This window comes from Methylomagnum ishizawai (assembly GCF_900155475.1).
In the GTDB taxonomy this organism is placed as follows: Bacteria; Pseudomonadota; Gammaproteobacteria; order Methylococcales; family Methylococcaceae; genus Methylomagnum; species Methylomagnum ishizawai_A.
On sequence record NZ_FXAM01000005.1, the window covers coordinates 1 to 45,845 of the forward strand.

Annotated in this window: 51 protein-coding genes and 5 pseudogenes; 37 read left to right on the forward strand and 19 right to left on the reverse strand. The window is 62.4% G+C overall.

The window, feature by feature from the left end; genetic code table 11:
• Positions 1-137 precede the first annotated feature (137 nt).
• From B9N93_RS26585 to B9N93_RS23620, 12 genes and pseudogenes are all read left to right on the forward strand, one after another.
• Positions 138-266: a hypothetical protein gene (locus tag B9N93_RS26585; RefSeq protein WP_254899526.1), complete on the forward strand. Its 129-nt coding sequence runs from the start codon at positions 138-140 to the stop codon at positions 264-266.
• Between the two features lie 7 nt (positions 267-273).
• Positions 274-492 carry a hypothetical protein gene (locus tag B9N93_RS26095; RefSeq protein WP_217807395.1) on the forward strand — a complete coding sequence of 73 codons (219 nt, stop codon included), beginning with the start codon at positions 274-276 and terminating at the stop codon, positions 490-492.
• A pseudogene (locus tag B9N93_RS26945) lies at positions 440-766 on the forward strand (CheR family methyltransferase); the annotation flags it as partial. The gene B9N93_RS26095 and the pseudogene B9N93_RS26945, both read left to right, overlap by 53 nt.
• Positions 693-1,010 (forward strand): annotated as a pseudogene (locus B9N93_RS26950) (CheR family methyltransferase); the annotation flags it as partial. The pseudogenes B9N93_RS26945 and B9N93_RS26950, both read left to right, overlap by 74 nt.
• A gap of 267 nt (positions 1,011-1,277) precedes the next feature.
• Positions 1,278-1,487, forward strand: a complete 210-nt coding sequence (locus B9N93_RS26590; RefSeq protein ID WP_254899527.1) for a response regulator — start codon at positions 1,278-1,280, stop codon at positions 1,485-1,487.
• A gap of 116 nt (positions 1,488-1,603) precedes the next feature.
• A complete protein-coding gene (locus tag B9N93_RS23590; protein ID WP_254899528.1) occupies positions 1,604-1,936 on the forward strand; it encodes a response regulator in 333 nt (110 codons plus the stop codon).
• A gap of 34 nt (positions 1,937-1,970) precedes the next feature.
• Positions 1,971-4,430, forward strand: coding sequence for a chemotaxis protein CheA (locus tag B9N93_RS23595; RefSeq protein WP_085216826.1), 2,460 nt, complete (start codon positions 1,971-1,973; stop codon positions 4,428-4,430).
• On the forward strand, positions 4,430-4,666 hold the full coding sequence (locus tag B9N93_RS23600; RefSeq protein WP_085216827.1) for a hypothetical protein: 237 nt from the start codon (positions 4,430-4,432) through the stop codon (positions 4,664-4,666). The genes B9N93_RS23595 and B9N93_RS23600 overlap by 1 nt, the downstream gene beginning before the upstream one ends.
• A 15-nt stretch (positions 4,667-4,681) precedes the next feature.
• Positions 4,682-5,056: a response regulator gene (locus B9N93_RS23605; RefSeq protein WP_085216828.1), complete on the forward strand. Its 375-nt coding sequence runs from the start codon at positions 4,682-4,684 to the stop codon at positions 5,054-5,056.
• A 127-nt stretch (positions 5,057-5,183) separates the two neighbouring features.
• Positions 5,184-6,419 (forward strand): methyl-accepting chemotaxis protein, encoded by a 1,236-nt coding sequence (locus B9N93_RS23610; protein WP_176225429.1) that lies wholly within the window; start codon positions 5,184-5,186, stop codon positions 6,417-6,419.
• Positions 6,420-6,709: 290 nt separating this feature from the next.
• On the forward strand, positions 6,710-7,588 hold the full coding sequence (locus tag B9N93_RS23615) for a transposase (RefSeq protein ID WP_085216830.1): 879 nt from the start codon (positions 6,710-6,712) through the stop codon (positions 7,586-7,588).
• A 202-nt stretch (positions 7,589-7,790) separates the two neighbouring features.
• The gene (locus B9N93_RS23620) at positions 7,791-8,450 is read left to right on the forward strand and encodes a methyltransferase family protein (protein WP_085216831.1); all 660 of its coding nucleotides are present in this window, start codon (positions 7,791-7,793) and stop codon (positions 8,448-8,450) included.
• Between the two features lie 114 nt (positions 8,451-8,564).
• On the opposite strand, the gene B9N93_RS23625 is transcribed toward B9N93_RS23620, so the two are convergent.
• From B9N93_RS23625 to B9N93_RS23635, 3 genes are all read right to left on the reverse strand, one after another.
• Positions 8,565-9,697, reverse strand: a protein-coding gene (locus B9N93_RS23625; protein ID WP_125469201.1) for an IS3 family transposase whose coding sequence is annotated in 2 segments (ribosomal slippage) — positions 8,565-9,448 and positions 9,448-9,697 — 1,134 coding nt in all. Because the reading frame shifts where the segments join, the coding sequence is not laid out codon by codon here.
• A gap of 81 nt (positions 9,698-9,778) precedes the next feature.
• Positions 9,779-10,603 carry an IS5 family transposase gene (locus B9N93_RS23630; RefSeq protein ID WP_176225166.1) on the reverse strand — a complete coding sequence of 275 codons (825 nt, stop codon included), beginning with the start codon at positions 10,601-10,603 and terminating at the stop codon, positions 9,779-9,781.
• Positions 10,604-11,110: 507 nt separating this feature from the next.
• Complete coding sequence (locus B9N93_RS23635; protein WP_125469202.1) at positions 11,111-12,091, reverse strand: hypothetical protein; 981 nt, start codon at positions 12,089-12,091, stop codon at positions 11,111-11,113.
• Between the two features lie 220 nt (positions 12,092-12,311).
• Here B9N93_RS23635 and B9N93_RS23640 point away from each other — a divergent pair, with 220 nt between their 5' ends.
• Positions 12,312-12,566 (forward strand): helix-turn-helix transcriptional regulator, encoded by a 255-nt coding sequence (locus tag B9N93_RS23640; protein ID WP_217807397.1) that lies wholly within the window; start codon positions 12,312-12,314, stop codon positions 12,564-12,566.
• Here B9N93_RS23640 and B9N93_RS23645 read toward each other — a convergent pair.
• Both B9N93_RS23645 and B9N93_RS23650 read right to left on the reverse strand, forming a co-directional pair.
• Positions 12,552-12,788, reverse strand: coding sequence for a helix-turn-helix domain-containing protein (locus tag B9N93_RS23645; RefSeq protein WP_085216833.1), 237 nt, complete (start codon positions 12,786-12,788; stop codon positions 12,552-12,554). The genes B9N93_RS23640 and B9N93_RS23645 overlap by 15 nt on opposite strands.
• 224 nt (positions 12,789-13,012) lie before the next feature.
• Positions 13,013-14,145 (reverse strand): IS3 family transposase gene (locus B9N93_RS23650; protein ID WP_125468861.1). Its coding sequence is split into 2 segments (ribosomal slippage): positions 13,013-13,896 and positions 13,896-14,145, totalling 1,134 coding nucleotides; the frame shifts between segments, so codons are not numbered across the junction.
• A 256-nt stretch (positions 14,146-14,401) separates the two neighbouring features.
• On the opposite strand from B9N93_RS23650, the gene leuA reads away from it, so the two are divergent.
• Entirely contained in the window at positions 14,402-16,111 is a 1,710-nt protein-coding gene (gene leuA / locus B9N93_RS23655; protein WP_085216834.1) for a 2-isopropylmalate synthase, read from the forward strand.
• Between the two features lie 32 nt (positions 16,112-16,143).
• Entirely contained in the window at positions 16,144-16,917 is a 774-nt protein-coding gene (locus B9N93_RS23660; RefSeq protein ID WP_085216835.1) for a class I SAM-dependent methyltransferase, read from the forward strand.
• An 84-nt stretch (positions 16,918-17,001) separates the two neighbouring features.
• On the opposite strand, the gene B9N93_RS26595 is transcribed toward B9N93_RS23660, so the two are convergent.
• The gene (locus B9N93_RS26595; protein WP_254899529.1) at positions 17,002-17,304 is read right to left on the reverse strand and encodes a CreA family protein; all 303 of its coding nucleotides are present in this window, start codon (positions 17,302-17,304) and stop codon (positions 17,002-17,004) included.
• Here B9N93_RS26595 and B9N93_RS26600 point away from each other — a divergent pair.
• Together B9N93_RS26600 and B9N93_RS26605 are read left to right on the forward strand one after the other, a co-directional pair.
• Entirely contained in the window at positions 17,212-17,583 is a 372-nt protein-coding gene (locus B9N93_RS26600; RefSeq protein ID WP_085210740.1) for a transposase, read from the forward strand. The genes B9N93_RS26595 and B9N93_RS26600 overlap by 93 nt on opposite strands.
• Complete coding sequence (locus B9N93_RS26605; RefSeq protein WP_254899538.1) at positions 17,562-17,975, forward strand: transposase; 414 nt, start codon at positions 17,562-17,564, stop codon at positions 17,973-17,975. Before B9N93_RS26600 ends, B9N93_RS26605 begins: the two co-directional genes overlap by 22 nt.
• Positions 17,976-18,038: 63 nt before the next feature.
• Here B9N93_RS26605 and B9N93_RS23680 read toward each other — a convergent pair.
• The 4 genes and pseudogenes from B9N93_RS23680 to B9N93_RS23695 form a co-directional block, all read right to left on the reverse strand.
• A pseudogene (locus tag B9N93_RS23680) lies at positions 18,039-18,293 on the reverse strand (hypothetical protein); the annotation flags it as partial.
• A 204-nt stretch (positions 18,294-18,497) separates the two neighbouring features.
• On the reverse strand, positions 18,498-19,652 hold the full coding sequence (locus B9N93_RS23685; RefSeq protein WP_085216838.1) for a DUF1156 domain-containing protein: 1,155 nt from the start codon (positions 19,650-19,652) through the stop codon (positions 18,498-18,500).
• Positions 19,649-20,410 carry a Fic family protein gene (locus B9N93_RS23690; RefSeq protein WP_125469205.1) on the reverse strand — a complete coding sequence of 254 codons (762 nt, stop codon included), beginning with the start codon at positions 20,408-20,410 and terminating at the stop codon, positions 19,649-19,651. The genes B9N93_RS23685 and B9N93_RS23690 overlap by 4 nt, the downstream gene beginning before the upstream one ends.
• Before the next feature lie 15 nt (positions 20,411-20,425).
• Positions 20,426-21,022, reverse strand: coding sequence for a protein NO VEIN domain-containing protein (locus tag B9N93_RS23695; RefSeq protein ID WP_085216839.1), 597 nt, complete (start codon positions 21,020-21,022; stop codon positions 20,426-20,428).
• Between the two features lie 134 nt (positions 21,023-21,156).
• Between B9N93_RS23695 and B9N93_RS23700 the strand changes: the two genes are divergently transcribed.
• Both B9N93_RS23700 and B9N93_RS23710 read left to right on the forward strand, forming a co-directional pair.
• A complete protein-coding gene (locus tag B9N93_RS23700) occupies positions 21,157-22,083 on the forward strand; it encodes a transposase (protein WP_217807398.1) in 927 nt (308 codons plus the stop codon).
• 300 nt (positions 22,084-22,383) lie between these two features.
• Positions 22,384-22,680 carry a hypothetical protein gene (locus B9N93_RS23710; protein ID WP_085216841.1) on the forward strand — a complete coding sequence of 99 codons (297 nt, stop codon included), beginning with the start codon at positions 22,384-22,386 and terminating at the stop codon, positions 22,678-22,680.
• Between the two features lie 510 nt (positions 22,681-23,190).
• On the opposite strand, the pseudogene B9N93_RS26955 reads toward B9N93_RS23710, so the two are convergent.
• From B9N93_RS26955 to B9N93_RS26100, 3 genes and pseudogenes are all read right to left on the reverse strand, one after another.
• Positions 23,191-24,138: pseudogene (locus tag B9N93_RS26955) on the reverse strand (helicase-related protein); the annotation flags it as partial.
• Between the two features lie 424 nt (positions 24,139-24,562).
• Positions 24,563-25,477, reverse strand: a complete 915-nt coding sequence (locus tag B9N93_RS23720; RefSeq protein ID WP_085216842.1) for a transposase family protein — start codon at positions 25,475-25,477, stop codon at positions 24,563-24,565.
• Entirely contained in the window at positions 25,474-26,139 is a 666-nt protein-coding gene (locus B9N93_RS26100; RefSeq protein WP_368655835.1) for a helix-turn-helix domain-containing protein, read from the reverse strand. The genes B9N93_RS23720 and B9N93_RS26100 overlap by 4 nt, the downstream gene beginning before the upstream one ends.
• A gap of 80 nt (positions 26,140-26,219) precedes the next feature.
• Between B9N93_RS26100 and B9N93_RS23730 the strand changes: the two genes are divergently transcribed.
• Positions 26,220-27,236 carry an IS4 family transposase gene (locus tag B9N93_RS23730; RefSeq protein WP_085213053.1) on the forward strand — a complete coding sequence of 339 codons (1,017 nt, stop codon included), beginning with the start codon at positions 26,220-26,222 and terminating at the stop codon, positions 27,234-27,236.
• 271 nt (positions 27,237-27,507) lie between these two features.
• Here B9N93_RS23730 and B9N93_RS23735 read toward each other — a convergent pair.
• The 3 genes from B9N93_RS23735 to B9N93_RS23750 form a co-directional block, all read right to left on the reverse strand.
• Positions 27,508-28,640, reverse strand: a protein-coding gene (locus B9N93_RS23735; protein WP_439897121.1) for an IS3 family transposase whose coding sequence is annotated in 2 segments (ribosomal slippage) — positions 27,508-28,391 and positions 28,391-28,640 — 1,134 coding nt in all. Because the reading frame shifts where the segments join, the coding sequence is not laid out codon by codon here.
• 190 nt (positions 28,641-28,830) lie between these two features.
• Positions 28,831-29,676 carry a ProQ/FINO family protein gene (locus tag B9N93_RS23745; RefSeq protein WP_085216845.1) on the reverse strand — a complete coding sequence of 282 codons (846 nt, stop codon included), beginning with the start codon at positions 29,674-29,676 and terminating at the stop codon, positions 28,831-28,833.
• Between the two features lie 51 nt (positions 29,677-29,727).
• Positions 29,728-29,976 (reverse strand): WGR domain-containing protein, encoded by a 249-nt coding sequence (locus B9N93_RS23750; protein WP_085216846.1) that lies wholly within the window; start codon positions 29,974-29,976, stop codon positions 29,728-29,730.
• A gap of 121 nt (positions 29,977-30,097) precedes the next feature.
• Here B9N93_RS23750 and B9N93_RS23755 point away from each other — a divergent pair, with 121 nt between their 5' ends.
• On the forward strand, positions 30,098-30,907 hold the full coding sequence (locus B9N93_RS23755; protein WP_085216847.1) for a ParA family protein: 810 nt from the start codon (positions 30,098-30,100) through the stop codon (positions 30,905-30,907).
• 4 nt (positions 30,908-30,911) lie between these two features.
• Complete coding sequence (locus tag B9N93_RS23760) at positions 30,912-31,820, forward strand: ParB/RepB/Spo0J family partition protein (protein ID WP_085216848.1); 909 nt, start codon at positions 30,912-30,914, stop codon at positions 31,818-31,820.
• Positions 31,821-31,883: 63 nt separating this feature from the next.
• Here the strand turns inward: B9N93_RS23760 and tnpB are convergent, their stop codons facing one another.
• Both tnpB and B9N93_RS23770 read right to left on the reverse strand, forming a co-directional pair.
• Positions 31,884-32,165 (reverse strand): IS66 family insertion sequence element accessory protein TnpB, encoded by a 282-nt coding sequence (gene tnpB, locus B9N93_RS23765; protein ID WP_439897122.1) that lies wholly within the window; start codon positions 32,163-32,165, stop codon positions 31,884-31,886.
• Positions 32,161-32,535 (reverse strand): annotated as a pseudogene (locus tag B9N93_RS23770) (IS6 family transposase); the annotation flags it as partial. The gene tnpB and the pseudogene B9N93_RS23770, both read right to left, overlap by 5 nt.
• Positions 32,536-32,883: 348 nt before the next feature.
• Between B9N93_RS23770 and B9N93_RS23775 the strand changes: the two are divergent.
• The 12 genes from B9N93_RS23775 to B9N93_RS26760 are packed head-to-tail and all read left to right on the forward strand — an operon-like array spanning position 32,884 to position 43,929.
• Entirely contained in the window at positions 32,884-34,794 is a 1,911-nt protein-coding gene (locus tag B9N93_RS23775; protein WP_085216849.1) for a methyl-accepting chemotaxis protein, read from the forward strand.
• Positions 34,795-34,809: 15 nt separating this feature from the next.
• Positions 34,810-36,381, forward strand: coding sequence for a chemotaxis protein CheW (locus tag B9N93_RS23780; protein WP_085216850.1), 1,572 nt, complete (start codon positions 34,810-34,812; stop codon positions 36,379-36,381).
• Between the two features lie 17 nt (positions 36,382-36,398).
• Positions 36,399-37,463 (forward strand): chemotaxis-specific protein-glutamate methyltransferase CheB, encoded by a 1,065-nt coding sequence (cheB, locus tag B9N93_RS23785; protein ID WP_085216851.1) that lies wholly within the window; start codon positions 36,399-36,401, stop codon positions 37,461-37,463.
• 20 nt (positions 37,464-37,483) lie between these two features.
• On the forward strand, positions 37,484-38,107 hold the full coding sequence (locus B9N93_RS23790; RefSeq protein WP_085216852.1) for a HEAT repeat domain-containing protein: 624 nt from the start codon (positions 37,484-37,486) through the stop codon (positions 38,105-38,107).
• A gap of 7 nt (positions 38,108-38,114) precedes the next feature.
• Complete coding sequence (locus B9N93_RS23795; RefSeq protein ID WP_085216853.1) at positions 38,115-38,957, forward strand: CheR family methyltransferase; 843 nt, start codon at positions 38,115-38,117, stop codon at positions 38,955-38,957.
• On the forward strand, positions 38,954-39,325 hold the full coding sequence (locus tag B9N93_RS23800; protein WP_085216854.1) for a response regulator: 372 nt from the start codon (positions 38,954-38,956) through the stop codon (positions 39,323-39,325). The genes B9N93_RS23795 and B9N93_RS23800 overlap by 4 nt, the downstream gene beginning before the upstream one ends.
• Positions 39,322-39,813 carry a response regulator gene (locus tag B9N93_RS23805; RefSeq protein WP_254899533.1) on the forward strand — a complete coding sequence of 164 codons (492 nt, stop codon included), beginning with the start codon at positions 39,322-39,324 and terminating at the stop codon, positions 39,811-39,813. The genes B9N93_RS23800 and B9N93_RS23805 overlap by 4 nt, the downstream gene beginning before the upstream one ends.
• Positions 39,810-42,269: a chemotaxis protein CheA gene (locus tag B9N93_RS23810; protein WP_085216826.1), complete on the forward strand. Its 2,460-nt coding sequence runs from the start codon at positions 39,810-39,812 to the stop codon at positions 42,267-42,269. The genes B9N93_RS23805 and B9N93_RS23810 overlap by 4 nt, the downstream gene beginning before the upstream one ends.
• A complete protein-coding gene (locus B9N93_RS23815; RefSeq protein ID WP_085216827.1) occupies positions 42,269-42,505 on the forward strand; it encodes a hypothetical protein in 237 nt (78 codons plus the stop codon). The genes B9N93_RS23810 and B9N93_RS23815 overlap by 1 nt, the downstream gene beginning before the upstream one ends.
• 15 nt (positions 42,506-42,520) lie before the next feature.
• Positions 42,521-42,895, forward strand: coding sequence for a response regulator (locus tag B9N93_RS23820; protein ID WP_085216828.1), 375 nt, complete (start codon positions 42,521-42,523; stop codon positions 42,893-42,895).
• A gap of 10 nt (positions 42,896-42,905) precedes the next feature.
• On the forward strand, positions 42,906-43,268 hold the full coding sequence (locus tag B9N93_RS25105; protein ID WP_125469206.1) for a hypothetical protein: 363 nt from the start codon (positions 42,906-42,908) through the stop codon (positions 43,266-43,268).
• On the forward strand, positions 43,240-43,929 hold the full coding sequence (locus tag B9N93_RS26760) for a methyl-accepting chemotaxis protein (protein WP_085216855.1): 690 nt from the start codon (positions 43,240-43,242) through the stop codon (positions 43,927-43,929). The genes B9N93_RS25105 and B9N93_RS26760 overlap by 29 nt, the downstream gene beginning before the upstream one ends.
• A 35-nt stretch (positions 43,930-43,964) precedes the next feature.
• Here the strand turns inward: B9N93_RS26760 and B9N93_RS26625 are convergent, their stop codons facing one another.
• Positions 43,965-44,096, reverse strand: a complete 132-nt coding sequence (locus B9N93_RS26625) for a hypothetical protein (RefSeq protein ID WP_254899534.1) — start codon at positions 44,094-44,096, stop codon at positions 43,965-43,967.
• A gap of 455 nt (positions 44,097-44,551) precedes the next feature.
• On the opposite strand from B9N93_RS26625, the gene B9N93_RS26630 reads away from it, so the two are divergent.
• The 3 genes from B9N93_RS26630 to B9N93_RS26110 all read left to right on the forward strand — a co-directional run.
• The gene (locus B9N93_RS26630; RefSeq protein ID WP_254899535.1) at positions 44,552-45,004 is read left to right on the forward strand and encodes a hypothetical protein; all 453 of its coding nucleotides are present in this window, start codon (positions 44,552-44,554) and stop codon (positions 45,002-45,004) included.
• A 73-nt stretch (positions 45,005-45,077) separates the two neighbouring features.
• Positions 45,078-45,428, forward strand: a complete 351-nt coding sequence (locus B9N93_RS26635; RefSeq protein ID WP_254899536.1) for a hypothetical protein — start codon at positions 45,078-45,080, stop codon at positions 45,426-45,428.
• A 199-nt stretch (positions 45,429-45,627) separates the two neighbouring features.
• Positions 45,628-45,845, forward strand: a 218-nt coding sequence (locus B9N93_RS26110; RefSeq protein WP_254899537.1) for a hypothetical protein, incomplete at its 3' end; no start/stop codon positions are given.

The following is a 45,845-nucleotide window of genomic DNA, read 5'->3' on the forward strand; positions in this document are numbered from 1 at the left end:
CGGCTGTTGGCCGACCCCGACCCGGACGTGCGCATTTTGACCGTGAACATCCTGGAATCCCTGCGCCATCCCGAGGTGGAGCCTGGCTGATCGAAGTCATCGACCAAGACCCCCACCTGAACGTCTGCGGCACGGCGGTGGATTTGCTCGGCGAGGCGGGATCGGCGGCGGCGCGGGAGCCGCTATTGCGCCTCAAGGCGCTTCCCGACGAACCCTACATCCAATTCGCCGCCGATTTGGCCCTGAAACGCCTCGCGGAGGAATAACCCGATCATGGGCACAATCGCCATCAGTGACGGGGATTTCCAGAAATTCCGGGAATTCTTCTACCGGAAAACCGGCATCCACTTCGAATCCTCGAAGCGTTACTTCGTGGACAAGCGGTTGCTGGAACGGATCGAGGACACCGGCAGCGCCAGTTTCCGCGAATATTTTCGTCATGCTGCGCTTCCAGTCCTCCGGGCGAGGAATTGCAAGCGCTCACCAACCTGATGACGGTCAACGAAACCTATTTTCTTCCGCGAGGAATACCAGTTCCAATGCCTGGCGCAGTCCATCCTGCCGGATAATCACCGCCAGCCAGCGCCCCGGCAAACCCATCCGCATCTGGGTGGTCCCTTCGTCCTCCGGCGAGGAACCCTATTCCATCGCCATTTATCTGCTCGAATATTGGGCGGGCATCAATGATTGGGATGTCGAGATCATCTCCTCCGATATCGATACCCGGATCCTCGGCCTGGCCCGCGCCGGGCTTTATTCCCCCCGTTCGGTGCTGCAACTGCCGGAGCCGCTGCTCAAAAAATATTTCACCCCTACGGGCGATCACTACCAGCATTTCCGACGATCTGCGGCAGGCGGTCGAATTCACCCGGGTGAATCTCAACGAACCGGGGGATACCCGGCCCTACCGCGATTTCGATGTGGTCTTCTGCCGCAACCTCTTGATCTATTTCGACGAACTATCGCGCAAGGCCGCCGCCGAAACCCTTTACGACGCGCTTAACCCGGGCGGTTTCCTATGCCTCGGCCACTCGGAATCCATGAGCCGCGCTTCCGGCTGTTCAAGGTGCGCAAATTCCCCGAGGCCGTCGTTTACCAAAGGCCTTCGGAGGCGAGATGAAACGCATCCTGATTGTCGACGACGCCGCCACGGTACGCATGTACCACCGCACCCTACTCGAAGCCGGGGGCTACATGGTGGAGGAAGCGGTCAACGGCGTCGAAGCGCTGGAAAATCCCTCAGTGAACCCTTCGACCTCTATCTGGTGGATATCAACATGCCCAAGCTGGATGGCTACGGTTTCCTGCGCGAATTGCGCGGCCAGGACCTGCCCCAGACACCGGCCATCATGATTTCCACCGAAGCGGCCGGGCACGACCGGAAACGGGCGCTGGCCGCCGGTGCCAACCACTATCTCATCAAGCCCGTGAAGCCGGAACAATTCCTCGTGCCCGTGCGCCTGCTGCTGGGGGAGGAAAGCCCATGAACCCCTTTGCTCGGACAATTCCTGACCGGGGTCCGTGGCTTCCTGCAAGGGATAGGCGGGAAACTGACACCACCGCCCCCCAGGTCTTGGTCCCGGCCGAGACCGCGCCCAGCGCGATGAAACGCGTATTGATCGTCGACGATGCCGCCACAGTGCGCCTATACCACCGCGATATACTCGAAGCCGGGGGCTACGCCGTGGAAGAAGCCGTCAACGGCGTCGAGGCCCTGGAGAAATCCCTGCGGACGCCGTTCGACCTCTATCTGGTGGATGTCAACCCGCCCCGGCAGGATGGTTGCGGCTTCCTGCGGGCACTGCGCGGCCAGGACCTACCCCAGGCACCGGCCATCATGGTTTCCACCGGGGCGGCCGCCCATGACCGGAAGCTGGCCCAAGCCATCGGCGCCAATCACTATCTCGTCAAACCGGTGCAGCCGAGCAACTCCTGATACCCGCACGCCTGCTGTTAGGAGAGGAAAACCCATGACCCCCTTGCTCGAGCAATTCCTTTCCGAAGCCCGTGAATTCCTGCAAGGCATCGGCGAAAAACTGATGAGGCTGGAGGACGACCCCGCCGACGCCGACCTGATGAACGAGCTTTTCCGTTTGGTGCATACCCTCAAGGGCAACAGCGGGCTGTTCGAACTCCCCGAAATGACCCGCGTTCTCCATGCGGGCGAAGACCTGATGGATGCCGTGCGCCAAGGCCGCGTCGCCTATTCGCGGACGCTGGCCGACCGTTTGCTGGACGCCATGGACTTTGTCGGCATATTGTGCGACGAGATCGAAGCCGGGAAAAACACCGGCCCGTCCCACGCCAGCGATTCGGCGCGCTTGGCGGAATCCCTGCATAAACTGATCGTAGACCCCCAAGCCGCCGGTAGCGCTCGCGATCCCGCCATCCCGGCCGCTACGGACGACTCGCCGGGACTTCCGGCGGCGGTCGTAACCACCACCGGCGCCAGCCTACCCCTCGCGGAAATACCGGAAGCCGCGCGCCTAGAAGCCTACCGTCGCGCGATGGATGGGGACGCCTTGCATTGGCTGGTCTATGACCCGGCGGAAGAATGTTTCTATCAAGGCGACGATCCCTTTTTCCGCGCCCGCCAAACGCCCGGACTGCTATGGGGCGAGGTCGCCGCCCGCGAGCCGTGGCCCGCCTTGGCCGAACTGGACGCTTACCGTTGCGTGCTGGAATTCCGCATATTGGCCGCCGCCCCCCTGGCCGCATTGGAAGAACACTATCGCTACGTGCCGGACCAAATCCAGATCCGCCCTTTAAGCGCGGAATGCTTGGGCGTGGAGGACGGCAAGGTGGCCGAAGACGCCGTGGGTTCCCGCCAAACCGGGCTATCCCCCGGCATAACGGCCCACGGGCTTCCACCGCAAATGGCCCAAGTGCTGACGGACTTGATCGCGACCCAGCGCGAGATACTCGCCCTGCCCATCGAGGCGGCATGGCACCTGGGGCGGATCAAGGCCACCGCCGCCGCGCTGTCCGGTTGCCTCCGGGCCATCGGTGCCATGGATGAGCTTCCAGCCTTGGAAGCGGCGACCGCCAAGGCCTTGGGTCAATCCACGGGGATGCCGTTGCTGGTCTGGCTGGATGGCAGATTCCCCCCGCCGACCGGGGCCGAAGCGGCCGCGGAGACGCTTCCCACGCCCCCCACCGAGGCCGCGCCGGAGCCGGTTCCCACCGTCCGGGCACCCGCGCCGGAAGCCGAGGCCGAAATCAAATTCGGCCGCCGCGCCGAGGACAACCCCGCGACGATGAAGAGCCTCCGGGTGGACCAGGTGAAGATCGACCGCCTGATGAACCTGATCGGCGAGATGGTGGTGGCCAAGAACGCCCTGCCCTATCTGGCGGGCCGCGCCGAGTCGGTGTTCAGATCGCGGGAACTGGCGCGGGAGATCAAGGCCCAGCACGCGGTGATCAACCGCATCGCCGAGGAAATGCAGGACGCCATCATGCAGGTGCGCATGATGCCCGTTTCGTTCGTGTTCCAGCGCTTTCCGCGCCTGGTGCGGGATATTTCGCGCAAGCTCGGCAAGGAAGTGAACCTGGTGCTGGAGGGCGAATCCACCGAGGCCGACAAGAACATCGTCGAAGCCCTGGGCGACCCATTGGTGCACATCGTCAGGAACAGCCTGGACCATGGATTCGAGATGCCCGAGGTGCGCCGGGCCATCGGCAAGCCGCCGGTCGGCACCCTGATCCTCCGGGCCAGCCAGGAATCCGACCGGGTCGTGATCGAGGTCGTGGACGACGGTCAAGGCATCGACCCGGCGGTGGTCAAGCGCAAGGCCTACGAGCAGGGCGTCATCGACGAAGCCACCCTGGAACGCATCGGCGACCAGGAGGCCGTCAACTTGATCTTCGCTGCCGGTTTCTCCACGGCGGCGGCGGTGTCCGACCTCTCGGGCCGGGGGGTGGGCATGGACGCGGTGCGGACCGCCGTGCAAAAGGTGAACGGCTCCCTCCATTTGGACAGCGAGAAAGGCAAGGGCACCCGCATCCGCATCGCCTTGCCGCTCTCCATGGCGGTGACCAACGTCATGATCGTCGAATCCGATAGCCAGGTCTTCGGCATCTCCATGGACAGCGTGGTGGAAACGGTGCGGGTGCCGCGCCGGGATATCCGCATGATCAAATCCAGCCAGGCCGCCGTATTGCGGGGACGGATCGTGCCCATAAAATCCCTCAACGCCCTGCTCGGCCTGGCCACGCCTCCCAAGCTCAGCGGCGATGACGAACTGGCCGTGCTGGTGGTGCGCTTGGGCGGCGAGCCCATCGGGCTGGTAGTGGACGATTTCCGCGGGACCGTCGACATCATCCTAAAACCCATGGCGGGCGTCTTGGCGGGGCTCTCCGCCTACACGGGCTCGGCCCTCATGGGCGACGGGACGGTGCTGATGGTGCTCGACGTCAAGGAGATTCTGTGATGGCCATCGAATTCACGCAAGACCTGGCCACGTTCCACGGGGTGATCGGCGTCGAGGACGCGGAAACCCTATTGGAATGGTTGCAAAACAGGCCCAGGGCGAAGGTGGACCTCTCGGCGTGTACCCACCTGCACCCGGCCAATCTGCAAGTGCTGATGGCGGCGAAAACCGCCGTGGGCGCCTGGCCGACCGACCCAGGCCTCGCCGCTTGGCTGAAGCCCGCATTGGAAATTTGAATCAGGAGCATCGCTATGGCACTCACCATCCTTATCGTCGACGATTCCGCCACCATGGTCATGAGCGTCAGGACCACCTTGGAAATGAACGGTTTCAAGGTGGAAACCGCCAACGACGGGGTACAGGCGCTAGCCAAGCTCAAGGCCGGGATGAAGCCCGACCTGATGATTACCGACATCAACATGCCCCATATGGGCGGGCTCGAACTCATCCAAAACGTCCGGGCGTTGCCGGGTTTCCGCTTCATGCCGATCCTGACGCTCACCACCGAAAGCCAAGCCGCCAAGCGCGACGAGGCCAAGAAACTGGGCGCCACCGGCTGGCTGGTGAAGCCCGTGTCCGGGACCGACCTGGTCAAGGTCATCAAGCAAGTCCTGCCGGGGGCTTGAGGGAGGCACGATGAAATTAGCGGATAAGCCTTCCGCCGGACCCAAACGGTTCCAGAATTGCGAAAACCGCCCGAAAGTTCCGGCGGCATCGCCAGATTTTCCCCAGTCCGGCTTTGGTAGTCGGTTGATGGGCGCGATTCTGGTGGCTGCAACGGTCAACGGCTTGATTGCCTGGTTCGCCTCGCCGTGGCTGCATGACAACCTGATTCATTCGTGGGGCCTGTCCGAAGGCAGGGAGATCGCTATCGGCACGCTGCTTTGCATGTTCACTTTCATCCCTTTATCGGCGATGAGCGCATGGCCGTTCGTTCGAGAGGAACTCGCCATGCTAAAGGGAAAAATCATGTACGACAAAGGGTTGATCATCGATAAAAACGCTAGACAGCAATCCATTCAAAACGAATTAGTCCATGTCACCGCCTATATCAATATCCTGCGTGAGCAACTGGATGGCGCGATCAAGCAAACCGAAAGCGGCGTCATGGCGGTGATCGAGCGGATCAGCCAGGTGCATGGGCTCTCCCACGCCCAGATGGACCGCATCGGCAATTCCCTGCAAAACGGCATGGCCCTGGTGGATGTCATTGGGCAGCAGACCCACTATAACCACCAAGTGATCGGCGTCCTGGTCGGGCATATGGAAGGGCAGATCGCGGAATTGCGGAATAACCTGGATCGCCTTCATCGCCTCGCCGACGAAGTGGGCGCGTTATCCCCGCTGGTAGGCGTTATTTCCCAAATCGCCAGCCAGATCAACCTGCTGGCGCTCAATGCCGCTATCGAGGCCGCCCGGGCCGGCGACGCGGGCAGGGGGTTTGCCGTGGTCGCGGACGAGGTCAGGAAGCTTTCGGCCCAAACCGCCAATGCGGTGACGGACATTTCGCGCATGATCAGCGCCGCGACCCATGGCGCGGACACGGAATACACCGTCGCCAGGGAAGCTTTGGAAAGCCATCAATCCGCGTCCGAGCTAAGCCACGTCATCGATGAGCTGAGCGCCATGGAGCACCGCTTCGCCGAGGGCAGCAAAATGATGATGGCGGTCATCCATGGCGTCGACAAGGGCAATCAGGAGGTGGTCGAGAGACTTTCCGAAGCCCTGGGCCATATCCAATTCCAGGATGTAGTGCGCCAGCGTATCGAGCATGTGCAATCCGCCCTGCACGAACTGGACGAGCATTTCCAGGGCTTGGTTGGGCATCTGGGCGATCCCGACTGGGACGGACAGGTGACTCCCAGTTTGCGGACGCGCTTGGACGGCTATCTCGACCGCTATGTCATGACCAGCCAGCGCGATGCCCATTCCGCCGTGACGGGGGCCAAACGGGAAGAGGACGATGGCCCGAGGATCGAGCTTTTCTAGGGCGTGTCCTCAATATAGCGGTGGAAGCCAGGTAAGGCGCATTATCTTTATCAAAAGTTAAGATAAAGCCTTGTTAAAACGATTACCACCCTATCCAAACGGTGAAGCCAAGGCCCCGCACCACCCATAGACACCACCACTTTCGATTAACCGGGGACACCAAAGCGACGGGACAGCGCCAAGGCTCCATAGCCGGAATCTTCAATGCGAATTACGAGCTAACCGAGGAGTGATGAGCCGATCTGGGGTAGTCTCGCCGGGGATGTCCCCGACCCATTGGTTCCCCAAACATGGATTGGCAAACCCGGCTTATCACCCTCTACCTGTCTGTCTGCGAGCACTTCGCGCAAGGCCTTTGGATTCACGCCCAGCGCTTTGCTCCCCACGCCGACCTGGGCTTCACCGACGAGGAGGTCGTCACGATCTACCTGGCGGGCATCCTGGATAAGAAGCGGGAAATCCAGACGATCCACGGCCACGCCCGCGACTACTGGGCGGATTGGTTCCCGCGCCTGCCTTGCTACGGTGCCTATGTGCGGCGCCTGAACCGCTTGGCGGAAGTGTTCCCCGCGCTGCTGGAACGGTTGTGCCCCGAAGGCCCGTCCCCGACCCGCGTCGGCCTCGTCGATTCCCAGCCGGTGATCCTGGCCCAGCAGAGCCGACGGTTCAAGGCCAAGGTCGCCCGGCAGGAGTTGGCGAACAGCGGCTACTGCCCCACCAAGAAGCTTTACTACCACGGGCTGAAAATCCATGTCGTCGGCGATTACCGGCCCGGCACCCTGCCGCTGCCGCGCTATATCGGGGTCACGCCCGCCGGGATGAACGACGCCCCGGCCCTGGAAACCATCGCGCCCGTGCTTGCCTACCGGGAGTTGTACTCCGACAAGGCCTACGAATATCTCACCCGGAACCCCAACCTTCCATTCACGGTCCTGACCCCGGTCAAGAAGGAAAAGGGTCAGGAGCGCCTGGACTCCGCCGACCGCCTCTATTCCACCGCCGTTTCCCGCGTCCGCCAGCCCGTCGAGTCGCTCTTCAACTGGATACAGGAAAAAACCGGCATCGAATGCGCCAGCAAGGTGCGCTCGTTCCGGGGATTGCTCGTCCACGTCTTCGCCCGCCTTGCCGCCGCCATGTTCCTGTTGAGTTCATGCCTTCAAAGCGCGTAATTCGCATTTCAGATGATCGAAACCCATCCGGTCCGCCGTCAATGGTGAATATTCACCTTGACACCCCCCTATTTTCCGGTTACGCCTTCCCCGACCCCCCAATGCTGGAACCCGGGTCGTCCCGGCCTTCCAGCCGCCGAGTTGGAACCCTGGCGACTTCCGGCATTCAAAGCGGATACCCCCGCGGAGGAGATTGCCGATCATGAAACCCACCCCCGGATGGGCGTTCCCCGCCATCGTGGCGACCCTGGCCTATCTCGGATTGGCCGTCCTCGGCTGGGGTGGCTTCGCCGCCTTCTTTTCCCATCCCACCCGGACCGCCCTCGCGGCGACCACCCTGGCGCTGTCCGGCGCGGCGCTGTTTTCCGGCGGGAACCTGAGCCCCGGCGAGCGCGAGGACCGCGCCAACCGCTGGATTTTCATTCCCCTCGGAATCATCGCGCTGTTGGCCGCCTACCTACCGGCCTACGACGATAGGCATGGGTTCTGGACCTTCGGCGGCGATACCGTCCGCTGGCTGGGTGTCGTCCTCTACGCCGTGGGTGGGGCATTGCGGCTATGGCCGGTGTTCGTCCTGGGCCACCGGTTCAGTGGGCTGGTCGCTATCCAACCGGGGCATGTCCTGGTCACGGACGGCGTCTATGGTGTCATCCGCCACCCGAGCTATCTGGGGCTGCTGGTCAACGCGTTGGGCTGGGGGCTCGCCTTCCGCTCGTGGGCGGGCGTGCTGCTGACCGCGTTGCTGATCCCGCCGCTGGTCGCCCGCATCGGGGCGGAGGAGCGATTGCTACGCTCGCAATTCGGGGCTGAATATGACGCCTACCGTGCCCGGACATCGCGGCTGGTTCCCGGCATTTATTGATCCCAGGGTAAACGCCAACAGGGCAGTCCTGGCCAATACCCGAGCCGCCGGTATAGAGGTGGCCCCGATTGTTTGAACAAGATTTAAGCCGGGATAAGTGGATACCCTGCTGGGTTAAGCGGCCTTGGGAAGGGCCGGTCGGGGTTTAAAGTAGACCTCATCCGGGGTTTGGCTGTCCAGGCTCGAATGGGGCCGCCGGGTATTGTAGAAATCCAGGTACCGACCGATGGATTCGCGGGCTTCCCGGACCGAGTCGTAGGCTTTGAGGTAAACCTCCTCGTACTTCACCGTCCGCCAGAGGCGTTCGACGAAGACGTTGTCGCGCCAGGAACCCTTGCCGTCCATGCTGATGCGGATGTTCCGGCCCGTCAGCACCTCGATGAACTCCCCGCTGGTGAACTGGGAACCTTGGTCGGTGTGGACGATATCCGGCGGGCCGTAGCGGCGCAGCGCCTCCTCCAGGGCCTCGACGCAGAAGCCCGCGTCCATGGCGACCGATACCCGATGGGCCAGGGCCTTGCGGCTGGCCCAGTCGAGGACCACGCACAGGTAGACGAAGCCCCGCGCCATCGGGATGTAGGTGATGTCCAAGGCCCAGACCGCGTTGGGCCGGTCGATGGTCAGGCCGCGTAGCAGATAGGGATAGACCTTGTGGGCCGGATGCCTCTGGGTGGTTTTGGGACGCCGGTACAGGGCTTCGATGCCCATGCGGGCCATCAGCGTGGCCACATGGCGGCGTCCGACCCGGAAGCCTTCCCGGTTCAGGGTGTCGCGCAGCAGCCGGGCGCCCATGAACGGGTGTTCCAGGTGCAACGCGTCGATCCGCCGCATCAGCGCGAGGTCCGACTCCGGCACCGGCTTGGGCGCGTAGTAGGCGCCGCCCCGGCTGATGCCCAGCAATTCCGCCTGTCGGGTCAGGGAAACATCGTGGTCCCGGTCGATCATCGCTTTGCGCTCAGCTTTCCGGCCTTGCTGAGCGCGCCGGATAAAAAATCGATCTCCAGCGCCTGTTGGCCGATCTTGGCGTGCAGGGCTTTGAGGTCCACGGCGGGTTCGCTTTTGTCGTTCTCGCCACCGAACACGCTGGCGGCCCGTTCCAGAAGTTGGCTCCGCCACTCACCGATCTGGGTCGGATGGATATCGAATTCCTGCGCCAACTCGGCCAGGGTCTTTTCGCCCCGCAGGGCCGCCAGGACCACTTTGGCCTTGAAACTCGCTGAATGGTTGCGGCGTGGTCGTTTGCTCATCGTATGCTCCAGTCCATCGGCGTTGCCCACGCCGTCAGGGAGCAGTTTATCCACTTAGAGGATATCCGGCACATAAGCTGCTTACGCGGAGTTGGCCTTGATCCGTCTTTCAAGGATTAGGGCGCAGGCGAATTGAAGAAGGGCCAAATAATTGGCTCCACGGCAGGTGTAGCGGGTTCGGATGGCCCGGAAGCCCTTGAGCCAAGCGAATGTCCGCTCCACCACCCACCGCCGAGCGGGGTGTGTTTCCGCGGAGCCGGGGCGTTTTTCCTCGCCGATCTTGCGAATGTGGGGAACGTAGCCCAATCCCGCAACCTCCCGCTCAACCCGCTCGTACCCATAACCCTTGTCCAGGCAAAGATGCCGGGGTCCTTGCTGGGTGCCGGCGGGTGCCGCGATCACGGCCGCCTCGACCGTGACAGTCACCAAGCGGCTGTCGTGTACGTTGGCCCCGGCTTGCACGACGGCAAAGGGCATCCCTTTCCCATCCACCTGGAGGTGGATCTTGCCGCCACTACGCCCGCGATCCGTGGGATTGCGCCCCAACCCCTCGTCCTTCCGGCAGTGGGCTTGGCGCACCGGGGCCTGCACCAGGCTGCCGTCCATCGACTGCCAGGCCAGTTCAAAACCCTCAAGCTCCTCATAATCCGCCGCCGACCAGCGGAACATCTCCGTGAACACGCCCGCAGCGGCCCATCGCTGGAAGTGTTCGTGGACCGCGCTCTTCGAGCCATAGCAGGGCGGCAGGCAATTCCATTGGCAACCAGTTTTGAGCACGTACAAAATCCCATTCATGACCGTCCGGAACCCCAGCGGCTTGGAACCGCCCGGCCTGCGCCGCTTGAACGGCTCCAACAACGACGCTACCCGCTCCCACAGTCGATCCGAGATTTCCAAGCAACTCACGACTCTCCTTCGCTTCCCGCCTTGCAAAAAACGGGGCTTTTAAACGCTCGCCGCGAAAAGCACAAGATGTGCCGGATGTCCTCTTAGCCGACTGTTCAGATTTCCGAGACCACCTCTCCCGTACCCGCCGCGCTGGGGGGTTTGGGGGGCGATAGCCCCCCGGTGTGATGGGCTGCGAAGCTTCCTTTATAGCTCTGAGGTATTTATTCGCGTCTGAATAAGTCAGACCACTTAACGGCTATTCGCATGACACTTAATTGATCCTCCCAGGCCGGAGCGGGAAGCTCCCTGACACTTATTTTTGATATTGCGTCTTATTACTATTTGATGCCCAAACCTGGGCCGGAACCGGCATCGAGGGCACGGCCTGGGCGGCGTGGGCCGACATGGACGAGGCGGATCGGGGGCGGATCGGGGAGCGATCTGGAGGGCGGGGTATAGGGGGGCGTCGCCGGGGGGCCAGCGTGCGGAAAAACGGGGGGAAGGGAGCCGGGGCCGGGGGATCGGCTAGCTGGTGTCGGGCTTGGCCCCGCTCCACTGTAGTGCTTTCTCGATGGCTTCCATCTGGCTCAGCCCCGGTTGCTCCTGCATGAGCCGCTTGGCCAGTTCCAAGGTGGGGTTGGTCGCGGTGGCTTGGCGCTCGGGCTGGGGCGCGGGTTCGGGCTGGGGTTTCTTGCCCAAGAAGTCGTGCGCGTAGGCGAAGAACGCTTCGGCGGCGTTATCGTTCTCCGTCTTGGGCCTGTCCGTCTTGCCGGTGTCCGTGGCCGACGCTCCGGCTTTGGGCTTGCGCTTGCCGCCCATCAAGGCCGTGGCCGCCATCAGTTCGCGGCCCATTTCGATCAGTTTCCGCTTCTTGTCCTTGTCGTGCTTGTCCCGCCGCCGCTCCGCCGCCTTCCGGCGCTCGTGTTCCAACCATTGGCCCAGGCCCAGCGCGTTGAACAACTGCCGGTTGATGGCGCGGATCGCGGCGAAGCCCTTGTAGGTCACGTCGTCGAGCTTGGCGCAGCGGGGATGCACGGTGATGATGCCCGCCCGCTTGAGGTCGGCTATCGACCGCCACGCCCGGCGCACGGTCAGCCCGGCCCGCTCGGCCAAGCCGATCACCAGGGCGCGGCCCTCGGCATCCCGCTTGGTCTCCATCGGAATACCCGCCATGCTCCCATCGGCCTGGGGGATGCCCACGCGCAGGGTCACGAGGTCCGTGTAGTGCATCAACGCGCCCAGGAGGGAACAACACGCCTCGCGGCGCTCGGTGCGTTGCTGGCGGGCGCTGCGGTTGGCGGCGTTGAGGGTGGGGAGGGTCGAGGGGTCGCGGAAATAGTCGCGGATGCGCTCGATGATCCGGCGCAGGATCAGGGGCCGGTTGGCGTGGTTTTTAGGCGGCTCGAATGGGCGGGGCCGTTGCGGGTCGTGGCCGCAGCGGTTGCCGGATTTCGGGCGTCCGGGTTTAGGACCGGCTATGGCAGTGCTAGAATTACATCCGTCCATACTAATCCTATGCGAAGGGTGATGTCGGACATCTGGGCCGGGGTGTTAGTTGCGCTTACCGGCCCTCTAATTTTGTGCATTCTGTAATATTTCCTATGTCTTGTCTGTAGGAGTTTTCTTGCTTTTTTGTAGGAAAAATCCTACACGGTTAACTTAATCTACTTTTTGCATCAGCACTTGAGCCGCTTACACAGTTGCCTCGATTTAAGGGACGAGGCGTGTGGCGAAATCAATCTACCGAATGGAGGGGGCTATTTTCTCAAATATCCTCACCGAGGCTCGGGAGCGGGCCGGGCTATCTCAAGCCCGGCTAGCTGAGCGGCTCGGCTGCCCTCAATCTCGTATTGCCCGGATCGAAACCAATCAGCGGCGGCTTGATTTCGTCGAATGCTACGAATATTGCGCGGCGCTCGGCATGTCGCTCTCCGACCTGGTGGCGGAGTTCGAGCGGCGGATAGCGCTACGCGGCCCGTGATTGCTCCATGCGCTCGATCTCGGCCAACAGTTCCGAACCCGATATCCCAAAGCCGCGGGCGAAGTCGCGCAGGGAACTCAGGTTGATATCGGCTTTCCTGCCACCCTCAATCCGCGCAATCAGTGGCTGCGAGAGGCCGCAACGCTCCGCAAGCTGAGTTTGGGTCAGCTTTAGTGCCGCCCGGCGCTCCGCGATGACTTTCCCGATGACATTGATGCTCATGTTTTTACCCTTCAATCTCCGTTGCGGATTACGTTAGTAATTTCTACCGAAAAAAGCAAAGGCCTGGCGAAAAAAAATCCGCCCGGCCCTAAAAAGGGGCGGCGGATCACCGCCCTTTGAAAAAATTCGCTACACCGAGGTTAGGGTCATTGGGGTGGATGCTCAGAGGTGGCCCCGATTGTTTGAACAAGATTTAAGCCGGGATAAGTGGATACCCTGCTGGGTTAAGCGGCCTTGGGAAGGGCCGGTCGGGGTTTAAAGTAGACCTCATCCGGGGTTTGGCTGTCCAGGCTCGAATGGGGCCGCCGGGTATTGTAGAAATCCAGGTACCGACCGATGGATTCGCGGGCTTCCCGGACCGAGTCGTAGGCTTTGAGGTAAACCTCCTCGTACTTCACCGTCCGCCAGAGGCGTTCGACGAAGACGTTGTCGCGCCAGGAACCCTTGCCGTCCATGCTGATGCGGATGTTCCGGCCCGTCAGCACCTCGATGAACTCCCCGCTGGTGAACTGGGAACCTTGGTCGGTGTGGACGATATCCGGCGGGCCGTAGCGGCGCAGCGCCTCCTCCAGGGCCTCGACGCAGAAGCCCGCGTCCATGGCGACCGATACCCGATGGGCCAGGGCCTTGCGGCTGGCCCAGTCGAGGACCACGCACAGGTAGACGAAGCCCCGTGCCATCGGGATGTAGGTGATGTCCAAGGCCCAGACCGCGTTGGGCCGGTCGATGGTCAGGCCGCGTAGCAGATAGGGATAGATCTTGTGGGCCGGATGCCTCTGGGTGGTTTTGGGACGCCGGTACAGGGCTTCGATGCCCATGCGGGCCATCAGCGTGGCCACATGGCGGCGTCCGACCCGGAAGCCTTCCCGGTTCAGGGTGTCGCGCAGCAGCCGGGCGCCCATGAACGGGTGTTCCAGGTGCAACGCGTCGATCCGCCGCATCAGCGCGAGGTCCGACTCCGGCACCGGCTTGGGCGCGTAGTAGGCGCCGCCCCGGCTGATGCCCAGCAATTCCGCCTGTCGGGTCAGGGAAACATCGTGGTCCCGGTCGATCATCGCTTTGCGCTCAGCTTTCCGGCCTTGCTGAGCGCGCCGGATAAAAAATCGATCTCCAGCGCCTGTTGGCCGATCTTGGCGTGCAGGGCTTTGAGGTCCACGGCGGGTTCGCTTTTGTCGTTCTCGCCACCGAACACGCTGGCGGCCCGTTCCAGAAGTTGGCTCCGCCACTCACCGATCTGGGTCGGATGGATATCGAATTCCTGCGCCAACTCGGCCAGGGTCTTTTCGCCCCGCAGGGCCGCCAGGACCACTTTGGCCTTGAAACTCGCTGAATGGTTGCGGCGTGGTCGTTTGCTCATCGTATGCTCCAGTCCATCGGCGTTGCCCACGCCGTCAGGGAGCAGTTTATCCACTTAGCCGACTGTTCAGATTTCCGAGACCACCTCTGCCATGGGTTTTCCATTCGGTTTAGACTTCGGCAATTTTAATCCGGTATACGCCAAATATGCGCAATTAAATTGCCGAAACCGCGCATTTTTCATGAGAAAACGCAAGCGCCTGCGGGTCGGAATTCCCTAAGATTGCTCCATCGCCAACCGTGTCCAGGAGCATCCCATGTTGCAGTATCCCGCCCGTAAATACCGGCCCTTCGCCCCGGTGCCGCTCGCCGACCGCCAATGGCCCAACCGGGTCATCGCCGCCCCGCCCCTCTGGATGAGCACCGACCTCCGGGACGGCAACCAGGCGCTGTTCGAGCCGATGGATGGCGGGAAGAAGCTGCGGATGTTCGAGATGCTGTGCCGGATCGGTTTCAAGGAAATCGAGGTGGCTTTCCCCTCGGCTTCCCAGACCGAGTTCGATTTCGTGCGCACGCTGATCGAGGTGGGCCACATCCCCGGCGACGTCACCATCGGGGTACTCACCCAGGCCCGCGAACACTTGATCCGCCGGACCTTCGAGTCCATCCGGGGTGCCCGCAAGGCCATCGTCCATATCTACAACGCCACCTCCCGGCCGTTCCGGGAGATCGTCTTCGGCATGGGCCGGGCCGAGGTCGTGGCCATGGCGGTGGACGCGGTCCAACTCGCCAAGGAACTCGCCGCCACGCTGCCGGAAACCGACGTGTTGCTCGAATACAGCCCGGAGACCTTCACCGCCACCGAGCTCGATTTCGCGCTCGAAATCTGCGATGCCGTGACTGCGGCCTGGGGCGCCACGCCGGAGCGGAAGGTCATCCTCAACCTGCCGACCACGGTGGAGGCCGCCACCCCGAACGTCTACGCCGACCAGGTCGAGTGGATGCACCGCCACCTCGCCCGCCGGGACGGCGTCGTGTTGAGCCTGCATCCCCACAACGACCGGGGCACGGCGGTGGCCGCCGCCGAATTGGGCCTGATGGCCGGGGCCGACCGGGTCGAGGGCTGTTTGTTCGGCAACGGCGAGCGCACCGGCAACGTCGACTTGGTCACGCTCGCCCTCAACCTCTATACCCAGGGCGTGCCTCCCGGCCTCGACTTCCCGGATATCAACGCCGTGGCCCGGGTCTACGAGGATTGCACCCAGTTGCCCGTGCATCCGCGCCACCCTTATGCGGGGGATTTGGTATTCACGGCCTTTTCAGGCTCGCATCAGGACGCCATCAAGAAGGGGTTCGCCATCCAGAAGGACGGCGAACTTTGGAACGTGCCGTATCTGCCCCTCGATCCCGCCGATGTGGGCCGGGGTTACGACTCGGTGGTCCGGGTCAACAGCCAGTCCGGCAAGGGCGGGATCGCCTATCTCCTGGAAACCGGATACGGGGTGGCGATGCCACGCCGCCTACAGGTGGAATTCTCCGGGGTGGTGCAGCGGCATACCGAGACCAGCGGTGGCGAGGTGAGCGCCGCCAAAATTTGGCGGATTTTCTCGGCCACGTATTTGGAAACCGCCGTGCCGTTCCGCTACCGGGAACACCACCTGTTCGAGCGCGGCAAGAATCAGGGCATCCGGTTGTCCCTCGATATCGACGGGACTTCCCACCTGCTCACCGGCGAGGGCAACGGACCCATCGATGCCGCCATCCATGCCTTGCGTAGCGCGGACATCCGTGTCCAGGTGCGCAGCTACGAGGAACGGTCCATGGCGGCCAGCACCGACGGCGGCGAGGCCCAGGCCTGCGCCTTCGTCGAGATCGCCGCAGAAGGCCGGGAATGCTATGGGGTCGGCATCGACGCCAATATCGTCACCGCCTCGCTCAAAGCCATCGTCAGTGCGCTCAACCGGAGCGGCACAGCGGGCCATGCCGCGAATCCGCCGCATCCATCGGCGGCTGGCCGACAGCTTTGATAGCGATTCCCAACCCAGCCCAGGAGAACCCCATGAACTCAGCTTCCGCACAGCGTTTCAACACCCTCGCGGGCGGCTATGCCACCAGCGAAGTCCATTCGGCCAGCCCCACGCTCGACCGCCTGCACGGCCTGTTGCCGCACGTCGATTCGGTGTGCGATATCGCCAGCGGCGCGGGGCATACCGGCCTCCGGTTCGCGGCCACCGCCACGCGGATCGTCGCGGTCGATCCGGCACCCAATATGCTCGCCGAGGTGTGGCGTTTGGCCATTCAACGCGGCGTCGCCGTCGAAACCGTCGAAGCGTTCGCTGAGTCGGTCCCCCTGCCGACCGGTAGTTTCGACCTGGTGGTGTGCCGCGTGGCCGCCCACCATTTTTCCGATCTTCCGCAAGCCATGGCGGAAATGACCCGTCTGGCCAAGCCGGGCGGCCATGTGGCGGTGATCGACATGGAGGGGGACGAAGACCCCGTGCTGGACGCGCTCAATCACGAGATCGAAGTATTGCACGACCCCACCCATGTCCGCTCGTATACCGCCAAGCATTGGCGGGCACTGTTCACGGCGCATGGGCTGGACGTGGTGGCTTGCGCCACCCGGCTCTGGGAAATCCCCGGCGGGATGACGGTGAGGCGTTGGTGCGAGTTGGGACATTCCGGCGATATGGCCTTCCGAGCCATCCAGGCGCGTTTGGCGTCCACCTCCGTAGAAGACTTGGCCGCGCTAGAAATCACGCGGGACGCCGACGGGGATTTCCACCTACCGATCCGCACCCTGCTGATCCTCGGACGCAAATCCCCGGTTTGACGGGTACCCCAGCCGTTCCGGCTTCATCCTGACTACGTCTTGGGTGTCCCGGCCCACGCCAGCGGCACGAGACCCACCAGGGCGCTATCGAGCGCCGACCCAGGGCTGGATCGCCACGGCGGATACGCTGTTGGCGGGGGCGCCCTCGATGACCTTGCGGCTGATGGCGAGGTAGACCAGGACGTTGCGTGTCTTGTCGTACATCCGTTTGATATTCGTGGACTTGAGAAACTGTCTGGCAAAAAGGAATTCATGTAGAGTCAAGCCCCCGTTGATTTTCCAAGGTTCCCCGACATGAGCTATCCGAGCGACCTGAGCGACGAAGAATGGTCGTTGATCGAACACCACTTCCGCCCGAAGGACCGGCGTGGCAATGCCAGCAAGCACCCGCGCAAGCGGGTGGTGGACGCCATCCTGTACGTGGTGGAGGGCGGCATCAAATGGCGGATGCTGCCGAAGGACTTCCCGCCCTGGCAGACCGTGTACGACCATTTCAGCCGTTGGAACAAGGCCGGGGTCTGGGAAACGGCCCTGGACGAGATCAACGCGCGGCATCGAAAAAAAAGCATCGGGCCGGTTCCCCGAGCTACGCCATCATCGACTCGCAGAGCGTCAAGACCCAGTACGCCAGCGAGGAGCGGGGGATCGACGGCGGCAAGCGCGTGAAGGGGCACAAGCGGCACATCGTCGTGGACGTCCTGGGCCACCTGCTGCATGTCGAGGTCCACGCCGCCAACCTGAGCGACACCGTACGCGGCTGCGAAGTCATGCGCCGGGCGGCGGAGAAGCATCCCGGCATCGAGGCATTCTCCGGCGACGCGGGCTATCGCGGCACGGCGGTCGAATACGTGGAGGAAAAGCTGGGCTTGGTCCTGCACATCTCGCAAAGGATCGTGGACGGCTTCGCCGTCCTGCCGAAACGCTGGATCGTCGAGCGGACGTTCGCCTGGTTCGGCTCGTTCCGCCGGTTGAGCAAGGATTTCGAAACCCTTACCGCCACCGCCGAGAACGTTATCCGCATCGCCATGCTGAGGACCACCCTTGCAAAATGTGTCTGAGCTTTTGCCAGACAGCTTCTAATAGAACTCCAGGGACATGGCGGTATTTCCTCGCGGTCGGATTCAAGCCAACGGGCGGACAAGGTAAATCATCCGGCGGTCGAAGCCCAGGGTATGGAGGATGGCATGGGCAGCGGGGACCGGGCCGTTGCCCGGCAGGGGGATGGCGTCTAGCACCAACCGGTCACCCGGCCGCAACCGGTAGTCGAAACCGACCGAAACCCCATCCACCACGAAGAGTTCCATTTCCGTGTGCGGCACACCCAGGGCTTCTATCGGGTCCTTGATGCCGGGATGGCCGTCGAACCTGTAGTCGAGGGTCCGGTGGCGTTATAGACCCCGACTACGGTTGGATTCTCCGCCAGATTCAATCGACCGTTGGGTGTCTGTTCCGTCCGCCAGACCTTCGGGTCTGGCCGTCCCGTCGCGGCCTATCCGCCAGCCGTGGCCCCCCCGCCCGGCCTTGGTTCAGCTATGGATGAGAAGGCGGTTATCTAGGGCAAAATTTTTAACACACGCTTATTAAAACCAGCACCGTTCCATAAAATATCCACAGCAATCCTGATCCGACCTGATATGCCGCCCGAGTTCGGGGAACCAGGAGCCTATGCGGGCTGGTGCCTGGCCGGTTGACCCCGCACGGAAAACAGCGCCGCGAACTGGTGGTATTGATGGTCGTCTCGAGGTAATCACCAACCCGAAGGTACAGCGCGGGTTTTTCGGGTTCTCCAAATAGTCTGGGTCGTAGGCGAGGTTCAACAGCCCGATTTGCGGCTCCCCCGCGTCATCGACTGGGACCGGCTTCAACTGCTCGCCAGCGTCCACCGCCAGCGGGACTTTTGCATACGGTTTGAGCGTGCAATATTCCGCATAGGTGGGGTAGTACCGGGCTAACGATTTCCGCGCCTCTACGAGCACCCAGCGGCCCCAGGCGCGGACGTGCCAAGCCAAGTCCGCATCCAGCAACTTGGGGTCGATGGGATCATGCCCGAACAAATCGCCGTTCTTCTCGTCCTTTTCCACCTCGGCAGCTTGGCCCAATTCGTTCAGATGCCGCCGGATCGTGGCCGGCGTCAGCCCCCGCGCCTTGAGATAAGCCGCCATGAACTCCCGGTCCCGGATCGCGAAATCGGGCAAGCGCCGTGTCTGCCCGGCCAGCTTCTGCGGATATTCCAAAGTACATTTGAGGACGAACCAGGCGACCGGGTTGATATCCATGGCCGTCACCTCGCAACCCAGCCGCATCGCCTCCAGCGGAATCGCCCCGCCACCCGCGAACGGGTCCAGCACCTTGGGCGCCCGTCCACCATAGGCTTTGCGGATTTCCTCCCGGAACGTTTCCAGATCGGGACCGGATTCCCGCCCCCAGTGCAGGATGCCGCCCAGGGTTTCCTCCACCGCCACATCCTCGGTTTGCCCGTTGGCCTGCTTCTTCGCCTTGGTGGTCTTGACCAAGGTGCCGCCCAAGCGCTTGAGGATCGCCGCCCGTTGCTCCGCGTCGCCCGGATCGGGCAACAGGGTCGCGATCAAAGCCGCCCGCGCCGCTGCCAAGGGCCGCCGAGCCGGCCAGATATGCAACGTGGAAATATGCCCATGGCGCACGTTCTTTTCGTGGACCGAGTCGATGGAGGCTTGCTTCAACGGGAAGGCGACTTCGATCAGGCGCTTATCGCTCATGCCCCGCCCCCGGCGATGTGCAACAGGCGTTTGCCCATGGCCTGGACTTGTAGGGCGATGAAGCGGTGGAAAGCCGATTTGTCCCCGGACAGGTTGCATTGCTCCAAGGCGTCGTAATAGGCGCGGCGGCTGTCGGTGTCGCCGGGGATGTTGGCGAGCGGATAGCCCCGCGTGAGCAGGATCAGGTTCATGGCGAGTCTCGAAGTGCGGCCATTGCCGTCGATGAAAGGATGGATGGTGGCGATACGTTCGTGGATTTCCGCCGCCAGCAACACCGGATGCAGGTTTTCCCGCTGGGATTCGTACCACGCGAAGCATTGCTCCATCTGCACAGGCACGGCCCAAGGCTGCGGCGGCAAATGGCGGCTGCCCGCGATCATCACCGGTACGTTGCGATAGCGCCCGGCGTTGTCGTGGTCGATCCCATGGAGGATCAAACCGTGCAACTGCTTGACCAGCGATTCCGTGAGCGGCTGCCCGTCGCGCACCAGATCGCGGAGGAACAACAAGGCTTCGTGATGGTTGATGGCTTCGAGGTGTTCGCGCATGGACTTGCCGCCGACCGTCAGCCCTTTCTCGATCACCAGTTCGGTTTCCCGGAGGGTCAGCGTGTTGCCCTCGATGCGGTTGCTCTCGTAGGTGTATTCGATGTCCAGGGCGTGCAGGATGGAGGGATTCTCCAACGGGCGCAGCGTGTCCAACTCGGCCTTGAGGCGGTCGATGTCATCCAAAAGCTCGGCCAAATCGGGATTTTGCATGGGGGTTCCAGTGGTTCAGGGTTCGGCGCATTGAGCGATGGGGCCGAAGCCGATGGTAACGCTGCCCTTGGCCTTGGCGATCAACTGCGCGAATGGATTGCGTACCCGGTATAGCTTGGGCGTGGCCGAGCCGCAGTTGAACACGGTATACAGCCAGTAACGGTCGCCGAGGTTGCAAGCGCGCGCCCACTCGTTCTCGGTCAACTCGATGTCCCCGGTTCCGGCACGGCCCTTGACTTCGATGCCGCGCTCCTCGCGGCCCAGCCTGGAATAGAGATCGAAACCGGGATAATCGGCCAGCCCGGCCAAACGGGCTTGCGCGGGCGTGGACACGTCGCGGACCACCGCGCCCCGCGAGGTCTCATAGGCCATCGCGATATCCATTGCGATGCGCTCGACTTCGGCGTCGCGGGCTTGGATGTCCTCCGCTTTCTGTGAGGGTTGCACCAAGACCGTCGCGATGATTTCCACCGACCCCGGACGGATGAGTTCGGGTTCCCGCCGCACTTCCGCCAGGGCGCGTTCCCGGCGCTCGCCCAAGCCGCGTTGTTGCCGCTTGACCTGGTCCAATTCCGCCGCCGCGCCGGATTGCCCATCACGGACCCGCTCCATCTGGCGCTTGCGGGCGGTGGCCAGTTCGGACTCTTGAACGCTTGGTGTGAATTGATTTGGCCGAATCCAACGCCCGGACGGAGAGTACGGGGGCGCGGAAGACTCTGAATCCCATCTGGATTCGGAGCACGGCGATGATCGATTTCGAGACCTTCCTGACCGCCCTGTACGTCTTCGTCGAAGACTTCTGCAAAAGCCGGTGGGCACCGGAAAGATCGCGGGGCGCACCGGCGGGGTTGACGCGGAGCGAGGTGGTGACCCTGGCCATCGCGGGTCAGTGGGAATGCTTTGGGAGCGAACGCGGCTTCTACCGCTACGCGCAGCGGCACCTGCGAGGGGCTTTTCCCGGCTTGCCCGACCGCAGCCAGTTCAACCGGCTGATCCGCCTGGCCCAGGACGACATCGCCGCCAGTTTCCGCTGCCTGGCGGAGGTTTTGCGCGAACCCGCCGACCTGTTCGAGGCCCTGGACGGCACGGCGGCACCGACCCGCGACGCCAAGCGCCGGGGGTTGGGATGGCTTCCCGGCCTGGCGGACATCGGCTGGAGCAACCGCCTGGGGTGGTTCGAGGGCTTCCACTTGCTGCTGGCGGTCGGCCCGGCCGGCGTCGTCACCGGTTTCGGATTCGCCCCGGCCAGCGCCAAGGACCAGCCCATGGCGGAAACCTTCTTCGCGGCGCGCCACCGGGCCGACGCCCGCCTGCCGACGGTGGGCCTGTCCGCCGACGTCCCCTACGTGACCGACAAGGGGTTCGAGGGCGAGGATTGGCACGCGCACTGGCGCGAGGACTATGGGGCGGAGGTAATCACCCCGCCCAAGCGGAACAGCCGCAAACCCTGGTCCCGCGCTTGGCGCCGTTGGTTGGCCGGTATTCGCCAGGTGGTCGAGACCGTGAATGGCAGTTTGCATCACATGTTCCGCCTGGACCGGGAACAGCCCCACGAGCTCGGCGGGTTCGCCGCCCGGATCACCGCCAAGATGGCGCTCCATAATTTCTGCATCTGGCTGAACCGGAAACTTGGAAGGCCTTCTTTGGCGTTCGTCGAATTGATCAGTTGGTGAAATTGAAATCACACCAAGCGTTTGATAGTCGTAAGCCCGGACCAGGGCAGCCTCGGTTTCCGTGAGGCGATCCCTGAACGCCATGGCCTTGAGTTCCGCCGCTCGGCCCAGAATATGGGAACGCAGGAACTCCGCTGCCGCCAAGCGATGGGTTTCGCCATGGGCCAGGAATTCCACCGCTCCGGGAGCCGCTTTGCGGTCTGGCTTGAGCAGGAGCAGATGCTCCACGGGCATTTCTTCCATGAACTTGTCCCCAGCTTGGCGTAAGCCGACCAGACGCTGTTCGAGGATTTCCTGGGTATGGAATGTGGGGAACCCCGGATCGGCGTCTCTGACCACCGCGATGCGGGCGACATGGAAAAGGTAGGGTTCGGTAGCGGAGACATCGACAAAGATCGCTCCGCGCCGCCCGGACGGACGGCATTTTTCCAGGGCCAGGGCGGAGAGTTTTTCAAAAACCGGTTCCCCAGGGTGCAGGAATATCGCATCGCGCCGATCATCGGGCCGGTACACGGTGAACTTGCCACGCGCCGCTTCCGGGTAGGTTTCGAGCAGGGGCATCAGACTGTCGAGCGCGCCCCGCTTGCGTGCCCGTAGGAAGAAATGGCCACCCAGGTCGCCAACGATATCGGCACCCGCCATCGGTACGGCGTATTCCAAGAAGCGGCGCACATAACCCGGCAACAACCGGCGCAATTCCTCGGTGGCCAGGGCATCTTGCAATTCGGGAAGCGCCCGGGCCACGTCCCCGCCGCCGGTGCCATAGATTCCCTCTTCCTGGGCCGCGATGGCACGGACCTGCTCCACAGTCAGTTGGCCCGTGATTGCGAGGGCTTCCCGTTCCGCCTCGTCGTCCGAGAGTACGGCCCGTTGCAGGTAGTCGGTCAAAGAAATTCCCTCGAACACCCTGCCGATCACATCGAACACCTTGTCGGAGCCAAGCGCCTTGCGGATGTCTTCCATCTTGTCGAGCAGTGTTTTGACGACCCGGCCTTCACGGGTTTTGCCCGCTACCAGGTTGACGATGGCGACCCGGTCCTTCTTTTGCCCGTAGCGGTGGATGCGGCCCATGCGCTGTTCCAGCCGTGCCGGGTTCCAGGGAATGTCGTAATTGACGAGTATCCAGCAAAACTGAAGGTTGATGCCTTCGGCCGCCGCGTCGGTACCGATGAAAAAGCGGCAGCCTCCCGCCGAGTTCGGGGCGCGGAAACGTTCGACCTGGGCATCCCGTTGCTGGAAATTCAGGCCCCCGTGGATGTAGGCGACTTGGTCGGTATACCCATGCGCTTCGAAGCGCCGGATCAGGAATTCGAGCGTATCCCTATGTTCGGTGTAGATAATGACCTTCTGGTCGGCGAATTCCGGCGATTTCAGCAGTTCCCCCATCCGTGCGAATTTGGATTCCTGGCCATCGGCATAGACGGATTCCGCCAGTCGGGCCAATTCGTTGACCTTGTCCCGCTCGACAATCAATTCCGCGAGGCTGGTCGCTATGAAATCGCCCAGGGCTTCGGTTTCCTCGCGTTCGTGCTCCTCGATCCCGTTTTCTATGGACTCTTCATCGGCGGTTTTGCCGGGATCGCCGAGGCTGTCCTTGACCTTCCTGTCCAGTTGCCGCTGGCGGGTGCGAAGCTCGGCTTCGGGGATGCGCCCGGTTTGGATATCCTCGATCAGGCCATCGAGCTTTTCCCGTCGTTTGCGGAACGAACACAACAGGGCCCAGGTGCTGCTTGCCAGCCGCCTTTGGAAAACGGTCATGGCGAACCGCGCCGCTTGCCTGTTCAGCAACCGGGCTTGGTTGTAGTAATGCTGGATGTAAGCGGTGGTCTCGTCGTATAGGGTTTGCTCGCCTTGGGTGAGTTCGAAGCTCATCGTGTCGCAGAGGCGCGGGGGATACAGGGGTCTTCCCTGAATATCGACCATTTCTTCCTTGACCCGGCGGATGAAATAGCGCGACCGTGCTTCCTTGGGGAAAAGATCGAACGCGGTTTCGGTGCTGAATAATTCCGGTTCGAGCAAACGCCAAAGGCAGTAGTACGGATAGGCCTTGCCCATGTGGGGCGTGGCCGTCAGCAGCAAGAGGTGCTGCGCCGACCAGGGCAGTTTCCATTCCGGAGGCAGGTCGCGGATCCCCGAGAGGGCTTCCGCCAGGCGATAGCGGTCGGTCGCGCGGAAGGTCCCATCGGGATCCCGGCTCGCGGATAACTTGTGCGCTTCGTCGAAAACGACGATGTCATAGGGTTGGGTCGATGAGTCGCTTAGGCAACGGAACAAGTTGCCGCCCCGGAGGCTATCCACGCTCACCACGATCCGGTCGCTGTCCGGTCCCAGGAATGGGTTTACGTCTTTGGCCCGCGCCCCGGAGATGATTTTGAAATCGAGTTGGAATAACGATTTCAACTCCCGGTGCCAGTTTCCCACCAAGCCGGCAGGTGCCACGATCAATAGACATGCTCCCAAGCTAACCTATTGTTTTTAATTATAATTTAAAATTCCAGAGGCCAGCACCAATATAAATGAAGGTATCTAATAAATGTGCCAGATGGTTTCTTGAGCGATGTACTAAACTATGCAGACATTTCATCCCGCCGATGGCATGCTCAACAGCCACGCGGGTTTTAGCAAGCTTCCGATTATGTTTCTTCTGTGTTGGTGTTAATTTCGGATCAGGATTCGCTTTGGACTTCTTTGGCTTTTTATGGGGGATTTGAATGGCCCGTGCGTGGGGATAATCATTTTTAATGCCTTGGAATCCGAGATCAACCTCGATAAGTTGCTTTTGAAACCATGGCAAGGCGGGCGGAAATTCCGTCTTAAACAGGGCATAGTCGTGGACACTTCCCGGCACGGTGGAGCTAAGGAATAGGATTTTCTTGGCGGGGTTGGCAATCACTAGGTTATTAACGCCGTGATGTTTTTTTTTACCGCTGTAGCGTTGCTCTTGTTGGGATTTATCCTGGGGCCTGAGGGTCGCCCGCTCCGTGCCATCAATGATGATAGTAGGTTGTTTTTCAAGGAGTCTATCCAGCGCCTCAACCGTCTTGACCGAACGTTCGGGAAGTGTTTTCAGATGGGCTAGGCTCGCTTGAAGGATGGGCAGCAGTGTTTCTAAATGATCGAAAGCATGGCCTCCACTGAAACCAAAGAGATAGCCCAGTACGTCGTAACTGGGATAGTTTTTCAAGTAATAAAGGACAAAAAACAGCCGGTGTCCAAAGCTAGATAGATAGCCTGGGAAAGCGGGGCTAGGCGCGTCGAGCGAAGGGCCACCGTACTGGTCACGATAAGTTGATTCAAAAGACAGAAGTAAATGCTTGAACTGATCTTTGGTAAGTCCGGTCAAGGCTTTGCAAACACGATCATTGCCGATGTCGTCAAGGCTGCTAAAGATCATTGTGGAAGCACCATTAAAAAGGATTCGTGGGGAATTGCGATTGATCTTACTCTGCGGACCTTGCAGTAACAATTATGAACAGAATATTTATGAGGCCTTGGGAACATCTCTAATATTCTGCGGAGGGTCCGGCGGGAGAGGCTTTCCCGGATGTAGAGGCCGGTCATGATGGTTTTGCCCGCACCGGCGTCGTCGGCCAACAAGAAACGCATCCTGCTTTGCGGCAGCATCCGTTGATAAACCGCGATGCGTTGGTGGGGCAGCGGATCGACCTGGCTGATTTCCGTCGCGAACGAGGGATTGAACAAGTGCCCGTAGGAAAGCCGTTCGCCTTCGATCAATATCCGGACTTCGTCTGGATTTCCCAGGAAATCGAGTCGGCAGACAGGTTCGATTGGTCCTGGGGCATTGCTTGCTTGTCCATCAGTTTGCCTGCACTGGTTCGCCAATCCACGTAGTTTGGCGATGCCCATGGCGGAAGGTTTGGTCTGGCCGTTTTCCCATCGGTTCAAGGTTACGAAGGACACGCCGAGCAGGTCAGCGAATTGCTGCTGGGTGAGCCCTAATTGCTGGCGGATCGCTCGAATCTTGTCCGGGTCCATGGTGATGACGTCGGTTTCCTGTTGGGAAGGAAAACGAGGATAGCAAACCCGGCCTTTGATTCAAGTGCCGCCTCTAAGTACAGGACAAAAACCTAACTGCTTGATTGCCAAAGGCGTAAACTATCCGGCTTTTACCTCCGATGGCTGACCCTCATCAAGACCTCAAGGCCGTCCTGTCCGAGCACCTGCCGTGGCACGGGGCCCGGATCGGCTTCCTCGCGCATTTCCTGCTGGCCCTGCTCAAGGTGCGCAGCGTCAACCTGGCGGAACTCGCCACCGGCTTCGGCGGTCCGGCCAAGGTGGAGTCCCACTACAAGCGGCTCCAGCGCTTCTTCCGCGCGTTCGAGTTGGACCAGGACGTCCTCGCCCGCCTGTTGGTGCGGCTGGTCCCGGTCGGCGACGGCCCCTGGCGGCTGACCCTGGACCGCACGAACTGGAAGTTCGGCCTGGCCGAGATCAACTTCCTGGTCCTGGGGATCGCCCACCGGGGGATGGCCGTGCCGGTGTTCTGGAGCGTCCTCGGCAAAGCGGGGAACTCCGACACCGCCGAGCGCATCGCGTTGATGGAGCGCTTCCTGAAGGTCTTCGGCACCGCCCGGATCGCCGCCCTGCTGGCCGACCGCGAGTTCATCGGCGAGGACTGGTTCCGCTGGCTGCAACAGAAGGGCATTCCCTTCCACCAGCGCCTCAAGCGCGACACCCGCGTTCCCAACAGTTGGAACCGGATGATGCGCTTGGACCAATTGTTCGGCTCGCTCCGGCCCGGCGAGACCCACCGCCTGGTCGGGCGCCGTCCGGTGTGGGGCTGCTTCGTCCACCTCTCCGCCCTGCGCCTCGACGACGGCGGCTTCCTGTTCATCGCCTCCTCCGGCACCCCACAGGCCGGGGCCATCGACGCCTACGCCGACCGCTGGCAAGTGGAAACCCTGTTCGGCGCTTTGAAATCCAGGGGCTTCAACTTGGAGGATACCCACCTCACCGACCCCAAGCGCCTCGCCAAGCTCATGGGCCTGCTTGCCCTGGCCTTCGCCTGGCCCTACCGCACCGGCGAACTGCTCCACGACGGCCCCAGCCCCGTCCGTCAAAAAAAACGCTGTCGCGCCCCCTCAAGTCCCTCTTCCGCCACGGACTCGACTTCCTTCGCAACACCGTCCTGAACCCAACCGAGAAGTCCGATGAGTTCGCCTGGGCATTGCGGGTTTTGTCCTGTACATAGGTGCCGCCTATATCGGGTGATATAAAGCTTTATGAGAATCCTCTCCGTCCGGGCTTCGGCATGGATAATACAAAGAAGATTAAAACAAAGAATAGAAGAATAGAGGCCGAAAAATGGATGTTTTTGTTTTTAAAAACAAGTGTTTGTAATTTAGAGGTGGCCCCGATTGTTTGAACAAGATTTAAGCCGGGATAAGTGGATACCCTGCTGGGTTAAGCGACCTTGGGAAGGGCCGGTCGGGGTTTAAAGTAGACCTCATCCGGGGTTTGGCTGTCCAGGCTCGAATGGGGCCGCCGGGTATTGTAGAAATCCAGGTACCGACCGATGGATTCGCGGGCTTCCCGGACCGAGTCGTAGGCTTTGAGGTAAACCTCCTCGTACTTCACCGTCCGCCAGAGGCGTTCGACGAAGACGTTGTCGCGCCAGGAACCCTTGCCGTCCATGCTGATGCGGATGTTCCGGCCCGTCAGCACCTCGATGAACTCCCCGCTGGTGAACTGGGAACCTTGGTCGGTGTGGACGATATCCGGCGGGCCGTAGCGGCGCAGCGCCTCCTCCAGGGCCTCGACGCAGAAGCCCGCGTCCATGGCGACCGATACCCGATGGGCCAGGGCCTTGCGGCTGGCCCAGTCGAGGACCACGCACAGGTAGACGAAGCCCCGTGCCATCGGGATGTAGGTGATGTCCAAGGCCCAGACCGCGTTGGGCCGGTCGATGGTCAGGCCGCGTAGCAGATAGGGATAGACCTTGTGGGCCGGATGCCTCTGGGTGGTTTTGGGACGCCGGTACAGGGCTTCGATGCCCATGCGGGCCATCAGCGTGGCCACATGGCGGCGTCCGACCCGGAAGCCTTCCCGGTTCAGGGTGTCGCGCAGCAGCCGGGCGCCCATGAACGGGTGTTCCAGGTGCAACGCGTCGATCCGCCGCATCAGCGCGAGGTCCGACTCCGGCACCGGCTTGGGCGCGTAGTAGGCGCCGCCCCGGCTGATGCCCAGCAATTCCGCCTGTCGGGTCAGGGAAACATCGTGGTCCCGGTCGATCATCGCTTTGCGCTCAGCTTTCCGGCCTTGCTGAGCGCGCCGGATAAAAAATCGATCTCCAGCGCCTGTTGGCCGATCTTGGCGTGCAGGGCTTTGAGGTCCACGGCGGGTTCGCTTTTGTCGTTCTCGCCACCGAACACGCTGGCGGCCCGTTCCAGAAGTTGGCTCCGCCACTCACCGATCTGGGTCGGATGGATATCGAATTCCTGCGCCAACTCGGCCAGGGTCTTTTCGCCCCGCAGGGCCGCCAGGACCACTTTGGCCTTGAAACTCGCTGAATGGTTGCGGCGTGGTCGTTTGCTCATCGTATGCTCCAGTCCATCGGCGTTGCCCACGCCGTCAGGGAGCAGTTTATCCACTTAGCCGACTGTTCAGATTTCCGAGACCACCTCTGGGCCACGACCTCCACATCCCCGGCCCGCCGCAGGGCGTGCAGCGCCCAGGCCGAATCCTTGCCGCTGCTCCACGCCAGCAGCGCGCGGGGGCGCGGCCCGCTCATCCGCCGGCCTTCGGCTTCAAGCCCAGCCTGGGACGCCCGTTGTCCCGGTCATTGGACGCAGGGGTGCCCCGGACCTGCGGGGCGGATGCCGGAACCGGGGCCGGTTCCGCCGCCTTCGCCCCCTTGTCGAACACCTGGATGCCCGCCGACTCCACCACCCCGTCCTTGAGGTTGCCGGAGATCGTCACCACCGGGCTGGCCGCCTCGCGGAACGCGGCCTGGGCCTTGCGGAACGACTTGGGGTTGAGCAGGGCGTCGTAGTATTTGCCGTCGGCCTCGATGGTGACGGACAGGGTCTTGATCCCCACGGTGTCGAGGTCCAGCGCGGCGCGGAAGGTCGCGGGGTCGAGGACCAGGGTGATCTTGGCCTGGGCGGCGGAAAAGCGGATTTTCGGCATGGGGTTTCCTTGGGCGTCGGTGGGGTGTTCCAGCCTCGCGGCCAGGAAGAGGCGCCGCTTCTCCTTCTTCGGGAGGCGGCTGCCGGGGTCGGCGAGCGTGGCGGCGGCTTCCTTCCGGTGGACTTCCGACACGAAGCCCGCCGGTTCGCCTTCGAGGCCCACCCGTGGCCTGCCCGCCGCCAGCGCCGCGAGGTATTCCGGGGTGGTGGTGTAGAGCCGGAGCGCGGCGGACAGGTGGGCCCGCGTGTAGCCCTCGGGCGGCTTGATCTTGTGGTGGATGTAGAGCGCCAGCGGCATGACCGCCTCCGGCCCGCTGGCGAACGCCTTGGGATAGAGCGCGCGCAGTTCGGCCAGCAACCGTTCCTCCCGCTTGGGTTTGGGTGGCTTGGTCGGCTTGCCGGTGTCCGCCGTACCGGGGCCGGGTGTTTCCATGTCCTGTGTCATCTTCGGTGTCGTCTCCTGTTTGGATCGCGCCAGGCCGGGCGCGGCGCGGCATTATCCCACCGCCCGGTAGCCGCGCCGCCCGCGCTGGCGTTCGACCCCGGCCAGTTTGGCCCGGGCCTCCTCGTAGCTCCCGCAGGGTATCCGCCGGACCCGCCCCAGCGGCGAACCCCGGCGACCCCACACGCGGGTCAGCACCCAGCCGCCCCACAGGTCTTGCCCGATATGGGCCTCGTAGTAGCGGGTTCCCTTTTCCCAGCGGATGATGTGTAGCGGTCCTTCCCCCGCATTGCTATTAGGCATGGCTTGATGCGGAAGCGGTAAGCGAATAGAAATTAGCGGTATCCGGGACGTGTAGCAAGTTGCTACATGGCATGAGTAATGCCGTGTTATCTTACACGTATTCAATCAATGACATACACGAATGGCACCCAGGAAATCAACCAAGACCATCGCGGTCACCAACCATAAGGGAGGCTGCGGCAAGACCACGACGGTCGTCAACCTCGCCGCGGAGTTCGCACGGCTCGGCTTGTCGGTGCTGGTCGTGGACCTCGACCCGCAAGCCAACGCAAGCCTCCATATCGGCAAGAAGCATCCGAGCGAGATACCCGTCACCTGCGCCGAATTGCTGCTCGCGGAAGCGGAAAAACTGCCCCTCGCCATCCACGAGGAAACGAATATCGAGGGGGTTTCCCTCATCTACGGATCGCTCGCCCTGGGCAAGACGGAAGACGATTTGCGGGACCAGACGCCGCGTCCGTCCGAGGAACTGCGAAGCAAGCTAACGCCGCTCGAAGGCTTGTACGATGTCGTCCTGTTGGATTGCCCGCCCAGCCTCAAGCTACTCACCAGCAACGCCCTCGCCGCCGCCACCCACCTCATCATCCCCATCGAATCGGGTTCCCAATATGGGATGTACGGCGTCACCGACCTCATGCGCCATGTCGCCAAGATTCGGAGGATCAATCCGGGTTTGGACCTCCTGGGCGCTTTGCTCATCAAGCACGACGAACGGCAAACGGTATGCAAACTGATCGAAAACACGGCGCGGGAGCAAATCGGCAAGTTGCTCCCGGTGAGGATTTCCACCAGCACGAAGATCAATCAAGCGGCCATCGCGCAAATGAGCCTCCATGCCCTGGACCGGAGCGCGAAAGTGGCGCGGGAATTCCGGCAACTCGCGGCAACCCTGGCCAAGAACCTTGACCTGACCCAGAACGGCGTGGAGTAGCGCGATGGCAAAGAACATCAAGGACATGCTGGCCCAGAAACTGGCCGAAAATAGCAAACGCCACTCCGATGCCAGCCAGGAGCCTTTCTTCGAGGCCGGGCGGCAGCACGTCAAACTCCCGGTGGATGGGATCGACGCCAACCCCTACCAGCCACGGCGGGCCTTCCCGCAAGATGAACTCGAAGCGCTGGCGTCTTCCATTTCCGAGGCCGGATTGCTGCAACCCGTCAGCGTCAGGGCCGTAGGCGACCGCTACCAACTCATCGCCGGTGAAAGGCGCTGGCGTGCCCATAAGCTACTCGGGCGCGCCACCATAGAAGCGCTAATCATCCCGGTGGAAGAGGCCGACATGGCGATCCTGGCCCTGGCCGAGAACATCGACCGGGAGAACCTGAGCGACTACGAAATCGGCAAGGCGTTGCGGCAAGTCGAGAACCTTTTCCCGACCAAGAAGAAGCTTGCCGAAGCCTTGGGCATGAACCGGGAGGACATGTACCGCTACTTCGCCTTCGAGGCTTTGCCGGAAAGCGTACTCTCGCGGCTGGACTCGAACCCACGCCTTCTATCCCGCTCCGCCGCCACGGACATCAAGCGCGTTCTACAGCAACCGGAAGCACCGGAGCTAGCCTTGACCCTCCTGGCCGAGGCCTGGGAAAAGCTGGAAACCCGTGAGATCGAGCAAACCAAGATCGCGGTGTACATCGCCAAAGGCCTGCGGACCCAAACCCACCAGCAGGGAACAAGCCACGACCGGACGGAAACCCGGCAATTCACCTCCAAAGGCAAGGTCGTGGGTTCCTATTCGGCGGATAAAAAAATCCTGGCCTTCAAACTCGACGCCAACACGTTGAGCGAAACCCAGCGGGAAAGGCTGATTCAATTCATCGAGGGCTTGATGGAGGAAGGCGTGTAGCAAGTTGCTACATGGGTTTCAATCCACTCCCGGAGGTTAATCCGGGAGATATTTCCTTGCGGGTCAGCGCGACCATGGCGCACATGTTTCGTAAGCGTCCAGCGCTACCCCCGCCACCAACCATTCCCACTGCGCCGGCGTCAGCGCGAACCCGCCCCGGTGCAGCCGCCGCTGGCACAGCCACACCCCGTTCCCGTCCCACACCAGCAGCTTCAGCCGTGTGCCCGCCTTGTTCCGGGAGATGAACCCCCGCCGGAACACGGCGACCGGCCCAGCCGGTGCTGGACATGGGCCGTCAGCCCGTCGATGCCACGCCTCATGTCCGCCGGCTCGACCACCAGCCATGTTGCCGCACCGCCTTCTTGAAGAACCGCAAGGCGGCTTTCTTGTCGCGATGCAGTCAGCAAAAAGTCGATGGTTTGACCATCGCGATCCACAGCCCGGTAGAGATACTTCCGCTCGCCCTTGACCTGGATATAGGTTTCGTCCATCCGCCGCTTTTGCCCACCGGGCGCTTCTTGTTTTTCCGGAACGCGGCTTCCAGTTGGGGCGTGAACTTCCGGACCCAGCGGTAGATATTCGAGTGATCCACCACCACGCCGCGTTCCGCCATCATCTCCTCCAGGTTCCGGTAGCTGAGCGGATAGGCCAGGCACCAACGGGCGCAAATCAGGATGATGGCTTTCTCGAAGCGGTGGCCTTTGAGATCGATCATGCGGGGAACCAGGAGCGGTGTTCTTACTGAACGGTTACCTTACCGAAGCCGGGATGCTCCACGCTAATGCAACAAAACCATATGTTTTCATACGAAACTGCGAAGCAGGATGAAAAGACGTTTCTCAGCTTGACGAGTTTGACGAGCTTGACGGTCCAAGAGTTTTCCGAACTGTGTTCCATGGGACTCGCGAATTTATCGTTTTTGTCGTTTTTATTGATTTCTTTACTATCCTTGGGTCGGAGATCGAAGCAAATTCAAGTTACGAGCGTGCCAAAATTCGCCCGGGGGGCTAACGCATGGTTCGCTCCGCATCCATTTCGAGAACGGTAGCATAGGAGATTCAACATGGGCCTAGTCAAAAAACCCATCACCGGAACAACCGCCACCGAAGGCCGCTCATCGGCGGCTTCGGCCAGGGATGCGGAAGCCCAGCGCAAACGGGCGCGCACCCTAGCCAAACAGCAGCAGGCCGCCGAGCGCATCGCCGCCGCCACGGCGCAATTATCATCGGGTATCAACGAAGCAGCTTCCGCCGCCGAAGAATTGAAGCGCGCCTCCGACCAGATCGCGACCGGGGCGGAAGAGGCGTCCGGCGCGGCGCAAGAATCCCTCGCGGCCTTCAAGCAGGTCGAAATCGCCATCCAGCGCCAAATGCAGAACGCGGATATCAGCCAGGCCAAAATAGAGGCCACCCAAACCCTGGTGGCCAAGACCAGCGGCGATATCGCCACCTTGGTGACCAACGTCGGCATCGCCGCGCAGCGCCAGGCGTCCTCGGTGGAGATGGTGGGCGAACTGGAAAAACAGGCGGCCAATATCGGCGACATCATCAAGGCCGTGGTCCGCATCGCCGACCAAACCAATCTCCTGGCCTTGAACGCCGCCATCGAGGCCGCCCGCGCCGGCAAGCACGGCAAGGGCTTCGCCGTGGTGGCCGACGAAGTGCGGACGCTGGCCGAAACCTCGGAGAAAAGCGCCAAGCAAATCCAGGATTTGGTGGGGCAGATCCAGCAGGAAGTGAAAACCATCGCCGAAGGCATCACCACCGCCGCCAAGACCGTCGAAGGCGAAGTGGAAAACGGCAAGAACATCACCGTGCAATTGGAGCGGATCCGCGCCGACGCCATCGAAATCGTCGGCGGGGTGCGCGAAATCGCCACCGGTGCCCAGCAGTCCGGCGTCGCCGCCCAGCAGGCGCTCAAGGGGTCGGAGAACATCGCTTCGGCCGCCGAGGAGCAATCCGCCGCCGCCGAGGAATCGGCGAAAACCGTGGAAGAGCAAGCCCAGGCCCTGGCCCAATGCGAACAGACCGCCAAGACCCTGTCGGATCTGACGGAAGACCTCAAGAATTCCACGGATATCGCCAAGAGCGCCGAGGAAGTGGCTTCTGCGGCCGAGGAACTCTCCTCCGCCGTTTCGGAAATCAACCGTTCGGGCACCCAGATCATGGCGGCCCTGGAACAAATCCGCAAAGGCGCCGAAATCCAGTCCTCGGCCAGCGAGGAATCCGCCGCCGCCATCACCCAGATCGAGAAGGGCCTGGAGATCGCCTTGGCCCGAGCCACCACCAGTGGCGAAAAGGTCGGGGCCATCAAAAGCTTGTTGGCGGCGAACAAGTCCTCGGTGGACGCCTTGATCGAGGGGGTTTCCTCGTCGGCGGTGGCGTCCAAGACCAGTATCAAGCAGATCAAGGATCTGGAACTGGTTTCGCGGCGCATCGACAAGATCGTCGACGCGATCACCACGGTGTCCATCCAGACCAACATGCTGGCGGTCAATGGCTCCATCGAAGCCGCGCGGGCCGGCGAGTTCGGCAAGGGTTTCGTGGTGGTGGCCACCGACATCCGCAACCTGGCCCACGATTCCGCCGAGAACGCCGATCGCATCAAGGATTTAGTCAAGGCGGTACAGGACCAGATCGGCGTGGTGGGACGCGACCTGGAAGAAATCCTCGCCGCCGCCATGGGCGAAGTGGAAAAGGCCAAGAACTCGACGGCCAATCTGGTCCTGATCGAAACCGACATCGCCGCGGTGGAAACCGGCGCCAACGAAATCCTGGCCGCCGCCAACGAGATCGCCGCCGCCATCGCCCAGGTGAAAAAGGGGGTGGAGCAAATCTCCGCCGCCGCCCAGGAAGCGGACAAGGCCGTCACCGAAGCCGCCGCCGCCGCCAAGCAGCAATCGCAAGGCGCCGAGGAGTTGGCCGCCGCCATCGAGGAAATCGCCTCCCTCGCGGACGAACTGCAAAGCGCTTGATCGGAGGACCTCAGCATGACCACAGAACTTCTGGAAGAACGGGGGAATTCCCCGCCGCCGGTGGACGATGCGGTCGGGGCGGAAGCCTCCGACACCCGCCAGTTCGTGACCTTCATCGCGGGCGGCGAGGTCTTCGCCGTCGATATGGCCCCCGTGCAGGAAATCATCCGCGTGCCGGGCGTGGTGCGTGTGCCCTTGGCACCGCATACCCTGGACGGCTTGGCGAACCTGCGCGGCAAGGTGCTGCCCATCATTTCCCTGCGCCGGATCTTCGGCTTCTCCGAAGTCGAATACGACGAGGCCACCCGCGCCGTGGTGATCGACATCGGCCAGCCCTTGGGCTTCGTGGTCGACCGGGTCGCCAGCGTGGTCGGCGTGGACGCGGGCAAGATCGAGGATGTGGAGAGCATCCAAGGCACCGTGAAGACCGAGTTGCTTTCCGGCCTCATCAAGGATGTCGGCGGGCACGCCATGATCATGGTGCTGGATTTCGCCAAGCTGATCGCCCAGGAATTCGCCGATATCGCCGCGCTCGCCAAACGACGGGCCGGCCTGGGCGCGGGTCCGGGCCTGTCCGGCGAACCGCGCGACGAGGAGGAGGAAACCAGCGACGAACTGCAATTGGTGAGCTTCGAGGTCGCGGGCCAGGAATACGCGATGGACATCAAGGATGTGCAGGAGATCGTGCAAGTGCCGGAGCTGATCGTCCATGTGCCGCGCTCCGAATCGCATGTGCTGGGCGTGATGACCTTGCGCAACCGCCTGCTGCCCCTGGTCAGCCTGCGCCGCATGTTCGACCTGCCCATCCGGGATGCCGACGAACGTAGTCGCATCGTCGTGGTGGCCTTGGGCAGCGCCTCGGTGGGCGTGGTGACGGACACCGTGAACGAAGTCCTGCGCGTGCCCAGGAACGAGGTGGACGCCATCCCGCCCTTGCTGGCCCGCGAGGGGAATTTGGCCGACATCACCGATATCTGTCGATTACAGGGCGGCAAGCGCCTGGTGTCGATCATTTCCGCGGGCAATTTATTCGGCCACGCGGCCATCAAGGAGGCTTTGAACACCGTGGATACCTTGCAAGACGACGATGAACAGCGGGTCGCGACCCTGGATGACGACGCGGTCGACGACGACGAGCAGGTCGTGGTGTTCCACTTGGGCAAGGAAGAGTTCGGGGTCCCCATCGAGAGCGTGCAGGAAATCGTGCGCGTCCCCGAGGAATTGACCCATGTGCCCAAGGCGCCGCCCTTCGTCGAGGGCGTCATCAACCTGCGGGGCGCGGTGCTGCCGGTGATCGACCTGCGTCGGCGGCTCGGCCTACCGGTCCTGGAACGCACCGACCGCCAGCGCGTCATGGTGTTCCTGATCCATGGGGCGCGCACCGGCTTCATCGTCGACGTGGTGACGGAGGTGCTCAAGATCCACAAGAGCGCCATCGAACCCGCGCCGCGGCTATCCGGCGAGCAGGCCAACCTGCTGGCCCGCATGGCCAATCTGGAAAAGCAAAAGCGCATGGTGCAATTGATCGAACCGGCCCATCTGGTGGAAGGACGCGAACTCGCCGACCTGGCCGGAATGGCGGCCTGACCGGGTGGGGAGGTGCCGTGATCAAGCTGCTCATTGTCGACGACTCGGCGCTGATGCGCCGCCAGTTGACCCAATTATTCCTGGATGAAAACGATTTCGAGATCCGCCAGGCGCGCAACGGGATCGAGGCCGTGGCGGAAAACCGCGAATTCGAACCGGATGTGGTGACGCTGGACATCAACATGCCCGAGATGGACGGCATCACCGCGCTTTCGCTGATCATGGCCGAACGCCCGGTGCCGGTGGTGATGGTGTCCTCGCTCACCGAGCAAGGCGCGCTGGCGACCTTCGAGGCGCTCAACCTGGGCGCGGTGGACTATGTCGCCAAACCGGGCGGGACGATTTCGCTCAGCATCGACACCATCAAGGACGACCTGATCGGCAAAGTGCGTACCGCCGCCCGCGCCAAGATCAAGGGCAAGGGTGCCAAGGGCTTGGCGCAACGGCTGCGGGAGGAGCGGGAAAAAGTCGCCGCCCGCCCGGTGGCCGTGCGGCGCGGCGTGGCGGGCGAAGGCCTGGTGGTGATCGGCGTCTCCACCGGCGGGCCGCGCACGCTGGAGGACATCCTGCCGCAACTGCCGGCGGATTTCCCCTGGCCGGTGCTGGTGGCCCAGCACATGCCACCCTCGTTCACGCGGCCTTTCGCCGACCGCATGAACGGCTTGTGCGTCCTCAACGTGGTCGAAGCCGCCCAGCCCATGGCCCTGGAACCCGGCACCATCTATATCGGCAAGGGCGGCGCGGACATGGTGCTGGGTCGGCGCAACGGGAAACTGACGGTGTTGGCCAAGCCGGAAAACAAGGAATTCCTCTGGCACCCGTCGGTGGAACTCCTGGGCCGGTCGGTCCTGGAACATTGCGATCCGGCGCGGGTGGTGGCGGTCATGCTGACCGGCATGGGCTACGACGGGGCCGACGCCTTCACCGAGATCAAGAAGCGCGGCGGGCGCACCATCGCCGAATCGGAAGAAACCGCCGTCGTGTTCGGCATGCCGGCCGAACTCATCAAGCGCGGTGGCGCATCGGTGGTGATTCCCAATGAAAAGGTCGCCGCCCAACTGAATACCTGGGCGTCGCGATAACAATAAAAAAGGGGGGAACGATGGCTTTAATCAGGCAAGTGGCCCACGAGCGCATCGACGAGGATCAGCGCAAGCAAGGACGGGACTGCGCCAGTCTCGCGGCGGCTCTGACGGATGCCAATCCCACCGCCCGCCGCTGGGCGGCGCGGGATTTGGCGGCCTGCCCGGACGCCGCCGCCGCCCTGGTGGCCTGCTTGCGGCGGGAACAAGACGCCTCGGTCCGGGAGGTGATCCTCACCACCTTGACCGGCTTCGGCAATGCAACGGCGGTGGCGGGCCTGCTCGATTGCCTCAGGAGCGAGGACGCGGCGCTACGCAACGAAGCCATCGACGCCCTCAAGCAGTTGCCCGAACAACTCGGCCCCATCATGCGGCGGCTGTTGGCCGACCCCGACCCGGACGTGCGCATTTTGACCGTGAACATCCTGGAATCCCTGCGCCATCCCGAGGTGGAAGCCTGGCTGATCGAAGTCATCGACCAAGACCCCCACCTGAACGTCTGCGGCACGGCGGTGGATTTGCTCGGCGAGGCGGGATCGGCGGCGGCGCGGGAGCCGCTATTGCGCCTCAAGGCGCGCTTCCCCGACGAACCCTACATCCAATTCGCCGCCGATTTGGCCCTGAAACGCCTCGCGGAGGAATAACCCGATCATGGGCACAATCGCCATCAGTGACGGGGATTTCCAGAAATTCCGGGAATTCTTCTACCGGAAAACCGGCATCCACTTCGAATCCTCGAAGCGTTACTTCGTGGACAAGCGGTTGCTGGAACGGATCGAGGACACCGGCAGCGCCAGTTTCCGCGAATATTTCGTCATGCTGCGCTTCCAGTCCTCGGGCGAGGAATTGCAAGCGCTCACCAACCTGATGACGGTCAACGAAACCTATTTCTTCCGCGAGGAATACCAGTTCCAATGCCTGGCGCAGTCCATCCTGCCGGAAATCACCGCCAGCCAGCGCCCCGGCAAACCCATCCGCATCTGGGTGGTCCCTTCGTCCTCCGGCGAGGAACCCTATTCCATCGCCATTTATCTGCTCGAATATTGGGCGGGCATCAATGATTGGGATGTCGAGATCATCTCCTCCGATATCGATACCCGGATCCTCGGCCTGGCCCGCGCCGGGCTTTATTCCCCCCGTTCGGTGCTGCAACTGCCGGAGCCGCTGCTCAAAAAATATTTCACCCCTACGGGCGATCACTACCAGATTTCCGACGATCTGCGGCAGGCGGTCGAATTCACCCGGGTGAATCTCAACGAACCGGGGGATACCCGGCCCTACCGCGATTTCGATGTGGTCTTCTGCCGCAACCTCTTGATCTATTTCGACGAACTATCGCGCAAGGCCGCCGCCGAAACCCTTTACGACGCGCTTAACCCGGGCGGTTTCCTATGCCTCGGCCACTCGGAATCCATGAGCCGCGCTTCCGGGCTGTTCAAGGTGCGCAAATTCCCCGAGGCCGTCGTTTACCAAAGGCCTTCGGAGGCGAGATGAAACGCATCCTGATTGTCGACGACGCCGCCACGGTACGCATGTACCACCGCACCCTACTCGAAGCCGGGGGCTACATGGTGGAGGAAGCGGTCAACGGCGTCGAAGCGCTGGAAAAATCCCTCAGTGAACCCTTCGACCTCTATCTGGTGGATATCAACATGCCCAAGCTGGATGGCTACGGTTTCCTGCGCGAATTGCGCGGCCAGGACCTGCCCCAGACACCGGCCATCATGATTTCCACCGAAGCGGCCGGGCACGACCGGAAACGGGCGCTGGCCGCCGGTGCCAACCACTATCTCATCAAGCCCGTGAAGCCGGAACAATTCCTCGTGCCCGTGCGCCTGCTGCTGGGGGAGGAAAGCCCATGAACCCCTTGCTCGGACAATTCCTGACCGGGGTCCGTGGCTTCCTGCAAGGGATAGGCGGGAAACTGACACCACCGCCCCCCCAGGTCTTGGTCCCGGCCGAGACCGCGCCCAGCGCGATGAAACGCGTATTGATCGTCGACGATGCCGCCACAGTGCGCCTATACCACCGCGATATACTCGAAGCCGGGGGCTACGCCGTGGAAGAAGCCGTCAACGGCGTCGAGGCCCTGGAGAAATCCCTGCGGACGCCGTTCGACCTCTATCTGGTGGATGTCAACCCGCCCCGGCAGGATGGTTGCGGCTTCCTGCGGGCACTGCGCGGCCAGGACCTACCCCAGGCACCGGCCATCATGGTTTCCACCGGGGCGGCCGCCCATGACCGGAAGCTGGCCCAAGCCATCGGCGCCAATCACTATCTCGTCAAACCGGTGCAGCCGGAGCAACTCCTGATACCCGCACGCCTGCTGTTAGGAGAGGAAAACCCATGACCCCCTTGCTCGAGCAATTCCTTTCCGAAGCCCGTGAATTCCTGCAAGGCATCGGCGAAAAACTGATGAGGCTGGAGGACGACCCCGCCGACGCCGACCTGATGAACGAGCTTTTCCGTTTGGTGCATACCCTCAAGGGCAACAGCGGGCTGTTCGAACTCCCCGAAATGACCCGCGTTCTCCATGCGGGCGAAGACCTGATGGATGCCGTGCGCCAAGGCCGCGTCGCCTATTCGCGGACGCTGGCCGACCGTTTGCTGGACGCCATGGACTTTGTCGGCATATTGTGCGACGAGATCGAAGCCGGGAAAAACACCGGCCCGTCCCACGCCAGCGATTCGGCGCGCTTGGCGGAATCCCTGCATAAACTGATCGTAGACCCCCAAGCCGCCGGTAGCGCTCGCGATCCCGCCATCCCGGCCGCTACGGACGACTCGCCGGGACTTCCGGCGGCGGTCGTAACCACCACCGGCGCCAGCCTACCCCTCGCGGAAATACCGGAAGCCGCGCGCCTAGAAGCCTACCGTCGCGCGATGGATGGGGACGCCTTGCATTGGCTGGTCTATGACCCGGCGGAAGAATGTTTCTATCAAGGCGACGATCCCTTTTTCCGCGCCCGCCAAACGCCCGGACTGCTATGGGGCGAGGTCGCCGCCCGCGAGCCGTGGCCCGCCTTGGCCGAACTGGACGCTTACCGTTGCGTGCTGGAATTCCGCATATTGGCCGCCGCCCCCCTGGCCGCATTGGAAGAACACTATCGCTACGTGCCGGACCAAATCCAGATCCGCCCTTTAAGCGCGGAATGCTTGGGCGTGGAGGACGGCAAGGTGGCCGAAGACGCCGTGGGTTCCCGCCAAACCGGGCTATCCCCCGGCATAACGGCCCACGGGCTTCCACCGCAAATGGCCCAAGTGCTGACGGACTTGATCGCGACCCAGCGCGAGATACTCGCCCTGCCCATCGAGGCGGCATGGCACCTGGGGCGGATCAAGGCCACCGCCGCCGCGCTGTCCGGTTGCCTCCGGGCCATCGGTGCCATGGATGAGCTTCCAGCCTTGGAAGCGGCGACCGCCAAGGCCTTGGGTCAATCCACGGGGATGCCGTTGCTGGTCTGGCTGGATGGCAGATTCCCCCCGCCGACCGGGGCCGAAGCGGCCGCGGAGACGCTTCCCACGCCCCCCACCGAGGCCGCGCCGGAGCCGGTTCCCACCGTCCGGGCACCCGCGCCGGAAGCCGAGGCCGAAATCAAATTCGGCCGCCGCGCCGAGGACAACCCCGCGACGATGAAGAGCCTCCGGGTGGACCAGGTGAAGATCGACCGCCTGATGAACCTGATCGGCGAGATGGTGGTGGCCAAGAACGCCCTGCCCTATCTGGCGGGCCGCGCCGAGTCGGTGTTCAGATCGCGGGAACTGGCGCGGGAGATCAAGGCCCAGCACGCGGTGATCAACCGCATCGCCGAGGAAATGCAGGACGCCATCATGCAGGTGCGCATGATGCCCGTTTCGTTCGTGTTCCAGCGCTTTCCGCGCCTGGTGCGGGATATTTCGCGCAAGCTCGGCAAGGAAGTGAACCTGGTGCTGGAGGGCGAATCCACCGAGGCCGACAAGAACATCGTCGAAGCCCTGGGCGACCCATTGGTGCACATCGTCAGGAACAGCCTGGACCATGGATTCGAGATGCCCGAGGTGCGCCGGGCCATCGGCAAGCCGCCGGTCGGCACCCTGATCCTCCGGGCCAGCCAGGAATCCGACCGGGTCGTGATCGAGGTCGTGGACGACGGTCAAGGCATCGACCCGGCGGTGGTCAAGCGCAAGGCCTACGAGCAGGGCGTCATCGACGAAGCCACCCTGGAACGCATCGGCGACCAGGAGGCCGTCAACTTGATCTTCGCTGCCGGTTTCTCCACGGCGGCGGCGGTGTCCGACCTCTCGGGCCGGGGGGTGGGCATGGACGCGGTGCGGACCGCCGTGCAAAAGGTGAACGGCTCCCTCCATTTGGACAGCGAGAAAGGCAAGGGCACCCGCATCCGCATCGCCTTGCCGCTCTCCATGGCGGTGACCAACGTCATGATCGTCGAATCCGATAGCCAGGTCTTCGGCATCTCCATGGACAGCGTGGTGGAAACGGTGCGGGTGCCGCGCCGGGATATCCGCATGATCAAATCCAGCCAGGCCGCCGTATTGCGGGGACGGATCGTGCCCATAAAATCCCTCAACGCCCTGCTCGGCCTGGCCACGCCTCCCAAGCTCAGCGGCGATGACGAACTGGCCGTGCTGGTGGTGCGCTTGGGCGGCGAGCCCATCGGGCTGGTAGTGGACGATTTCCGCGGGACCGTCGACATCATCCTAAAACCCATGGCGGGCGTCTTGGCGGGGCTCTCCGCCTACACGGGCTCGGCCCTCATGGGCGACGGGACGGTGCTGATGGTGCTCGACGTCAAGGAGATTCTGTGATGGCCATCGAATTCACGCAAGACCTGGCCACGTTCCACGGGGTGATCGGCGTCGAGGACGCGGAAACCCTATTGGAATGGTTGCAAAACAGGCCCAGGGCGAAGGTGGACCTCTCGGCGTGTACCCACCTGCACCCGGCCAATCTGCAAGTGCTGATGGCGGCGAAAACCGCCGTGGGCGCCTGGCCGACCGACCCAGGCCTCGCCGCTTGGCTGAAGCCCGCATTGGAAATTTGAATCAGGAGCATCGCTATGGCACTCACCATCCTTATCGTCGACGATTCCGCCACCATGGTCATGAGCGTCAGGACCACCTTGGAAATGAACGGTTTCAAGGTGGAAACCGCCAACGACGGGGTACAGGCGCTAGCCAAGCTCAAGGCCGGGATGAAGCCCGACCTGATGATTACCGACATCAACATGCCCCATATGGGCGGGCTCGAACTCATCCAAAACGTCCGGGCGTTGCCGGGTTTCCGCTTCATGCCGATCCTGACGCTCACCACCGAAAGCCAAGCCGCCAAGCGCGACGAGGCCAAGAAACTGGGCGCCACCGGCTGGCTGGTGAAGCCCGTGTCCGGGACCGACCTGGTCAAGGTCATCAAGCAAGTCCTGCCGGGGGCTTGAGGGAGGCACGATGAAATTAGCGGATAAGCCTTCCGCCGGACCCAAACGGTTCCAGAATTGCGAAAACCGCCCGAAAGTTCCGGCGGCATCGCCAGATTTTCCCCAGTCCGGCTTTGGTAGTCGGTTGATGGGCGCGATTCTGGTGGCTGCAACGGTCAACGGCTTGATTGCCTGGTTCGCCTCGCCGTGGCTGCATGACAACCTGATTCATTCGTGGGGCCTGTCCGAAGGCAGGGAGATCGCTATCGGCACGCTGCTTTGCATGTTCACTTTCATCCCTTTATCGGCGATGAGCGCATGGCCGTTCGTTCGAGAGGAACTCGCCATGCTAAAGGGAAAAAATCATGTACGACAAAGGGTTGATCATCGATAAAAACGCTAGACAGCAATCCATTCAAAACGAATTAGTCCATGTCACCGCCTATATCAATATCCTGCGTGAGCAACTGGATGGCGCGATCAAGCAAACCGAAAGCGGCGTCATGGCGGTGATCGAGCGGATCAGCCAGGTGCATGGGCTCTCCCACGCCCAGATGGACCGCATCGGCAATTCCCTGCAAAACGGCATGGCCCTGGTGGATGTCATTGGGCAGCAGACCCACTATAACCACCAAGTGATCGGCGTCCTGGTCGGGCATATGGAAGGGCAGATCGCGGAATTGCGGAATAACCTGGATCGCCTTCATCGCCTCGCCGACGAAGTGGGCGCGTTATCCCCGCTGGTAGGCGTTATTTCCCAAATCGCCAGCCAGATCAACCTGCTGGCGCTCAATGCCGCTATCGAGGCCGCCCGGGCCGGCGACGCGGGCAGGGGGTTTGCCGTGGTCGCGGACGAGGTCAGGAAGCTTTCGGCCCAAACCGCCAATGCGGTGACGGACATTTCGCGCATGATCAGCGCCGCGACCCATGGCGCGGACACGGAATACACCGTCGCCAGGGAAGCTTTGGAAAGCCATCAATCCGCGTCCGAGCTAAGCCACGTCATCGATGAGCTGAGCGCCATGGAGCACCGCTTCGCCGAGGCAGCAAAATGATGATGGCGGTCGATCCATGGCGTCGACAAGGGCAATCAGGAGGTGGTCGAGAGACTTTCCGAAGCCTGGGCCATATCCAATTCCAGGATGTAGTGCGCCAGCGTATCGAGCATGTGCAATCCGCCCTGCACGAACTGGACGAGCATTTCCAGGGCTTGGTTGGGCATCCTGGGCGATCCCGACTGGGACGGACAGGTGACTCCCAGTTTGCGGACGCGCTTGGACGGCTATCTCGACCGCTATGTCATGACCAGAGCCAGCGCGATGCCCATTCCGCCGTGACGGGGGCCAAACGGGAAGAGGACGATGGCCCGAGGATCGAGCTTTTCTAGGGCGTGTCCTCAATATAGCGGTGGAAGCCAGGTAAGGCGCATTATCTTTATCAAAAGTTAAGATAAAGCCTTGTTAAAACGATTACCACCCTATCCAAACGGTGAAGCCAAGGCCCCGCACCACCCATAGACACCACCACTTTCGATTAACCGGGGACACCAAAGCGACGGGACAGCGCCAAGGCTCCATAGCCGGAATCTTCAATGCGAATTACGAGCTAACCGAGGAGTGATGAGCCGATCTGGGGTAGTCTCGCCGGGGATGTCCCCGACCCATTGGTTCCCCAAACATGGATTGGCAAACCCGGCTTATCACCCTCTACCTGTCTGTCTGCGAGCACTTCGCGCAAGGCCTTTGGATTCACGCCCAGCGCTTTGCTCCCCACGCCGACCTGGGCTTCACCGACGAGGAGGTCGTCACGATCTACCTGGCGGGCATCCTGGATAAGAAGCGGGAAATCCAGACGATCCACGGCCACGCCCGCGACTACTGGGCGGATTGGTTCCCGCGCCTGCCTTGCTACGGTGCCTATGTGCGGCGCCTGAACCGCTTGGCGGAAGTGTTCCCCGCGCTGCTGGAACGGTTGTGCCCCGAAGGCCCGTCCCCGACCCGCGTCGGCCTCGTCGATTCCCAGCCGGTGATCCTGGCCCAGCAGAGCCGACGGTTCAAGGCCAAGGTCGCCCGGCAGGAGTTGGCGAACAGCGGCTACTGCCCCACCAAAAGCTTTACTACCACGGGCTGAAAATCCATGTCGTCGGCGATTACCGGCCGGCACCCTGCCGCTGCCGCGCTATATCGGGGTCACGCCCGCCGGGATGAACGACGCCCCGGCCCTGGAAACCATCGCGCCCGTGCTTGCCTACCGGGAGTTGTACTCCGACAAGGCCTACGAATATCTCACCCGGAACCCCAACCTTCCATTCACGGTCCTGACCCCGGTCAAGAAGGAAAAGGGTCAGGAGCGCCTGGACTCCGCCGACCGCCTCTATTCCACCGCCGTTTCCCGCGTCCGCCAGCCCGTCGAGTCGCTCTTCAACTGGATACAGGAAAAAACCGGCATCGAATGCGCCAGCAAGGTGCGCTCGTTCCGGGGATTGCTCGTCCACGTCTTCGCCCGCCTTGCCGCCGCCATGTTCCTGTTGAGTTCATGCCTTCAAAGCGCGTAATTCGCATTTCAGATGATCGAAACCCATCCGGTCCGCCGTCAATGGTGAATATTCACCTTGACACCCCCTATTTTCCGGTTACGCCTTCCCCGACCCCCCAATGCTGGAACCCGGGTCGTCCCGGCCTTCCAGCCGCCGAGTTGGAACCCTGGCGACTTCCGGCATTCAAAGCGGATACCCCCGCGGAAGATTGCCGATCATGAAACCCACCCCCGGATGGGCGTTCCCCGCCATCGTGGCGACCCTGGCCTATCTCGGATTGGCCGTCCTCGGCTGGGGTGGCTTCGCCGCCTTCTTTTCCCATCCCACCCGGACCCCCTCGCGGCGACCACCTGGCGCTGTCCGGCGCGGCGCTGTTTTCCGGCGGGAACCTGAGCCCCGGCGAGCGCGAGGACCGCGCCAACCGCTGGATTTTCA

Excerpts from the sequence above, each read along its gene's own strand:
- B9N93_RS23810 (WP_085216826.1), top strand. The coding sequence starts at position 39,810 with ATGACCCCCTTGCTCGAGCAATTCCTTTCCGAAGCCCGTGAATTCCTG.
- B9N93_RS23610 (WP_176225429.1), top strand. The coding sequence starts at position 5,184 with ATGGGCGCGATTCTGGTGGCTGCAACGGTCAACGGCTTGATTGCCTGG.
- B9N93_RS26630 (WP_254899535.1), top strand. The coding sequence starts at position 44,552 with ATGGATTGGCAAACCCGGCTTATCACCCTCTACCTGTCTGTCTGCGAG.
- B9N93_RS23605 (WP_085216828.1), top strand. The coding sequence starts at position 4,682 with ATGGCACTCACCATCCTTATCGTCGACGATTCCGCCACCATGGTCATG.
- B9N93_RS23595 (WP_085216826.1), top strand. The coding sequence starts at position 1,971 with ATGACCCCCTTGCTCGAGCAATTCCTTTCCGAAGCCCGTGAATTCCTG.
- B9N93_RS23695 (WP_085216839.1), bottom strand. The coding sequence starts at position 21,022 with ATGGAGCGGGTCCGTGATGGGCAATCCGGCGCGGCGGCGGAATTGGAC.
- B9N93_RS23755 (WP_085216847.1), top strand. The coding sequence starts at position 30,098 with ATGGCACCCAGGAAATCAACCAAGACCATCGCGGTCACCAACCATAAG.
- B9N93_RS23805 (WP_254899533.1), top strand. The coding sequence starts at position 39,322 with ATGAACCCCTTGCTCGGACAATTCCTGACCGGGGTCCGTGGCTTCCTG.
- B9N93_RS23720 (WP_085216842.1), bottom strand. The coding sequence starts at position 25,477 with ATGATCTTTAGCAGCCTTGACGACATCGGCAATGATCGTGTTTGCAAA.
- B9N93_RS26760 (WP_085216855.1), top strand. The coding sequence starts at position 43,240 with ATGTACGACAAAGGGTTGATCATCGATAAAAACGCTAGACAGCAATCC.
- B9N93_RS26095 (WP_217807395.1), top strand. The coding sequence starts at position 274 with ATGGGCACAATCGCCATCAGTGACGGGGATTTCCAGAAATTCCGGGAA.
- B9N93_RS23730 (WP_085213053.1), top strand. The coding sequence starts at position 26,220 with ATGGCTGACCCTCATCAAGACCTCAAGGCCGTCCTGTCCGAGCACCTG.
- B9N93_RS23645 (WP_085216833.1), bottom strand. The coding sequence starts at position 12,788 with ATGAGCATCAATGTCATCGGGAAAGTCATCGCGGAGCGCCGGGCGGCA.
- B9N93_RS23660 (WP_085216835.1), top strand. The coding sequence starts at position 16,144 with ATGAACTCAGCTTCCGCACAGCGTTTCAACACCCTCGCGGGCGGCTAT.
- tnpB (WP_439897122.1), bottom strand. The coding sequence starts at position 32,165 with ATGGCTGGTGGTCGAGCCGGCGGACATGAGGCGTGGCATCGACGGGCT.
- B9N93_RS23795 (WP_085216853.1), top strand. The coding sequence starts at position 38,115 with ATGGGCACAATCGCCATCAGTGACGGGGATTTCCAGAAATTCCGGGAA.
- B9N93_RS23590 (WP_254899528.1), top strand. The coding sequence starts at position 1,604 with ATGAAACGCGTATTGATCGTCGACGATGCCGCCACAGTGCGCCTATAC.
- B9N93_RS26590 (WP_254899527.1), top strand. The coding sequence starts at position 1,278 with ATGCCCAAGCTGGATGGCTACGGTTTCCTGCGCGAATTGCGCGGCCAG.
- B9N93_RS23760 (WP_085216848.1), top strand. The coding sequence starts at position 30,912 with ATGGCAAAGAACATCAAGGACATGCTGGCCCAGAAACTGGCCGAAAAT.
- B9N93_RS23775 (WP_085216849.1), top strand. The coding sequence starts at position 32,884 with ATGGGCCTAGTCAAAAAACCCATCACCGGAACAACCGCCACCGAAGGC.
- B9N93_RS23700 (WP_217807398.1), top strand. The coding sequence starts at position 21,157 with ATGATCGATTTCGAGACCTTCCTGACCGCCCTGTACGTCTTCGTCGAA.
- B9N93_RS23780 (WP_085216850.1), top strand. The coding sequence starts at position 34,810 with ATGACCACAGAACTTCTGGAAGAACGGGGGAATTCCCCGCCGCCGGTG.
- leuA (WP_085216834.1), top strand. The coding sequence starts at position 14,402 with ATGTTGCAGTATCCCGCCCGTAAATACCGGCCCTTCGCCCCGGTGCCG.
- B9N93_RS25105 (WP_125469206.1), top strand. The coding sequence starts at position 42,906 with ATGAAATTAGCGGATAAGCCTTCCGCCGGACCCAAACGGTTCCAGAAT.
- B9N93_RS26625 (WP_254899534.1), bottom strand. The coding sequence starts at position 44,096 with ATGCCCAACCAAGCCCTGGAAATGCTCGTCCAGTTCGTGCAGGGCGGA.
- B9N93_RS23820 (WP_085216828.1), top strand. The coding sequence starts at position 42,521 with ATGGCACTCACCATCCTTATCGTCGACGATTCCGCCACCATGGTCATG.
- B9N93_RS23685 (WP_085216838.1), bottom strand. The coding sequence starts at position 19,652 with ATGAGCGATAAGCGCCTGATCGAAGTCGCCTTCCCGTTGAAGCAAGCC.
- B9N93_RS23800 (WP_085216854.1), top strand. The coding sequence starts at position 38,954 with ATGAAACGCATCCTGATTGTCGACGACGCCGCCACGGTACGCATGTAC.
- B9N93_RS23790 (WP_085216852.1), top strand. The coding sequence starts at position 37,484 with ATGGCTTTAATCAGGCAAGTGGCCCACGAGCGCATCGACGAGGATCAG.
- B9N93_RS23750 (WP_085216846.1), bottom strand. The coding sequence starts at position 29,976 with ATGCCTAATAGCAATGCGGGGGAAGGACCGCTACACATCATCCGCTGG.
- B9N93_RS23620 (WP_085216831.1), top strand. The coding sequence starts at position 7,791 with ATGAAACCCACCCCCGGATGGGCGTTCCCCGCCATCGTGGCGACCCTG.
- B9N93_RS23635 (WP_125469202.1), bottom strand. The coding sequence starts at position 12,091 with ATGGACGGATGTAATTCTAGCACTGCCATAGCCGGTCCTAAACCCGGA.
- B9N93_RS23690 (WP_125469205.1), bottom strand. The coding sequence starts at position 20,410 with ATGCAAAATCCCGATTTGGCCGAGCTTTTGGATGACATCGACCGCCTC.
- B9N93_RS23600 (WP_085216827.1), top strand. The coding sequence starts at position 4,430 with ATGGCCATCGAATTCACGCAAGACCTGGCCACGTTCCACGGGGTGATC.
- B9N93_RS23745 (WP_085216845.1), bottom strand. The coding sequence starts at position 29,676 with ATGACACAGGACATGGAAACACCCGGCCCCGGTACGGCGGACACCGGC.
- B9N93_RS23815 (WP_085216827.1), top strand. The coding sequence starts at position 42,269 with ATGGCCATCGAATTCACGCAAGACCTGGCCACGTTCCACGGGGTGATC.
- B9N93_RS26635 (WP_254899536.1), top strand. The coding sequence starts at position 45,078 with ATGAACGACGCCCCGGCCCTGGAAACCATCGCGCCCGTGCTTGCCTAC.
- B9N93_RS23615 (WP_085216830.1), top strand. The coding sequence starts at position 6,710 with ATGGATTGGCAAACCCGGCTTATCACCCTCTACCTGTCTGTCTGCGAG.
- B9N93_RS26600 (WP_085210740.1), top strand. The coding sequence starts at position 17,212 with ATGAGCTATCCGAGCGACCTGAGCGACGAAGAATGGTCGTTGATCGAA.
- B9N93_RS23710 (WP_085216841.1), top strand. The coding sequence starts at position 22,384 with ATGGAATGTGGGGAACCCCGGATCGGCGTCTCTGACCACCGCGATGCG.